Source organism: Segeticoccus rhizosphaerae, assembly GCF_005222685.1.
In the GTDB taxonomy this organism is placed as follows: Bacteria; Actinomycetota; Actinomycetes; order Actinomycetales; family Dermatophilaceae; genus Segeticoccus; species Segeticoccus rhizosphaerae.
In genome coordinates this window covers 1-47,394 of record NZ_SWMA01000030.1, presented here as the reverse complement: position 1 = coordinate 47,394, position 47,394 = coordinate 1, and the positions used below count along the sequence as shown (strand labels likewise).

The following is a 47,394-nucleotide window of genomic DNA, read 5'->3' as shown; positions in this document are numbered from 1 at the left end:
CACCACCACGATCACGACACACCTACACCCAGCGGCTCCTTGACCCCACGACACACCCGCTAACTGCGCGGCATTGGGGATAACCGGCTTCGCGGAGCATCAGGGCCGAGTCGGTCTCGGCGATCACCTTGTCCCGCCAACGCACGGTGACGGGCCCGGACGCGGGCTGCACGTCGATCGGATGGTCTGGACCGGGTTGCCGAACGGGCTTGTCGCTCATGCTCAGTGCAACGAAGGACCGGAACAGCACATTCCGCTGCCGGACCGGGTGGGTCCGGGGATCTCGGCGGGCCGATGACCGCGCCCTAACCGCGCCCTCCAGGCTCCTGCGTCGGCTCCGCCCGAATGCTGTGTTCGGCGACGGTGCGGTTGTCGGGACCGAAGGTGACCTCGACCGAGATCACCTCGCCGTCGAGGATCTGTGGCAGCCAGTAGCGGGCGTCGTCCCACATGGCCTCGAGCGGCAGGGTGTCGACCGGGTGCCACTCGGGCTCGATCTCGATGCTGCTGGAGGGCTGCCCGCCCCAACGGCGGGTCACGAAGACATCGACGGTCTGGCTCCAGGCCGGACGGTGCGGAAACGTGAAGACGACGAATCCCGCGAGCTCGAGATCGCTCTCCACCACCTCGATGTGTGCCTCCTCTCGCGCCTCCCTGATCACGGCTTGGGAGGGCGACTCCCCGGCTTCGAGGTGACCACCCAGACCGACGACACGTCCTGCCCCGAGGCCAGTCTTCTTGCGGCCCAGCAGCACCCGCGGCTGCTCACCGTCGTCGACGGCGAAGAGCAGGCAGGTGCGGATGAGCTCGGGCATGCCCTCAGTCTGGCAGGCAGCCTCTAGGTCCCTGACGCGGCGAGGAGCCGTTGGTAGTGGTCTTCGAGCCAGCTCGTGTCTCGCGGTGGTCGGCGGTGTGGTCGACCACGTGGTCGGCGTGTCGGATCAGCGCGTCGCACCATGGGGTGCGACAGGTGCGGTCGCGGAAGGTGAGCAGGTCACGCAGCGCGGGGCTGAACTCGCGGCGGCGGGCGTCCACGGCCGCCAGCGACCCGGCACCGGGACGGATGAACAGGCGGCGCACCCACGCGGCAGCGCTGGTGTCGCGGACCAGTCGGCGGGCGGTGGCCGCGGGGATGGGCCCGTAGCCGTCCACGTGGGCGGGCTGGTCGGCGGCCCCGAACAGGGTCTCGGGATCCATCACCAGGTTGACCGTGACCGGCACGTCGCTGGCTCGGTCGTGACCGGTGATCCGGGCGACCAGCTCGTCGGCCATGACCTGCCCGCGGGAGCGCTCGTCCCCGGCGGCTCGCGTCTGGTCGGCGATCTTGGTCAAGGTGGCGTAGACGGCCACGCCGTGCTCGAGGTCAGCACCTTGGCCAGGCCCAGGTGCTGCCGCCCGCGGAACGGTGACTCGCGCCGGGCCAGCGCGACCTGACCGGCGACCCCGCGCCCCCGCCGCACGGCCGGCACTCCGCGAGCAGCTTCGGCTTCGCGGGTTCGGGTGTCCAACGCGACGGCCAGCCGGGCCTGCCGAGCCGCGGCGGCGGACTTGAGCCGCTCCAACGCGGCCAGCTGGTCGACCAGCTCCTCGGCCGCTGGTCCTGCGGTGTCCTCGATCGCAAATGCCTCCAGCACTTTGTCCACAACGGATTCGATAAATCTGCGGACTTCGCCCTGGCGCTCCATCAGGCACCGATCGAGCGTCGTGGAAGCGTCAGCCGGAGTGGTTCCCGAGCGAACGGCATACGGATCAACGGGCGCTCTTCGGGCGGGCGCGCACGTGGGCGCGTTCACCCTGCTGTCCGAAGAGGACGAGGTATTCCACGGCGCCGGTATCAGCGGCGCCGAACCAGTGCGGGACGTGCGTGTCGAACTCGGCCGCTTCGCCAGGGGAGAGCACCAGGTCGTGCTCGCCGAGGACCAGCCGCAGCTTCCCGTCGAGGACGTAGATCCACTCATAACCCTCGTGCGACTTGGCCTCCGGACGGCCTTCGGCCGCACGGCTTTTCGCGGGAATCACGAACTTGTAGGCCTGGATGCCACCCGCTCGTCGGGTGAGGGGCAGCATCGTCATCCCGTGGCGTTTGACCGGCCGCAGGTGGATTCGGGGATCACCGGTCGGTGGAGCGTCGACGAGCTCGTCCAGGGTGACGCCGTGCGCGCGGGCCAGCGGGAGCAGCTGTTCGAGGGTGGGCCTGCGACGGCCGGACTCGAGTCTGGAGAGGGTGCTGACCGAGATGCCTGTCGCCGCAGACAGATCGGCGAGCGTCGTCTCCCGCTGCTTGCGCAGGGCCCGGAGTCGCGGGCCGACCGCATCGAGGGCTTCGTCGAGGTCGTTGTCCATGACGACAAGTTTGCCAGGTCAGCAAAGGAAGTTGCGCGTTTGGTGGAAGACGCCGCATGGTTCTCGTGGAGGTGGTCACGGTGGCCGAAGAACTGGAGAACAGGTATGACGTCGCGGTGGTCGGTGGCGGCGCCGCCGGGCTGGCCGGGGCGCTGATGCTCGGCCGTTCACGGCGGTCCGTCGTGGTGATCGACGCCGGCGAGCCGCGTAATGCCCCGGCCCGTGGGGTGCATGGACTGCTTGGACTGGAAGGGATTTCGCCGTCCGCCCTGCTCGAACGGGGGCGGGAGGAGGTCCGTGGCTACGGAGTCGACCTGCGCCAGGGTGAGGTCGAAGCGGCTGCTCGCGACGGTTCCGGCTTCGCGCTCACACTGAAGGACGGCGCTGCGGTGCGCGCGCGCCGCCTGCTGGTGACGACCGGTCTCGTCGACCAGCTGCCCGACCTACCGGGTTTACGGGTGCGGTGGGGCCGCGACGTGCTGCACTGCCCCTACTGCCACGGCCACGAGGTGCGCGACCAGGCGATCGGGGTGCTGGCCAGCGGGCCCATGTCGGTGCACCAGGCGTTGCTCTTCCGGCAGCTGAGCGCCGACGTCACCTACTTCACGCACACCATGCCCGCGCCGACCGACGAGCAGCACGAGCAGCTGATGGCCCGCGGTATCACGGTGGTCGAGGGCGAGGTGACGTCCGTGGAGTCGTCGGGGGATCGCCTGGTGGGTGTCCGGTTGGCCGACGGCACCCTGGCGCGCCGGGCGGCACTGGTCGTGGCGTCGCGGATGGTCGCGCGAGCGGGCTTCCTCAGCGCCCTCGGGCTGCGGCCGGTGGAACACCCCTCGGGCATGGGCCAGCACATACCCGCCGACCCGACTGGTCGCACCGAGGTGCCCGGCGTATGGGTCGCGGGCAACGTCACCGATCTCGCAGGGCAGGTGAGCACCTCAGCTGCGGCGGGGGCGATGGCCGGCGCCCAGATCAACGCCGACCTGGTCGGCGAGGAGACGGCACGGGCTGTTGCCGAGCAGCGCGACCCGTTCTCCGCCGACTCGGAGCAGCGGGTGTGTGAGCTGGTGCTCGGCGATCGGCGCCACGGCCAATGACCAGTGAAGTGGCCACGAGCTGGTCGCCCACGCCCCCATCCTCTCTGCGGCTCGACGTCCCGGCCGCGCCCAGGACGTGCCACGGAGGATGAACAGGTCAGAGGAACCGCAGCGACAGGCAGGTCTCCAAACCCAGGCGCGCCATGACAGCACGCTGGAACCCGCCGAACGCCGCCTGCGCGGTGGCACCGTCGATCACCTTCGGCCGGCCCAGCCGCCTTTCGGTGCCCTTCCACAGGATCGTGCACTCGCCTGCGGCGAGCACGTTGCGCACCCAGTTGGTCTTCGGTCCCCACGGCAGTGGGACCACTACGCCGCCCGGGACGGGCCGCACGACCACTGGCACGCTCAGCTCACGTCCGGACCGTCGGCCGCGGTGGCGCACGACACCCCACAGCGGGAAGGCCCGGTGCCCGGCCAATGGGCGGGTCAGTCCGATCGTGCGGCTGGCGACCCGCCAACCGAGGGTCGAGGGCGGGCGGCTGACGGGCGATCCTGCCGATCCTGTGCTCATGTGTCCATCGTGCGCCGCACCGCTGTCGCGGCACATCCCGGCAACCATGTACGGCGGTATGCCGGAATCCCGTCAGGCCAGGCCCTGGCGCACCGCGTAGGCCGTCGCGTCGGCACGTCCCCTGGCGCCGATCTTGCGGTAGAGGTTCGCGGCGTGGCGCTCGACCGTGTGCACGGAAATGTCCATGCGGGCCGCGATCTCGGCGTTGGAGTGGCCCTCGGCGAGGAGTCGGAGCACCTCGAGCTCGCGGGGAGTGGCGTGGACCTGTGAGGCCAGTTCCGACACATCGATCCGGCCCGCCTCCGCGAACAACGCCCTGGCCAGGGTCGGCGTGGCCGCGGTGCGGAACGACTCGGCGATCAGCCGCCCCGACTCCCCGGCCTGCCAGCCCAGCCAGGTGTGCGCGGCGGTCTCGGCAAAGAGGTCCCAGTCCTGGTCGATGAGTGAGAGCAGCGCCTGGGTCTGCTGAGGGCTCATCGAGTCACGAAGGCGCAGGGCGCCGCCGAACAGCACCAGCCGACTGACGCGCCGAGGGTGAGCCGCGGCATACGCGATGGCGGCCGGAACGGAGTGGTAGTAGCCCAACAGGGCAACCGGCTCGGGTCCGACAGCCTCGACGACGGCAGCAAGGTCGCGCAGCTGGCCGTCCAGACCGAGCCCGGCGTGGTCGACGCGGCGGTCCGAGGCCCCGGTGCCCCTGCCGTCATAGAGGATCAGGCGGAAGGACCCGGCCAGGCGCTCGTAGGCCCGGCGCAACGTCGGGACGCGCCACTGGGCGACGAGATTGCCCATGGAGGGCATCCAGATGAGAGGTGGTCCGACGCCCAGCGCCGTCCAGGCCAGGGTCACGCCGTCGCCGGTGCGGGCGGAGCGCAGCGGCGGCGGACTGGTCATGGTTGCAGTATTCCGGTCATCGGTCAGGCGGCTGGGAGTGGCGTGGTCGTCCCTCGTCGGCTCGCGCGACCTCGGTGCGCCAACGGTGCTCAGTCGACCCAGTGGTTGTCGTGCTCGATCGCGAACGCGGCGCGCTCGGCGTCGGTCAGGGTCTCGCCGGCGGCCATGCGCGCCAACCCCTCGAAGTAGGCCTCACGCGGCGCGCCGGGCGCGAAGTGCAGGAGCATGGACGCTGCTCCGGCCTCGTTCCTGAAGCCGTGCAGGCCACCGGCCGGGACGTGGACGAAATCGCCGGGACGGGTCGTGACCCAGCCCTTGCCGTCGAAGATGGAAACCTCGCCGGCCAGGACGTAGAACGACTCGGTCATCGTCTTGTGGAAGTGGGCGTCCGGTCCGCTGCGGGGCCCGGCAAACTCCCAGCGGTAGAGGCCGAACAGGCCCCCGGTGCCTTGGCCGGTGGCGAGGTAGTGCACGCGATTGCCATTGGGGTAGACGATCTCCGGCATCTCGCCGGTGAGGCGGATCGAGGCACTGATCTCACCGGTGTCTCGGTCGTAGATCGGTGGTGGGTAGCTCATGGAAACTGCCTACCGCACGGGCTCGGCCGCTGTCATGCCGATTCCGGGCCACCCCGGGCCTTGGGCCCTGACTCGCGCTGCGATCGAGGCTGACACCGGACGTGGGACGCCGCTCCTTCCGGCTTGCTAGTCTGCGGCGGTGAATCTGGACCGCTCCGAGCTCAGCCGCATCCTGGGCGTCGACCTCCCTGCAGGAGCGGACACCGTCATCGGCGTCACCCACGACTCCCGGGCGGTCGAGGCAGGATTTGCCTTCGTCGCGGTGCCGGGGTTCCGGTTCGATGGTGTCCAGTTCGTGCCCGAGGCGCTGCGGCGCGGCGCGTCCCTCATCGTCGCCGAGCGCGAGGTGCCGGACACACCGACGGTGGTGGTCCCTGACGCCCGCGCCGCACTGGCCGAGCTCGCCCGCGCCGTCCACGGCCATCCCTCCCGGGAGCTGGAGGTCTACGGCGTCACCGGCACCAACGGCAAGACGACCACGTCATACGCCCTCTACTCGATCCTCTCGGGCATCTACGGCGTCGACGCCTGCGGCCTGAGCACCACTGCGGAGATCGTGGTCGCCGGAGAGCGGGAGCCCGCCCTGCGGACCACCCCGGAGGCGCCCGAGGTCCAGTCGATGCTCGCCAGGATGCTCGAGGCGGGGGTGCAGCGCGTCGTCATGGAGGTGTCGTCCCACGGCGTGGCCCTGAAGCGGGTGACCGGCACCCACTTCGCCGGTGCGATCTTCACCAACCTCACCCGCGACCACCTCGACCTGCACGGGACGATGGAGACCTACTTCCAGGCCAAGCGCGAGCTGTTCGTCTGGGCGGACGGGCCTAAACTGGCCAACGCCGAGGACGAGTGGGGCAGGCGGCTCGCCTCCGAGATCGCCGGGACCAAGACGTTCGGCGGCGTGCCCGAGGCGGACTACCGCGTCGAGGAGGTGCAGTCGGAGCGCAACGGGACCCGGTTCGACCTGCGCCACGCCACGGGGGCGGTGACGTTGCACACGCCGTTGCTCGGCGCCTACAACGTGCTCAACGTGGCAGGAGCCGCCGCGTTCGCGCTCGAGATCGGTGCCGCTCCAGACGCCCTGGTCGGCGCGGTACGCGACATGGCCCAGGTACCGGGGCGGTTCGAGCGGGTGAGCACCGAAAGGGCGCTGCCCTTCGAGGTCATCGTCGACTACGCCCACACCGACGTGGGCCTCGCGGCGGTGCTCGAGGTGGCTCGCCAGACCGCAGCTGCCACGGGGGAGCACCCCCAGGGCCGGGTCATCTGCGTCTTCGGTGCCGCCGGTGACCGGGACAAGGCCAAGCGCCCCCTGATGGGCGAGGTGGCGTCGCGCCTCGCCGACGTCAGCATCGTCACGACGGATGACGCCTACTCCGAAGACCCGGTGACCATCGCGAACGAGGTTGCGGTCGGGGCCGATCCGGCGCGGACCACGGTGATCGTCGACCGGCGCGAGGCCATCCGTGAGGCGCTGCTGCAGGCCCGGCACGGTGACATCGTGGTGGTGGCCGGCAAGGGCCACGAACGGGTCCAGCACCTGCCCGACGGGGACGTGGAGTTCCACGACGCGACGGTGGTGGGCGAGCTTCTCGCCGAGCTCGGTCCGGCCGTGGCGTGACCATCTCTGCCGCCGGATAGCCAGTTCTTGCGTTCCTTTTAGAGCCGGCTAGAGAGTGGGATCAACGGTCCCCGGCCGGGCCGTGGTCAAGCAGTGCGCCGAGAGCCACTACACTCTTCACAGCGGCCCGCACCGTTCTGCCTCGGGCCTGCTTCCTTAGTCGATCGCTCAAGCGCCGCGACCACTGACGAGTCGCGCCGGGCAGAACGACCCTTTGACGTACGGAGTATCCCCCTGTGTCTGTTGACACGGTGTCTGTTGACACCTTCGCCGGTCTCGGCGTGCCCATGGCCCTGTCCTCGATCCTCGAGGCCGACGGCATCACCATCCCCACCCCGATCCAGGCGGCCACGCTGCCCGACTCCCTCGCCGGCCGCGATGTCCTCGGCCGCGGGCGCACCGGATCGGGCAAGACCTATGCCTTCCTGCTGCCCGTCCTGACCCGGCTCGCGGCCAGCAACCGCCGGCGCCAGCCCAAGCGGCCGCGTGCCCTGATCGTGGTCCCGACCCGCGAGCTGGCCACACAGATCGACACGGCCATGGCCCCGCTGGCGAAGGCGCTGAACCTCAAGACACTCACCGTGTTCGGTGGCGTCGGCGCCAACCCCCAGATCAACGGACTGCGTGCCGGCGTCGACGTGGTCGTCGCCTGCCCCGGCCGGCTCGAGGACCACATGCGTCAGGGCCACGTGAGCCTCGACGCCATCGAGATCACCGTGCTGGACGAGGCCGACCACATGGCCGACCTCGGTTTCCTGCCCTGCGTGCGCCGCATCCTCGACGCCACGCCCCGGGCCAGCCAACGACTGCTCTTCTCGGCGACCCTGGACGCCGGGGTCAACGTCATCGTCAAGCGCTATCTCACCGATCCGGTGACGCACCACGCCGATTCGGCTCAGTCGCCCATCTCGAAGATGACCCACCACGTGCTCCACGTGCAGCAGGACCAGCGACTTCCGGTCCTGCAGGACCTCACGGCAGCGCCGGGACGCACCGTGGTGTTCACCCGCACCAAGCACGGCGCCAAGAAGCTGGCCAAGCAGCTCAACGCCTCGGGAGTCCCCGCCGTCGAGCTGCACGGCAACCTGAGCCAGAACGCGCGGACCCGCAACATGGACGCGTTCAAGGACGGCAGTGCGCGGACCCTGGTCGCCACCGACATCGCCGCACGCGGCATCCACGTCGACGACATCAACCTGGTCATCCACGCCGACCCGCCGGTCGAGCACAAGGCCTACCTGCACCGTTCCGGCCGCACCGCACGAGCCGGCGCCGAGGGCACCGTCATCACCTTGATGACCGACGACCAGGTGCGTGACGTGCGCGACCTGACCCGCAAGGCGGGCATCAACCCCACCACGACGCGGATCGACGCCCGGCACCCACTGCTGAAGCAGCTCGCACCCGGTGAGCGCACCTTCTCCGAGCCGCTCGTCGTCGCCGCTCCGGGGGACAACGGCAACGGCGGTGGTCGGGGTCACCGCAACGGTGCGGGCCGTCGTACCCGCGCCGACGCGACGGGTCGGGCCGGAGGGCGCGGTGGATCCGGGCGCTCCGGCGGCCAGCGTGGGGGATCCTCCTCGGCAGGGGCCGGCTCATCCAGCCGGAACGGCTCGAACGGCAACGGCTCCGGGCGGAGTGGCTCGAAGCGCGGCTCCGGCGCAGCACGCAACGGGCGCGGTGGCGATGGCGGCCGCGGGGGGTCGGCCAAGGTCTACAGCACCTCGTCCGGGTCGGGCGGCGCCGCGGCGTTCTCCGCCGGTCTCGGCCGCCGCTGACCCGCTGCGCCTTCAGCCCGACACACCGAAGAGAGCCTGCACGGCCTCGGCGCTGACCTCCTCGAGTGTCGCCGGGGCCCATCGCGGGTCGTGGTCCTTGTCCACCAGGAGCGCCCGCACACCCTCCAGGAAGTCCGAGGACTCGAGGAACGCCTCTCCCAGAGCGCGGTCCTGGCCCAGCACCTCCTCGAGGGTCGACATCGTCGCGGCGCGACGAATCGCCTCCAGCGTCACCGCCACCGACATCGGCGACCGGCTCGCGACCACCTCGGCCGCGGCCCGGGCCGGTTCGGCGGGGTGCGTCCGCAGCGCGGCGAGCACGGCCTGCGGGTCCTCGCCCGCGTAGCACCCGTCGATCCACGACCGGGCTCCGGACAGTCCGGAGCCCGGGGCCACGTCGCCGACCGTGGCGGCCTCGACGGCCTCGCCGGCGGCGAGCCGCTCGACCACGCCGGGCAGGTCGGTGGGGTCGACCACGGCGTCCGCGAGGCCGCAGTGCACCGCGTCGGCACCGCCGATGGTGGAGCCGGAGAGCGCCAGGTGGGTGCCGAGCTCACCCGGCGCGCGGGACAACAGGTAGAGCGAGCCCACATCCGGGAAGAACCCGATCCCCGTCTCCGGCATCGCGACCCGGGCGTCCGCAGTGACCAGGCGCAGTGAGCCATAGGCCGACACGCCCACCCCGCCGCCCATCACCACGCCGGTCATCAGCGCGGCATACGGCTTGGGGTAGCGGTGGACCAGGGCGTTGAGGCGGTACTCGTCGGCCCAGAACGCCGTTGCGGCACAACGGTCCCCGTCCATGATCTGCGTGCGCAGCGCCCGGATGTCACCGCCGGCGCACAGGCCGCGCTCGCCGGCGCCGTCGAGGACCACCGCGGTCACCGAGTCGTCGGCCGCCCACGCCTCGAGCTGTGCGTGCATCGCCAGCACCATCTCGTGGGTCAGGGCGTTGATCGCCTGCGGCCGGTGCAGCCGCACCCGACCGAGCGAGCCCTGCCGGGCGAACAGGACCTCGTCGGTGCCGGTGGCGCCGGGAGCGAAGTCGACCGTCACGTGCTCTCCTCCTCGATCGGCTCGTATGGCGTCGTATGACGTCGACCCTAGAGTGCGCAAGACACCCCGATCGAGTCGGGCGGCCCGGCTGGGAACAGCTCGCCCCCCGCCGATCTCCACGGGTGTCGCGCGGCGGGTGTGAGACCGGCGGCGGAGCGCGTGCCACGATGGAGCCGTGCCTGCCACCGCGCCCGGCCCCAGGGCCGCCCCGGTCGCCGCGCATCGCCTCCCCGAGGTGATCGCGCACCGGGGCTCCAGCGCCCACGAACCCGAACACACCCTCGCGGCCTACCTGCGTGCCATCGACGAGGGCGCCGACGCACTCGAGTGCGATGTCCGGCTGACCGCGGACGCGCACCTGGTGTGTGTCCACGACAGGCGGGTCAACCGCACGTCCAACGGCAAGGGCGTCGTGTCCACCCTCGAGCTGGCCACCCTCGAGGGACTCGACTGGGGCTCGTGGAAACAGGACCATCCCCAGGACACCGAGATGCCGGACGCCGACCACGGCCGCAACCAGCTGCTCACCCTGCGTCGCCTGCTGACCACCGCCCTCGAGGCGGACCGGGAGATCGGCCTCGCCATTGAGACCAAGCACCCGACCCGGTATGCCGGGCTGGTCGAGATCCAGCTCGCCCGTGTCCTGGCCGACTACGGCCTCGACCGAGCGCCCGCGGAGGGGCGACCCCACCCACGTGTCATGTCGTTCTCCCAGCTGGCGATCCAGCGGATGGGCCAGCTGTGCCCGCAGTTGCCGCTCGTCTACCTGATGGAGGGCTACGTGCCGCTCCGCTTCCGTGACGGGTCGCTGCCCAAGGGAGTCTCGATCGCCGGGATCAGCACCGAGATGCTCCGCCGCCATCCCGAGACCGTGGCCCGGCAGCACGCTCGCGGCCACCAGGTCTACGTCTACACCGTCGACGAGCTGGGGGATGTGCAGCGTTGCCTCGCGGCGGGCGTGGATGCCATCATCACGAACAGACCCGCGTTCGTCCGTGATCATCTTGAGACCACGCTACGCGGTGACGTCGACTGAGGGGACGACTAACGTGCTTCGCGTCATGACCGAGACCGGAGGCAGGGTGGGTGAGGGGCGCGTGCGCACCGTGCGGCTGCCGTGGGACCCCAAGTCCGTCCCGCAGATGCGCCGCGCCCTGCGCGCCGACCTCGAGGCCCGGTCCATCACCGAGCAGGTGATCTCGGAGTCCGAGATGGTGGTCTCGGAGCTGGTGGCCAACTCGATCCGCCACGCGCGACCGTTGCCGGACGGCTCGGTGCGTGTGCACTGGAAGGTCAAGGGCAACCAGGTCGAGGTCGAGGTGACCGACGGCGGCGGGGCCAGCACCCCGCAACCGTTGCCGCGGGCCACCTGGGTCTCGGCCGGTCGGGGTCTGCGGATCGTGCGCAGCCTGGCGCACGAGTGGGGCGTCAACGACGGCGAGGGCACCCGCACCGTGTGGGCCGCGATGGGCGGCCCGTCGCGTCGCAGGGTCTGACCTGCCCGGCTGGCAGGCCGCCCATTAGGGTGGGCGACCATGGGCAAGGCTTCACGACGCCGCAAGGCGCAGCACCAGTCTCCCGACTCCTCCCGCAGGCGTGACCCGCAGGCGGCGCCGGCGCCGTTCGTCGCACGTCCCTTCGAGGGACTGGCCGGCGAGACCGACTGGGTCGCGATGCGGGAGGTCGTGCCGGCCGCGACCGCGTCGATCCGGTTCACCGTCCCACCCGGCAGCGACGGAGAGGGCAGTGGCAGTGACGGAGACGGAGACGGCGTCGGCACCGACGAGCCGCGGGAGGCCGCGGTCGTGACCGTGCTGCCGCTCGCCTGGCCCGGCCTGCACCGCGGCGACGGCACCGTGATGGTGGCGCTGCAGTCGGGCAGCAACAGCGGCGACGCCAGCCGTGACGTGGCCCAGGTCCTGCTGGCGGCCGCGAACGCCGAACCGGGCACGCCGATCCCGAGCGCACCCCAGTCGACGGTGGGCACGCCCCGGCTGCAGGACCTCGTCGACGGGGAAGCACCCTTCGAGGTCACCGTGCACGAGGGCTTCGACTTCTGGGTCGCCGAGTCGGCCGACCTCGACGAGGACGGTCGGGCCTCCCTGGAGCGGGCCAACGAGGCCGCGGTGCCGACCGTCAAGCTCGACTCGGTGGCCTCGGCCTACTGGTGCCGCATCGGCGAGCGCACCCACATCCGCTGGATCCTGCCCCAGGACGAGGACGCCGCCACGGACGCGCTCGCCCGCCTGCACGCCGCCGACGCCAGCACGCTCGGCGAGGACACGCGCCTGCTCGGCGCGTTCCGGGCGTGCGGGCTGCTCGTGCCGGTGTGGGACCTCGACCCGGCGCTGGAGGCCGGCGACTACGAGGATGCGATGGCACAGTTCGGTCGCCGCTTCGACGAGGCCCTCGACGGCGGGCCGCTCAGCGTGGACGAACGCCGCGCGCGCTCCGGCCTGCTGAGCCGCCAGGTCACGCTCCGCTGAGCGACATGGCCGTCGCCGCCATCATCCCGGCCAAGGACGAGGCCGACCGGATCGCCGCCACGGTCACCGCGGTCCGGCAGCTCGCCGAGGTCGACCTGGTGATCGTGGTCGACGACGGCAGCACCGACGACACCGGCGAGATCGCCCGAGCCGCGGGAGCGTTCGTCGCGAGGCACCGCCGCAACCGGGGGAAGGCGGCCGCGATGATGACGGGTGCGGCCCACGTCGCCCGGCGCGACACGACCCACCCGGCCGCTGACGGCGACGCGCGTGCGCTGCTCTTCGTGGACGCCGACCTCGAGGAGAGCGCCTCGGCCCTGGCCGCCCTGGTGCCACCGGTCACCACCGATCGGGCCGACATGACGATTGCCGTGCTGCCGCCCCAACGGCGCACGGGCGGCGGCCGCGGACTCGTGGTCGGGTTGGCCCGTGAGGGCATCGCCGACCTCACCGGATGGACGTCGACCCAACCGCTGTCGGGCATGCGTTGCCTCTCGCGCCGGGCATTCGAGGCCGCCCGCCCGCTCGCCCGCGGCTGGGGAGTCGAGACGGGGCTCACGATCGACGTGCTCGACCACGGGCTGCGGATCGAGGAGGTCCGCTGCGCGCTGCACCACCGGGTCACCGGCTCCGACTGGCGGGGTCAGCTGCACCGGGGCGCGCAGTACCGCGACGTGTGGCTGGCCCTCACGACCAGGCGGCTCGCCCGGGCCCGGCGGCGCCTCGCGTCGCAGCGACCGGGGTGACGAGCCTCCTGCCGAGCCGGGGCCGCTTCGACCAGGTGGTCCGGCCGGCAGCGCTCGTGGTCTCCTTCGGGCTGCTCCTGTTCGTCGGTGCGACGGCAGAGTCGGCGGCCCGGCCGGGAATGGGCCCGCGTGGTTGGGCGCCGGGTGCGCTGCCGGTCCACCTGTCGTCGGCCACCGTCACCGTTTTGCTCTGGGCCGCCTACCTTCTCGGTGCCGGCGCCGTGGGCCTGGCGCTGTGGCGGCCCCCCTCGCGGCCGGTCCGCTGGGCTCCGCTCGTCGCGCTCGGCCTCCTGGTCCTGCTCACCGCGCCGTTCGGCTCTGCGGACCACACCAACTACGCCGCCTACGGACGGATCGCCGCCCAAGGTGGTGACCCGTATGCCGTCGCGCCCGTCACGTGGTACGGCGGCAACGACCCGGTCACCAGCGCCGTCGAGCCGCCCTGGCGTATGACACCCAGCATCTACGGTCCGCTGGCCACGGCGGTCCAGGCGCTCACCTCGCTGGTCGGCGGGGACAACCTGCGGCAGACGGTCTGGCTGTGGCAGATGGTGGTCGTCGCCTGTTTCCTCGGCGTGCGCGCGATCTTGTTGCGGCTGGCCGAGACTGAACGCTCCCGTGCGCGCGTCGACGTGTTGTGGACGCTCAACCCGGTCGTGGTCGGGGTGCTCGTGTGCGGGGCGCACGTCGACGTCCTGGCGACGCTGGCTGTGGCCGCCGCCCTGCTGCTGGCTCGGCGCAACCCCCTCCTCGCCGGGCTCGCCGTCGGCGCGGCCGTGAGCACCAAAATCACCTACGGAGTGGTGGCGCTCGGACTGCTCTGGGGTTGGCGGCTGCTCGGCCGACGAGAGCTGTTCCGTCGCGCCGGCACCGGTCTGCTCGGCGTCCTGCTCGTGGTCGTGCCGCTCTACGTGTGGGCCGGGCCGCACGTCTTCCGCCAGCTCGGCAACGCCGGCGGCAGCAGCTCGCTGGCCACCGCCTGGTCACTGGTGGTGCAGGTTCTTCGTCACGTGATGCCCGAATGGGCCGTCACCACGCTGGTGTTCGTGCTCGCTGCCATCACCATGATCGTCTTGGCGGCGGTCCTCGCCAAGCTGCTGCACGCCGACGGACGCCGCCTCGACCGACGCCACCTTGACGGACACCGCGTCGTGCGCTCGGCGACGCTCGCCACCTTCGTGCTCACCACGGCATACGTCATCGCCGCTCCCTACTCGCTGCCGTGGTACGACGCGTTGACGTGGGCGCTGTTGCCGTTGCTCGTGCCGACCGCGGTGGACCGGGTGCTGCTGGCGAGGTATGCCGTGATGGCGCTGGCCTACGTGCCCGGCCGCGTGGTCGGGATGAGCACGTCGGTCGAGGCGTTCACGCTCGACTTCCGCCGTTGGTGGGCGCCCTGGGCGGGCTGGCTGACCTGGCTCGCGCTGGCGCTCATGGTGCGGCGGGTGGGTGCGCTGCGTCGTGAGTGGTGAGCGGATCGGCCACCGGCGTGGCGGTGCCTGCGGCTCGGCGGACCCCGACCGCGATGAGCAGCGGGATGGCCAAGGTGGCCCCGATCGCGGGAATCACGGTGCCGGAGTCGTTGGCGGCGAAGCCGATGACCCAGCAGATGGCGAGGGCGACCAGGCCAGGGCGCAACAGCGGGACGCCCTCCAGGGGCGCCAGCAGCCGCCCGGGCCGCGACGACGGGCGGGCCACCAGGTAGATCGCAGCCGCGAGGCCGACGGGCACCGCCATGGTCAGCGGCGAGCTGAGCAGGATGGCGACGTTCTGGTCGAGCTTGCGCCCGACCACCTCCGAGGCGTGGCCCTCGATGACCGACTGCACGAAGGCACCGAGGTGGGTGCGTGACGGAGCCGGCCGCAACCAGTCGAGGACGGCCAGCAGCGCGAGCAGCCCGACGGTCGCTCCGACGATGGCAGCGGCCCGGCGCCAGGTCAGCCGAACGCCGAGGGCCGCCAGCAGGAGGAAGCCGAAGGCAGGCACGAGGGCGGGCGGACCGCCGAAGTCGGCCCCCCAGCCGGGCCACCCGTCGACGAGCACCGCAGCGATGCCGAGCGCGACGACCGTGGCAGCGGCGAGCCGGCGCTCGCCGGAGGCGCGCAACGGCCCGGCCAACGCGACGGCGAGCACGAGGGCTGCCGTGCCGAAGAGCGCGAACGTGACGTTGCCCATGCCGTAGAAGCGTCCGCCCACCACCGGTTGCTCGCCGAGCAGCGACGACAGCTGCAGTCGTGACCCCGTCATCACGTCGAGGGCCAGGGCGATCACGGTGGCCGCGGAGACGACACCGGCGGGCCCGAGCAGTGGGCGTCGCCACGGTCCGGCGAGCGCGACCGCGCCGATCACCCCGGCGAACAGCGCGACGGCGCCGACCATCGCGAGCCCAGGCACGCCGGCCCGCCACCAAGGGAGGGCGTTGGCCAGGAACGTCGACACCGGGACTGCGGCCGCAGCCGTCGCGCAGCCGGCCACCCAGTCCGCGATCCGCTGCCTACGCCGGGAGCCCCGCCGGGTGCGCCGCCACAGCACCGCGCCGATGGCGTAGACGACGACCTGCAGCAGCCCCCAGGTGACGAAGAACGGGCCGACGAGCGGGCGCACCTCGTCGGCGGCTGCCCCCATGTCGCGCAGGGTCTGCAGCCGGTCCTGGGTCGCCGCCTGTGTCAGCCGGCTGCCGCCAGCCAGTGGGATGGCCTCGAGCGGTGCGCCGGAGACTGCTTCGGGCAGCGGCGCATCCGGCTGCGACCCGGGCTTCGGGCCCGCCTTCGACCCCGAGTCCGGTGCCGAGTCAGGGCGCGGCTCCGACGACGACTCGGCAAGGATCGTCGCGGTCACATCACTGGCCTGCACCAGGCCCGGCTGGCGGGTGGAGCTCGACCACGCCTCCCCGGCCGGGATGCCGGGCCCGGCGAGGGCCACCAGCCGCAGGTGCTCGGAGCGGCCAGCATCGGCGAGCCCCGTGACGAGGATGCGAGCGTCCTCCGGCGCCGCCGCGACGACCTGTGCGATCCTCCGGTTGCTGCGCCGGACCTGGTCGTCATGGCTGGTCTTCGGCTGCACGGCATCGCGCGGGTCGACGTCTCCCTGGTCCCTGACTGCACCGACGTCGACGATGGTCACCGGACAGCGTGAGAGCGGCAGGTCGGGACCGAAGGGGGTGTAGCGCGCGACCCGGCCGGACGGGTCGGCGGCCGCGATGGCGGCGCCCGGCCCGATGGCCTGGACGCACATCCCCTGCCGGTGCAGCGTCTGCGCGAGCAGGCCGGGCACGGCGTCGAGCGGGCGCGCGCTGGCCGCGTGACGCCATACGTCCCACCGCGGCACCTGCGTGACCGGACCGGCGTGGGGCAGGTGCGGCAGGGCACGGCAGGCGGGTTTGTCCTGGCCGCTGGCCGTCACCGCGGTCTCGGTCGAACCGCCCGGCCCGACGTCACCGGCCCGCTGCCCGGCCGAGAGCGAGAGCCAGCCATCGATCGGGCAGGTGTTGAGCTGGACCGATCGGACCGTCATGGCCGCCGTCGTCCCGCGGCGCAGGAGAGACCACAACGAGGGGGTGCCGTCGGGCGACACGTCCTGCCAGTCCAGGCCCGCCGCGCCGATGACGATGAGTGGGCCTCGCCCCTGGACCGTGCTCGGGGAGTGTGGCCCCTGCGCGGCTCGGATCCCGACGGCCGCCGCCGCCATCAGCACGAGAGCCGCGAGCACGACGGCGATCCAGCGGCGAGTCACCCGCACAGGTTAGGCGGTGGGGGTGCGACGACCCGGGCCCTGCACGCCCCGCGTGCTCGCCCCGGCCCGGTTTGCTCGCCTCAGACCGCTTCGGCGGGCGCGAAGAGCGGTCTGAAGCGAGCAAAGCGGCCGGGCCGGAGCACGGGCGGGACGTGTCACAGGATCGGCAGGTCTCAGAGGATCGGCAGGTCGAGGCCGAGGACGCCCAGCACGGTGACCGCCGCGAGGATCAGGCAGACGACGCCGCCGATCCGGCGGATGAGGACGACCGGCAGGTAGCGCAGCAGCGTCCGGCCGAGCAGCGCGGCGAGGCCGGAGACCAGCGCGAGCGCGGCGAACGCGCCCAGTCCGATGCTGACCGGTTCGTCGTACTTCACGACAAGGCCGGCCGTGAACAGCTGGCTCAAGTCGCCCCACTCGGCGAGGAAGAGGACGAGGAAGCTCGTGGTGACGGCCCGCAGGCCGGTGGCGCCGGGTCGGGCCTTGGCCTCGAACTCGTGCTCCGCCTCGGCCTCCTCCTGCTTGGCCTTCGCGGCACCGCGCAGCAGGATGATCCCGCCGACGAGGAAGAGCGCGGCGACGAGGATCTCGACCGGTGTGCGGGGGAGGCGCCCGATGAAACCACCGAGGGTCACGGCCACCAGGGTCTGGATCAGGAAGGCCGACGCGACCCCGATCCAGACCAGCAGCGGGCGGTAGCGCGTCGCGAGGACCAGGGTGGCGATGAAGGTCTTGTCCGGCAGCTCGACCACGAAGATCGTGGTGAAGGCCGTGAGCAGCAGGGCGAGATCCATGTCCCGCGAAGCCTAACGGGTGCGGCCCAGCGCCTTGAGAGCGACCGCGAGGTGGCCGCGGCGCGCCCGGCCCCGGCGTGTGGGTGGCCCGAGCAATACGCTCGGGCCTGTGAACCTGTCTGCCGGAACCGCCGGGACCCTGGCGGTCGTCGCCTGCGTCGTGGCGGTGCTGGCGCTGCTCATGGGGGTCGGGGCGCAGCTGCGGCTGACCCGGGTGAAGCGTCGCTACCGCGTCCTGTGGGGCGACGGCACCGCCGACGTCGCCACCGTGCTGGCCCGGCAGGACGACCGGATGACCGCGCTCGCCACGAGGGTCGACGGGCTGCGCCGCGAGGTCGTCAGCGGCAGGGACGACGTGCGGCAGAGCCTGCGGCACGTGGCCGTCGTGCGGTATGACGCCTTCGGCGACATGGGCGGCCGGCTCTCCTTCTCGGCAGCGATCATCGACGACGGCGGCGACGGGATCGTGCTGTCCTCGATCCACGGCCGCGGCGAGTCGCGCACCTACGCCAAGGGCGTCGTCCGGGGCGACAGCGACGTCACGCTGACACCCGAGGAGCAGCAGGCGCTCGCGGCGGCACGCACCGGCAACGACAGCGAGGGATGACGATGACGGCAGCGACAGCACCCGCGACACCGACGGCACGGCGATACGGTTTCCTCGGGCCGGCAGGGACGTTCACCGAGATGGCGCTGCGCAGCCGACCCGAGTCGGAGGGTGCCGAGTCCGTGGCCTTCGCGTCGGTGGACCTGGCGCTCACGGCGGTGCGCGACGGCGAGGTCGACGGCGCGATGGTGCCGATCGAGAACTCGGTCGAGGGCGGGGTGAGCGCCACCCTCGACGCGCTCACCCGGTCAGAGGGGCTGGTCATCGTCGGTGAGGCCCTGGTGCCGATCACGTTCGTGCTCGCCGCCCCCGCCGGCACCACGCTCGAGCAGGTGCGCCGGATCGGCACCCACCCGCACGCGTGGGCCCAGGTGCGTGGGTGGGTCGCGCAGCACCTGCCGGACGCGTTGTACGTGCCCTCGGGGTCGACCGCTGCCGCCGCGGCCGCGCTCTCCGGTGCGCCGCAGGAGCCGTCGGCCACCGGTGCGGAGGGTGCGGTCGCAGGCAGTGGTGAGCGGACGGCATACGACGCGGCGGTCTGTGCACCGGTGGCGGCCTCGAACCAGGGCCTGACCGTCCTCGCCGACGGCATCGAGGACCGGACGGGCGCGGTGACGCGGTTCGTGCTGGTCAGCCGCGCGGGGGTCGTGCCGGAGCCGACCGGCGCCGACAAGACGACGGTCGTGCTGTTCCAGCGCGAGGACCACCCGGGTGGGTTGCTGTCCTTCCTCGAGCAGTTCGCGACGCGGGGGATCAACCTCAGCCGGATCGAGTCGCGGCCGACCGGCGAGCGCCTCGGTGACTACTGCTTCTCGATCGACTGCGAGGGACACGTCGCCGACGAACGCGTCGGTGAGGCGCTGATGGGCCTGCGGCGGGTCTGCGCGCAGGTGCGCTTCCTCGGGTCCTACGGGCGCGCCGACCTGGCACCGGCGACGGTGGCGGCGGACACGACCGACGACGCCTTCATCGAGGCGAGGGACTGGCTCGGCATGCTCCGGCGGCCGCTTCCCTGACCCTCGGCTCGGCTCGGTCCGAGCCGTGCTCGGCCCAGGCCGCTTTGCGCGGTTCAGGCCGGTCCGCGGCGTCCGACACGCCGTCCGAGATGAGCAAAGGCGCCCGCGAACGAGCCGGTATGCCGGGTGGCCGGCTCAGGAGGGGACGCGCACCGTCAGGGCCAGGGGGTCGGCCCAGGCGATGATCTCCCGCGCCTGCCCGACCGGGTCACCGTCGAGCTGGACCTCGACCATCCGGTCGGTCTGCACCCGGACGTCGACCGACCGGTGGTGCTCCACCCGTTCGTGCCCGGCCCGGCGCCGGGTGACCACCCGACCGGCCACGGCGACCCACCCGACCACGCCCTGGGGCGACAGCACCACCGAGTCGAGCTCGCCGTCGTCGACCTCGGCGTCCGGCATGAGCACGAGTCCCCCCGTGAGCTTGCCGCAGTTGCCGACCAGCACCGACTGGACGCGGCGACTGATCGGCTCCTCACCGCCGAAGCTGGCACGCGCCCTGAAGCTCGACCCGGGCAGGTTCTTGAGCCCGGACACCCCATAGGCCAGCCAGCCCACCCTGGCCTTGAGCTTCTCCGGTGCGTCGCTGACCACGACGGCGTCGAAACCGATCCCGGCCATCACCATGAAGATGTGCTCCTCCGGAGCCTGGTGCTCCTCGGCGGGGACGATCTGGATCCGGCCCACGTCGATCCGCTTGTTGCGCCCGCCCAGTGCGACGAGTGCCGCCTCGCGCAGGTCATGGGGGAGGGAGAGGTTGCGGGCGAGCAGGTTGCCGGTGCCGGCGGGAAGGATGCCCATGGGGGTGTGCGAGTCGAGCAGCCCGATCGCCACGGCACGCACCGTGCCGTCTCCACCGAGGGCACACACCAGGTCGACGTCCTCCGCCAGTGCCGCCCTGGCCTGCCCGGTCCCGTGGTCGTCGACGGTGGTCTCGAGCCAGAGCGGTTCGTCCCAGCCTGCCTCGCGGCACGCGCGGCCGATGCGTTCGCGCGGCACCGAGGGATCGTTGAACTTCGTCGGGTTCACGATGATCGCGGCGCGCTTGGTGGGCGTCTCGCGGTCAGCGGAGCCGTCGCTGCCGTCGCGGAAGTGGTCGCGAGAGGGCCGGCGACGGCGCAGGTGTCGTCGCCCACCGACAGCCTCGTCGGAGCCTGCCGACCGACCCTGCCAGGCGAGCACGACCCAGGCCACCACGAGCAGCAGCACCGCGACGACGCCGAGGGCCACCGGGCCCGCAGAGTCTTTGAGCACAAGCGCACGTTACCCGACCGTAGGGGGAGAGAATGACGCACATGACCGCTCCCGATGACCGTCCGGAGCCTCCGGCCACGGTGGCCGACCCGAAGGACTGGACCGTGGTGGTCCGGGAGTCCTGCGCCGAGTGCGGCTTCGACCCCGCGCGCCTCCAGCGCCGCGAGCTGCCCGGCCGGATCCGCGACACCATCCCGCGTTGGCAGGCGGTGCTGACCCGATCCGGCGGGGCCCTGCACGACCGGCCGGCCCCCACGACCTGGTCGCCGCTCGAGTACGCCTGCCACGTCCGCGACGTCACCCACGTCTTCACCGGGCGGCTCGACGTCATGCTGCGCGAGGACGACCCGTCGCTGCCGTCGTGGGACCAGGACGCCGCCGCCGTGGAGGGCCGCTACTGGCGAGAGGACGCCGGCCAGGTCGCGGAAGCGTATGCCGAGGGAGCGGCAGTGCTCGCCGGTGCCTTCGACTCCGTCCCCGACTCCGCGTGGGACCGCCCGGGTCGCCGCAGCGACGGCTCGGCCTTCACCGTCGAGACGCTCGGCGCCTACTGTCTGCACGACCTCGAGCACCACCTGACCGACGTCGGCGCGACGCCCCGCTGACACCCCTCACCTCCCCCTCCCATAGTTGCTGGGGTATGGCGTCGTCGGTGACGCCCTTTCCCAGCAACTACGCATCTCCCGGCAACTCCACCGCCGGACAACTGGGGTGAGGCGTGCGGGGGTGCGCCGATAGGCTCGGGCGCGTGATCGACATACGACTCGTGCGTGAGGACCCGGAGCGGGTGCGTGCGTCGCAGCGCGCCCGCGGTGAGGACGAGGGGATCGTCGACGCGATCCTCGCTGCCGACGAGGCGCGCCGGTCGTCCCTGACCGAGTTCGAGCGGTTGCGGGCCGAGCAGAAGTCGTTCGGCAAGCAGGTCGCCGCGGCCAAGGGTGAGGAGAAGGCGGCGCTCGTCGCGCAGGCCAAGGCCACCTCCGACAAGGTCAAGCAGCTGCAGGCCTCGGCCGACACCGCTTCGGAGGACCTCGACGCGCTCGTCCGCCGCCTGCCCAACGTCATCGAGGAGGGCATCCCGAGCGGTGGCGAGGACGATTACGCGGTGCTCGAGACGGTGGGTGCGCCACGCGATTTCGCGGCGGAGGGCTTCGAGCCGCGCGACCACCTCGAGCTCGGTGAGCTGCTCGGGGCGATCGACATGGAGCGCGGTGCCAAGGTCAGCGGCGCGCGGTTCTACTTCCTCACCGGTGTCGGGGCCCGGCTGGAGCTCGCGATCCTCAACCTCGCGATTGCGCAGGCGATCGAGCACGGCTTCACGCCCATGATCACACCGACCCTGGTCAAGAGCGACGTCATGCATGGCGCGGGGTTCCTCGACGCCCACGCCGACGAGGTCTACCGGCTCGACGACGACGACCTCTACCTCACCGGCACCTCCGAGGTGGCGCTCGCCGGCTACCACGCCGACGAGATCCTCGACCTCTCGGACGGTCCGAAGCGGTATGCCGGGTGGTCGGCCTGCTACCGCCGCGAGGCCGGGTCCTACGGCAAGGACACCCGCGGCATCATCCGGGTGCACCAGTTCCAGAAGGTCGAGATGTTCTCCTACTGCCGGCCCGAGGACGCGGCCGACGAGCACCAGCGGCTGCTGGGCTGGGAGCGCGAGATGCTCGCCAAGATCGAGGTGCCCTACCGGATCATCGACACGGCGGCGGGCGACCTCGGCGGTCCGCCGGCGCGCAAGTTCGACTGCGAGGCCTGGGTGCCGACGCAGGGCCGCTACCGCGAGCTGACCTCGACCTCGAACTGCACCACCTATCAGGCGCGCCGGCTCGGTATCCGCGAGCGTGACCCGAACTCGGAGAAGGGCACGACCCGCCACGTGGCGACCCTCAACGGCACGCTCGGCACGACCCGCTGGATCGTGGCGATCCTGGAGAACCACCAGCAGGCCGACGGTTCCGTGGTGGTGCCCGAGGCGTTGCGGCCCTACGTCGGTCTGGACGTCCTGCGCCCAGCCTGACCCGGGCCGGGCGTCCCGCGAGCAGCACACGTGGCGGCGAACCGCACAGGTAAACGTGTGCCGCTCGCCGCGAGGTGTGCGACTCGTCGGGGCGTGTTCTACCCGGCGTCGGAGTGGACCACACTCACCCCAGCGGAGCGTCATGCCGCATTGGTCCACGCCACGGCCCTCGTGTCCGGGGACGACCTGCACTTCTCCCACCGCAGCGCGGCCGCCGTGTGGAAGCTGCCCGTCCTCGGCGCCCAACCGTGGCGGGTTGACGTGATCAGCTCGGGGGCCAGCGGATCGACGCGACCTGAGCCGCACGGTGCCACTGGCTGGCGGGGTCACGAGAGGTGGCGAAGCTGCCAGTGCGGTCGCGTGGTCGGTCGAGGGCCCACCTGGTGAGTGAGCTGGCCGACGGACGAGCCGAGTCGCCCGGTGAGTCGCTCAGCCGCGTGCGGATGTTTGAGCTCCGGCTGCTGAGGCCGGAGCTGCAGGTCGAGGTCCGTGATGTGGACGGCCTCGCCGGACGGTGCGATTTCGGGTGGGAGGAGCAGCGATTGCTGGGCGAGTTCGACGGCAGGGTCAAGTATGGCCGGCTGTGTTGCGACTCCGCGGAAGAGGCTGCCGAGACCTTGTGGCGGGAGAAGCGACGCGAGGACCGTCTACGCCGCACCGGGGCGCTGGTGGCGAGGTGGGTGGGGGCCGACGTCTGGGACGGGAGGTGGCTGCTCGGCATACTGCGTCAGTTAGGGCTGGTGCCCACGCCGAGGCGAGGGTGGCTGTGAGCTCCGGTCACGCCCTCCGCCCACGAGCAACACACTTGGCGACGAACCGCACAGGTAGAGGTGTGCAGTTCGTTGGCAAGTGTGCTCATCTGGGCTGCGGCGCGACCGCATAGGGTGCATCCGTGACTGCGCGCAACGGCTCCGATCCGGTCCTGGTCGCCCTCGACGTCGACGGCACGACCATCCACCACGACGGCACCATGTCGCCGGCGGTGAAGGATGCGGTGCAGGCGGTCGCAAGCGAGGGCCACCACGTGGTCATCGCGACGGGCCGTTCGGTGCTCGCCACCCTGCCGATTCTCGAAGAACTCAAGCTGACAACCGGATTCGCCGTCTGCTCCAACGGCGCCATCACCATCGCCATCGACCCGTCCGCGCCCGGTGGCTACGAACAGCTCGAGACGGTCACGTTCGATCCGGCACCCGCCCTGAACCTGCTGCGGGACTCGTGGCCGGACGCCGTGGTCGCGGTGGAGGAGGTGGGCGTCGGGTTCAAGGTGAGCGCACCGTTTCCCGACGGGGAACTGATGGGTGCCCTGCGCGTCGTCCCCTGGGAGGAGCTCGTCTCCCACCCGGCGACGCGTGTCACGTTTCGCAGCCCGACCGGCACGTCCGAGGACTTCATGGACCTGGTCGAGCGGATCGGGCTGCACGGTGTCAACTATGCGGTGGGCTTCACCGCGTGGCTCGACATCAATCCCGAAGGCGTCTCCAAGGGGTCCGCGCTCGAGCAGGTCCGACGTCGGATCGGGGTCGAGCCGTCCCTCACGGTGGCCGTCGGCGACCAGCGCAACGACCTGGAGATGCTGCGCTGGGCGGCCCGAGGCGTGGCCATGGGTCAGGCGCCGGACGAGGTGAAGCAGGCGGCCGACGAGGTCACGTCGGACGTCGACGATGACGGGCTCGTGCCGGTGCTGCGCTCCCTTCTGTGGTGAATCTGTTGTGAACGCTCCACCGCCGCAGCGCCCCGCAGCAGTTTGACGCAGCAGCCTCAACCCAATAGCGTCGTGGGTCGCTCCACACCGGGTCAGGGCCCCGGGAGCACCCCTGGTCCCCGCCGGACCGGCGACCCGGGACGGACGGGCACGTCCCGTTCAGGGGCTAGGCACCCGGAGCGGCGCCCGCTACCCTGATTGTCGACAAAATGACAATCGAGGAGGATCGCGCCCCGGCGCGTGGGGTGGTCCCGAAGTCACTCACGTACCGCAACCCGCCCGCACCGCAACCCGTCCGACCGAACCATCCGGCCAACTCAGCAGCGACCGGGCACGAGTTCTCTCGCCCGTGGCCCGGTCTGCGTCTAGGAGGACCAGACCATGGGATCCACACCGACGAACGCGAATCCACCCGAATCAGAACCGGGAGAGAAGGTCGCGCCACCTGACGTCCTGCGCAAGGCGGTCGCGGCCTCCGCGCTCGGCAACGCGACCGAGTGGTTCGACTACGGCGTCTACGCCTACGTGGCCACCGAGATCGGCGACGCGTTCTTCCCCGGCGACTACTCCACACTCGGAGCACTGCTCGTCTTCGCCGTCTCCTTCGTCCTTCGTCCTCTGGGCGGCATCGTCTGGGGCCCGTTGGGCGACCGACTGGGACGGTCGACGATTCTCGCCACGACCATCCTGCTGATGTGCGTGGCCACCTTCCTGGTCGGCTGCCTGCCCACCTACGACAGCGTTGGCATCCTCGCGCCGATCCTGCTGATCATCCTGCGCGTGGTGCAAGGCTTCTCGACCGGTGGTGAATACGGCGGGGCCGCCACGTTCATGGCGGAGTACTCGCCTGACAAGAAGCGCGGTTTCTGGGGCAGCTTCCTCGAGTTCGGCACCCTCGGCGGCTTCACCGCTGCCGTCGTCGTGGTCTTCGTCGTCAACCAGATCGTCGGTGACCAGGCCATGCACGACTGGGGCTGGCGCATCCCCTTCCTGCTGTCCCTGCCGCTCGGTGGCATCGGCCTCTACCTGCGGCTGAAGATGGAGGACACCCCCGTCTTCCAGGAGCTCGAGTCGGAGGGCGAGTCCGAGAGCGGCGCCACGACGGCGCTCAAGGACCTGTTCGTCAACCACTGGCGGCCGATCCTGCAGCTGTTCGGGTTGGTGATCGCGTTGAACATCGCCAACTACACCCTCTTGGCCTACATGCCGACCTATCTGCAAGAGACCCTCGACATGTCGTCCTCCAGCACCGACCTGCTGGTCATCATCGGCCAGGTCTGCATGATGGCGGTGATCCCGGTCGCCGGATCCCTGTCCGACCGGATAGGACGCAAGCCGTGCTGGTGGATCTCGCTCGTCGGGCTGTTCATCCTGGCCGCGCCGATGTTCTGGTTGATGAGCAAGGGTTTCGTGTGGGCGGTCATCGGATTCACCGTGATGGGACTGGTCTACCTGCTCCAGCTCGGGACCATCTCGGCAACCTTCCCGGCGATGTTCCCGACGCAGGTGCGCTACTCCGGGATGGCGATCTCCTACAACGTCGCCACCGCTGCCTTCGGGGGCACCGCGCTCGCCGTCAACGAGCACTTCATCAAGGTCACCGGCAACAACCTGTTTCCGGCGTTCTACATGATGGGCGCGATGGTGATCGGCATGATCGCGCTCTACTTCGTGGTCGAGACCAAGGGCGCGTCGCTGCGCGGCACAGGCACGCCCGGTGTCATCTCCCGGCCCGCCGGCAGGCGTCCGGGCGGACCGTCCCGGCGCCCCCAGCCCGACCCCATGCTGTAGCCGAGCGGCCGCGCCCGCGGCTCGACACGGCATACCAGGACGTGGCCGTCGCCCTCAGCGAGGTGCGGCGGCCACGTTTGTCGTCGGCCGGTGGCGGGTAACTCCTAGGGCTGCACCGCGCTGCAGAGGGAGAGGCCCATGACGTCGCCGGCAGAGGAACCCGTCGAGCAGGGTGGAGAAGTTCCCGTCGTCCCCAACCCGGTGCTGCGCAGGGCGGTCGGCGCCTCGATGATCGGCAACGCGACCGAGTGGTACGACTACGGCGTCTACGCCTACCTGGTCGTGGAGCTCACGCACAACTTCTTCCCCGGGAAGTACGGCCAGCTGGCCACGCTCCTGGTGTATGCCGTGTCGTTCGTCCTGCGTCCGCTCGGCGGCGTCGTCTGGGGCCCGATCGGCGACCGGATCGGCCGCAACAAGGTCATGGCGATGACCATCATCCTGATGGCGCTCGGCACGTTCTTCGTCGGCGTGATCCCGAGCTACGACTCGATCGGCATCTGGGCGCCGGTCCTGCTCATCTTCCTGCGCGTGGTGCAGGGTTTCTCGACCGGTGGTGAATACGGCGGGGCCGCCACCTTCATGGCGGAGTACGCCCCCGACGAGAAGCGCGGATTCTGGGGGTCCTTCCTCGAGTTCGGCACGCTGGCCGGCTTCAGCGGTGGCATCGTCATCACCCTGATCCTGCGAGCCGTCCTCAGCGATGACGCCATGACGTCGTGGGGGTGGCGGATCCCGTTCCTCATCGGCCTGCCCCTCGGCCTGGTCGGTCTCTACCTGCGCACCAGGATGGAGGACACGCCGGTCTTCCGCCGGTTGCAGGAGAAGCAGGAGGTCGAGCTCGAGGCAACAGGCGCGCTGAAGGACCTGTTCCGCCTCTACTGGCGTCCGATCATCCACCTGTTCGGCCTGGTCATCGCCCTGAACATCGCGGACTACACGCTGCTCACCTACATGCCGACCTACATGCACGCGACGCTCGGCATATCCCAGACCAATGCGGACATCGTGGTGCTCATCGGTCAGCTGACCATGATGGGACTGATCTGGATCGCGGGGGCGACCTCCGACCGCGTCGGGCGAAAACCGTTGTGGTGGTTCTCACTGATCGGGCTGTTCATCGTCGCCACGCCCTGCTTCTGGCTGATGTCAAAGGGATTCGGCTGGGCGATCGTCGGGTTCACCGTGATGGGTCTGATCTTCCTGCCGCAGCTCGGGACGATCTCGGCTACCTTCCCCGCCATGTTCCCGGCCCACGTGCGCTATGCGGGGATGGCGATCAGCTACAACGTCGCGACGGCGGCCTTCGGTGGGACCGCGGCCTTCGTCAACGACGCGTTGGTCGGCGCGACCGGCAACGACCTGATGCCGGCGTTCTACATGATGGCCGCGATGGTCATCGGGATGATCGCGCTCATCGGGGTCCCGGAGACGGCAGGGCTTTCCATCCATGGCCGCCGGGTGCCGGGGGTGGCCGACGAGGACCAGCCCGGCATCCACAACCTGTCCACCTGACGGCATCGGCGCCGTGCGACCGAGGGACCGGCCGCACGGCGCCGATCAGGCAGCCGTGCCGATGCTCAGCTCGTGACGGCCTCGACGGCGTCGCGCCAGATCGAGGCGGCCTCCTGGACGTCCTCGGACTTCACGACCAGGGCCGGGATGAAGCGCACCACCTGGCTCCAGGGCCCGCAGGTGAGCAGCAGCAGACCGCGCTTGGCGGCCTCCTGCTGGGCCGCGGCAGCCGTCCTGCCGTCCGGGTTGCCGTTGGCGTCGCGGAACTCGTTGCCGATCAACAGCCCCAGACCGCGGACGTCGGTGATCTGCTTGTGGTCGGCCGCAACCGCCGCGAGGGCCTGCTTGAGCTCCGCGCCGCGCTCCGCCGAGTTCTCGACCAGCTTCTCGTCCCTGATGACGTCCATGGTGGCCAGGGCGGCTGCGCACGCGACGGCGTTGGCGCCATACGTGCCGCCCTGCGATCCGGGCCAGGCCTTGTCCATCAGCGCGGAGGACGCGGCGATGCCCGAGAGTGGGAATCCAGACGCAAGGCCCTTGGCGGTGACCAGCACGTCGGCCTTGATGTCGAAGTGCTCGCCGCCCCAGAACTTGCCGGTGCGGCCCCAGCCGGTCTGCACCTCGTCGACCACGAGCAGGATGCCGTGCTTGTCGGCGCGCTCGCGCAGTCCGGCGAAGAAGCGCTCGTTGCCGGGCACGTAGCCGCCCTCACCCAGCACCGGTTCGACGACGAACGCCGCTGTGTCGTTGGGCGCGCTGAGGGTCTGCAGCACGTAGTCGAGCTGCTTGAGCGCGAAGTCGGTTACCTCCTCCTGCGGCCAGCCGAAGTGGCCCGGGTCGGGGAACGGCGAGACGTAGACCCCGGCCATGAGCGGCGCGAAGCCGGACCGGAACTTGGTGCCCGACGACGTCATCGACGCAGCGGCCACCGTGCGGCCGTGGAACCCACCGTGGAACACGATGATGTTGGGCCGACCGGTCGCCTGGCGGGTGAGACGCAATGCCGCCTCGATCGCCTCGGAGCCGGAGTTGGCGAAGAACGTGCGGTCCATCCCGGCCGGCAGTACCTCGCCCATCCGCTCCGCGAGCGTGAGCAGCGGCCGGTGCATCACCGTGGTGTACTGCCCGTGGATCAGCGTGCCGACCTGCTTCTGCGCGGCCTCGACGACGCGCGGGTGGCAGTGCCCGGTGCTGGTGACCCCGATGCCCGCGGTGAAGTCGAGATAGCGACGGTCGTCCTCGTCATACAGGTAGACGCCCTCGCCGCGTGCGGCGATGACCCCCGTTGCCTGCTTCAGGATCTGCGAGAGCTCAGCCACCTGTCCTCCTCTGGTAGATTGTTGACAATCACACTAGGAACGTGAGCCGCCAAAGTCAACGCGGACGTATGTCGCTGCTCACCGTAGGCTGGAAACGCACCAACACACACACCCTGACGAGATCCACAGCAACGAGGAGGCGAGATGGTCAGCACCGGGACCCCGGACACCACGAGCACGCAGGAGGCCGTCGTCCAGGCGGTCCCGAAGCAGCTGTTCATCGACGGGGGGTGGGTCGATGCCGAGGGTGGGAAGAGGTTCGATGTGCTCGACCCGTCCACCGGAGAGGTGCTCTGCTCGGTCGCGGACGCGAGCCCTGCCGACGGGCGCAAGGCCCTCGATGCCGCGGTCGCCGCGCAGGCCTCCTTCGCCGCCACCTCGCCCCGCGAGCGCGCCGACATGCTGATGAGGGCGTTCGACCTGCTGCACGAGCGGATCGACGACCTGGCCCGGCTGATGACGCTGGAGATGGGCAAGCCGCTGGCCGAGGCGAAGGGTGAGATCTCCTACGCGGCCGAGTTCCTGCGTCACTTCGCCGGCGAGGCCGTGCGCATCAACGGTGGTTACCAGGTCGCGCCGGCAGGTGGCTCGCGCTTCCTCGTGACGCGGCAGCCGGTCGGGCCGTGCCTGCTGATCACCCCGTGGAACTTCCCGATGGCCATGGGCACCCGCAAGATCGGGCCGGCCATCGCGGCGGGCTGCACGTCGGTGATCAAGCCTGCCCACCAGACACCGCTGTCGATGCTGGCCTTCATCGACATCCTCCGCGAGGCGGGCGTGCCGGACGGCGTGGTCAACTGCGTGACCGCGATGGACTCCGGTGGCGTGATGGAGCCGCTGATCCGGTCGGGGCTGGCGCGCAAGCTGTCCTTCACCGGCTCGACCAAGGTCGGCAAGATCCTGCTCGAGCAGTGTGCCGAGCACGTGCTGCGCACCTCGATGGAGCTCGGCGGCAACGCGCCGTTCATCGTCTTCGAGGACGCCGACCTCGACGAGGCGGTCCAGGGCGCGATGGCGGCGAAGATGCGCAACATGGGGGAGGCCTGCACGGCCGCCAACCGGATCTACGTGCACGAGAGCGTGATCGACGACTTCGGCAAGCGGCTGGCGGAGACCATGGCCGGCCTGACGGTGGGCCGCGGCGTCGACGAGGGCACCACGGTCGGACCCCTCATCGACGACGCCGCCCAGAACAAGGTGAGCGAGCTCGTGGCCGACGCGGTCGAGCGCGGCGCCGAGCTGCTGACCGGTGGGCAGACGCCTGACGGCGCGGGCTACTTCTACCCACCGACGGTGCTGACCGGCGTCTCCAAGGACGCACGGATGGCCACCGAGGAGATCTTCGGCCCGGTGGCACCCCTCACCCCGTTCAGCGAAGAGGAGGAGGCGATCAAGGCGGCCAACGACACCGAGTTCGGCCTGGTGGCCTACGTCTACACCAACGATCTGCGTCGCTCGCTGCGCGTCGCCGAAGCGCTTGAGAGCGGCATGGTCGGCCTCAACCAGGGTGTGGTCTCCAACCCGGCAGCACCGTTCGGCGGGGTCAAGCAGTCGGGGCTCGGCCGTGAGGGCGGCCCGACCGGCATCGACGAGTTCCTCGAGACGAAGTACATCGGCATCACCATGTGAGCCCCCGCGGCCGAGCCGCTCCACCTGACCGGACACCGCTGCGCTCGCGCAGGCGGTGTCCGGTCAGGAGGCGGGGGTCGCCACCGCTGTCGTGAGACGCCGGACCGCGTCCTCCATGTGTGCGATGAGCAGCCGGTCGGTGAGGGCGGTGTCGCCGGCGCCGAGCGCCTCGGCGATGTCGCGGTGCTCCGCGACCCGGTCGTCGGAGAAGCGGTAGCTCTCCTCCAGGGCGGTGATGCACATCCGGGTCTCGGTCAGCAGCGTCTCGTGGATGCGCGACAGCCGGGTGCTGTGCGCGTGCGAGACGAGGGTCTGGTGGAAGGTCATGTCGGCCTCGGTCATCCGCGAACGCTGCTTGCGGGCGCTGGCGTTGACCATGGTGTCCACGACCGAGAGGAGGGCCTCGCTCGCGTCTGCTGGGTCGCGCTGCATGATCTGCTCCGCGGCCGCGCGCTCGATGGCGCTCCGCGCGACGTACATGTCACGGACGTTCTCCGGTGTCATCTGGATCACGAAAAGTCCGCGGTTGCGGATCGAGATGAGCAGTCCTTCCTGGGTGAGGCGCTGCATGCCCTCCCGGAGGGGGCCGCGACTCACGCCGAGCTCGCGAGCCAGCTCGGCCTCATACAGCTGCGTGCCCGCGGGCAGCTCACCGTGGCCGATTGCCAGACGCAGCTTCTCGGCGATGATGCTGGGGGTCGACTTCTGCACCAGCGGCTCGATGAAGCCCCGGGTGGTCATCGGAAAAGGCTTCCCATCTCCGGGAGCTCGGGCACAGGCCCCAAGAGTCGCAGACCCTCCCAGATGGTCACCTGGTTGGCCGTGAGGACTGGTATGCCGGCCGCTTCCTCGAGCGCGTCCAGCTGGCCGAGCGTGTGCATCGCCGTGTCGGGGACGAGCACGGCGTCGGCTCCCTCACGGTCGGCCCCGCGGACGAGGCCGACGACCTGGTCGTCGGCGAGCGTGCCCACCTCGGCCGCGGTGTAGATGCCGTGGCTGCCCATGGCCGTGACCTCGAAACCGCCGTCCTGGAGGAACCCGACGAAGCGCTGCGCCACGTCCTCAGGATATGAGGCGGCCACCGAGACCCGTTGGAGACCAACCGACTTCAGCGCCTCGACGAAGGCGATCGATGTCGAGGAGGTGGGTAGTCCCACCAGGTGGGACAGCTCGTCGACCTGCTTGCGTGCTCCGTCCCAGCCGAAGACGAAGCTGCCGGAGGTGCACGCCCACATCACCGAGTCGGGGCTCTGCTCGAGCAGCTGCCGAGCGCCCTCTGCCAACCGGGTGGGGCCACCGAGGTCGAGCAGTGCGCCGACCTCGTGGGCGTCCTCACCGACGGAGGTGTGCACGAGGGGCAGCCGGAGGGCGCCGTCCAGCCGTTTCTCCAGCATCGGGAAGTCGTCTTCCGCGCTGTGCCCGGGGTAGAGCAGACCGACGGTCGGTGGGGTGTTGCGGTGTCCAGTGCTCATGAGAACCTCGTGGTGGTTTCTTTGGCAAAAGCCGAGACAACGTGTGCGCAGTCCGTGAGGATTGTTGACAATAGTACAGGCCAACATTACGTTTCACGATGACGGCACGGCATCTTTTGCGCGATCTGACCCTGGTCGCCGTCGTCGTCCCAGAGGATCGGAGTGGGCATGACCAGCGAGATCTCCCGAAGGACCCTGATGCGCAGCGCCGGAGCAGCCGGCCTGATCGTCCCGGCCGCGATGCTGATGACTGCGTGCAGCTCCACCGAGAAGCCGGCCTCCGTCGGCGAGGGCGGCACGGGCAGTGCGGCGGCCGGTGGAGGCGACGATCTGCTCGCCAAGGGCAAGAAGCAGGGCTACCTGCGGGTCGGCATCGCCAACGAGCCGCCCTACACGAAGGTCACCGCCGACGGGAAGGTCACCGGCTGCGAGCCGGACGTCTTCCGGGCCGTCGTGAAGTCGATGGGCATCCCGGACGTCCAGGGCATCATCACGCCGTACAACGGCATGATCCCCGGCCTGAAGGCGAACCGCTGGGACGCCATCACCGCGGGCTTGTTCATGAAGCAGTCCCGCTGCGCGGAGGTGAACTACTCCGAGCCGGTGATCGTCTCCACCGAGTCGTTCGGTGTGCCCGAGGGCAACCCCAAGCACATCACCACGGTCAAGTCGGTGCTCGACAACAAGGACCTCAAGATCGTCGTGCTTCCCGGTGGCTTCGAGGAGGGAATCCTCAAGACCGCCAAGGTGCCGGACAGCCAGATGATCCGAATCAACAACAACCGCAGCGGCGTCGAGGCGGTGCTCGCCGGCCGTGCCGACGCGTTCTTCCTGCCGACCCTGTCGCTACGAGCCCTGGCGAAGACCGAGAAGGGGCTGGAGGTCACCGCCCCGGTCGAGGACGCACCCAAGACCGGTTCCGGTGCGGCGTTCCGGCAGAGTGACGAGTCGTTCCTCACCGAGTACAACAAGCACCTCGCCAAGCTCAAGGACGGCCCGGAGTTCGCCAAGATCCTCGACAAGTGGGGCTTCGACCCCGACGCGGTCAAGGGCGTCACCGCCAAGGAACTCTGCAAGAACCCGGGCTGAGCCATGCTCGAAGCAGGTTGCTTCACCACAGAAGGGTGAGAGCCGGTGCCTACTGACTTCTGGGACCCTGCCTTCTGGTCATACACCACGCCCTTGCTCTGGAAGGGCCTGCAGTACACCCTGCTCATCACCGTGCTCGGTATCGCCGTGGCACTGGTCACGGCCTTCGTCGCCGGCCTCGGGAGGTTGTCCGAACACCGGCCGGCCCGGTGGATCTCCCTCGGCTTCATCGAGGTGTTCCGGGGCACGTCGCTCGTGGCGCAGTTGTTCTTCTTCTTTTACGCCCTGCCCCAGTTCGGAGTGCAGCTGTCTCCCATCGCCGCCGGCGTCATCGCCCTCGGGCTCAACGAGGGGGCCTATGCCGCGGAGATCGTGCGGGGCTCGATCCAAGGCCGCACGGCCGGGCAGAACGAGGCCTGCATCGCGCTCAACATGGGCAAGACCCTGCGGATGCGCCGGGTCCTCATCCCACAATCGGTCCCCACGATGCTGCCCTCCTTCGGCAACGTCATGGTCGACCTCCTGAAGAACAGTTCGCTGGTCTCCTTCATCACGGTCACCGAGCTCACCACCATGGCTCAGTTCATCCGCAACGACATGGGGCGCACCGCGACGGTCTTCCTCCTGGTCCTCGTCATCTACTTCATCCTGTCGCAGGTCCTGGCGCTCCTCAGCAGGTTCCTCGAGCAGCACTTCGCGATCGACAAGACCCGTCGGTCGATCTTCCGAGGCACGCGACGGCTCGACCCGGTCGGGGGTGGGATCGGATGATGGGCTCCACCCTCGCCGCAGCAGGCGGCCAGACCTGGGACAGTGCGTTCGCCAAGTCGCTGATCCCGACGATGCTGGAGGGGCTCTGGACGACCATCCAGATCACCCTCGCAGGCATGGCGATCGCCCTGGTCGTGGGCCTGGTCGTGGCCATCATCCGACGGTCGAAGATCCCGGTGATCTCGCAGCTGTTCGGCTTCTACGTGCAGTTCGTCCGAGGCACCCCCCTGTTGATCCAGGCCTACTTCGCCTACATCCTGCTGCCTGACTACGGCCTCACGTTGAGCCCCCTGGTGACCGGCATCATCGTCCTCGGTATCAACTACAGCGCCTATACCGCGGAGGTCTACCGGGCGGGAGTCGAGGACGTACCCGTCGGCCAGTGGGAAGCAGCGACCGCGCTGTCTCTGCCCATCCAGCGCACCTGGGGCAGGATCGTGCTTCCGCAGGCCCTCCGCTCGGTCACGCCAGTTCTTGGCAACTATCTGATCCAGATGTTCAAGGACTCCGCAGTTCTCTTTGCCATCAGCGTCTACGAGCTGATGGGACACGTCGACACGATCGGGTCCGACACCTACCGCTACCTCGAACCGGTCACGATCGCGGCCGCGCTGTACCTGATCGTGAGCCTCATCTCTTCCCAGTTCGTCCGACTCCTGGAGCGTCGCCTTGTCCTCTCCCGCTGACCAGCCCGTCCCGGCCGGGGTCTCGACAACCGGTCCTCGTGCCACCTCCGACTCGATGATCTCGTTCCGCGGCGTGAGCAAGTCGTGGGGTGACAACCACGTGCTCCGCTCGCTCGACTTCGAGGTCGCTCCCGGTGAGAAGGTCTGCATCATCGGGCCCTCCGGGTCGGGCAAGACCACCATCCTGCGCATCCTGATGACGCTCGAGACCCCCGACGAGGGCCTGGTCGTCGTCAACGGCGGCACGCTCTGGGACGTGAAGAAGGGGGGACACGCGAAGGAGACAAAGGAGATGAAGGCCACCCGCCGCAACGTCGGCATGGTCTTCCAGTCCTTCAACCTGTTCCCCCACATGACCGCCCTCGAGAACGTGATGGAGGCCCCGGTCAAGGTCCTCAAGCTGGACAAGCAGGAGGCGCACCAGCGCGCGGTCGAGCTGCTGGGCATGGTCGGGTTGTCCGACCACCTAAACCACAAGCCGGGCCGGCTCTCCGGCGGCCAGCAGCAGCGGGTTGCGATCGCGCGGGCCATGGCGATGCGGCCGACGGTCATGCTCTTCGACGAACCGACCTCGGCCCTCGACCCCGAGCTGATCGGTGAGGTGCTCGAGGTGATCCGCGAGCTCGCGACCGGCACCGACATGACGATGCTGATGGTGACGCACGAAATGCGCTTCGCCGAGGAGATCTCCGACCGCGTCGTGATGTTCGACAAGGGCGTCGTGGTCGAGAAGGGCCCGCCCGCCCAGATCTTCAAGAGTCCAGAGCATGAACGCACCCGGAAGTTCCTGCGCGCCGTGTTGGACTATTAGCGGGTGACCGCACCAGCACCCGTCCGCGCCGTCGAGTTCGACGTGGGCGCCCTCGAGGCGACCCTGCGTGCACAGCTTCGTGGGCGCGTCTCGTCCGACCCCGGCACGCGAGCGCTGTATGCCGTTGACGCGTCGTTGTACCGCGTCCCGCCCGAGCTGGTGGTCGTCCCCGTAGACCGTGAGGACCTCGCTGCCGCAGCACAGCTCACCGCCGACGCCGGGGCGCCGGTCGTGCTCCGGGGCGGTGGCACCTCGATGGCCGGCAATGTGATCGGCGGGGTCGTCATCGACGGGTCCCGACACGTCAACCGCATCCTTGATCTCGATCCCGCCGCTCGGACCGCTGTCGTCGAGCCCGGGGTCGTCCTGAGCGACCTGCAGGCTGCAGCCGGCCGGCACGGCCTCGCCTTCGGCGCCGATCCCTCATCCGGCACGCGGGCGACGTTGGGCGGCATGATCGCCAACAATGCCTGTGGCGCCCACTCGGTCGCCTGGGGCACGACGGCCGACAACGTCCGTGCACTGGACGTGGTGCTCACGGGCGGTGACCGGCTGAGCCTGTATGCCGCACGGCCGGAGGAGGACCCGGCGGCCCGCGCGGCGTGGCTGTCCGACCGTCCCGGCCGCGAGGGCGAGATCAACCGCGGTCTGCTGGCCCTTGCGCGGGAGAACAAGCTGGTCATCGGGCGCCGGTTCGGCCAGTTCTCGCGGCAGATCTCCGGATATGCGCTCCACCGGCTGTTGCCGGAGCACGGGCACGACGTCGCCCGCCTCCTCTGCGGGTCGGAGGGCACTCTCGCCACGACCCTGACGGCGACCCTGGGCCTCACGCCGCTCCCCGCGGCAAAGGTGTTGCTGGCTCTAGGCTTTCCCGACGCCCCCAGCGCGGCCGACGCGGTGCCTCACCTGCTGCCCCACCGACCGCTGACCATCGAGTCGGTCAGCGCCACGTTGGTCGACCGTCTGCCCGACCACGTGCGGCGCGCCGCGCAGGCGGCCGGGTTGCCCGACGGCAAGACGTGGCTGCTGGTCGAGGTGGGCGGCGAGAGCATCGAGACCGCCGAGTGTGCCGGACGCGCCATGGCCGACGAGCTGCGCGACGCCCGCCTCGACGTGTCGTCGTCGCTCGTGCGCGATCCCGCGGCACAGGCCGTGCTCTGGCGCTGCCGCCGTGACGGCACCGGGCTCGCGACCCGCCGGGCCGACGGTGCCGAGATGTGGGGCGGGTGGGAGGACGCGGCCGTGCCCCCGGCCCGGCTGGGGGAATACCTCCGCCGTCTCGACGAGCTGCTCGCACGGCACGGACTGTCCGGGACGTCATACGGGCACTTCGGCGAGGGGTGCATGCACATGCGCATGGACTTCGACCTGCTGAGCCCCGAGGGGATCGCGACCTTCCGTGAGTTCATCGAGCAGGCAACCGAGCTCATCGTGTCGCTCGGGGGATCGGTCTCTGGTGAGCACGGCGACGGGAGGGCGCGCTCGGAGCTGCTGACCAGGATGTACGGCGCCGATGCGGTCGACCTCCTCGACCAGGTCAAGCGGATCTGGGACCCACGCGGCGCCCTGAACCCGGGCATCATCGTCGACCCGCCCTCGTTCACCGCAGACCTGCGCCACGACGGCCCGGCCAAGGACCGCGAGCTCCTCACGCTCTTCAGCTATCCCGAGGATGCAGGCAGCTTTGCACAGGCCCAACGGCGGTGCGTCGGGGTCGGGAAGTGTCGTCAGTCCTCGGGCGGCGTCATGTGCCCGAGCTACCAGGTCACGCGCGAGGAGAAGCACTCCACGCGTGGCCGCGCGCACCTGCTCTGGGAGATGCTGCAGGGCGACCTCGTCACCGACGGCTGGCGGTCCACCGAGGTGAGGGACGCGCTCGACCTGTGCCTGTCGTGCAAGGGCTGCCTGTCGGACTGCCCGGTCAACGTCGACATGGCGACCTACAAGGCGGAGTTCACCCACCACCACTACGCGGGGAGGCCGTGGGCCAGGCCGCGTTCGCACTGGTCGATGGGCTGGCTGCCGGCGCTCGCGCGAGTCGCGTCACGCACGCCGCGAATCGTGAACGCCACCACCGGGTCCCGCGCGGCCGCGATGCTGAAGAAGCTCGGCGGCATCGCCCCGGAGCGCGACCTGCCCCGCTTCGCTCCCCAGACCTTCCGCTCCTGGTTCACCACTCGTGAGGAATCTTCGCGAGGTTTCGGCCCCTCACAGGGCACCAGACCTCACGAAGATTCCTCACGGGGGTCGCGGGGGTCGCGGGGGCGCGGGCGGCAGCGGGTGGTGTTGTGGCCGGACACCTTCACCAACTACCTGTCGCCGGAGGTGGGGAAGGCCGCCGTGCGAGTGCTCGAGGATGCCGGCTTCGAGGTGGTCCTGCCGGCAGGGTCCGTATGCTGCGGGCTCACCTGGGTCTCGACCGGCCAGCTCGAGGTCGCTCGCCGGGTGCTGAGGCGGACCCTGAAGGTGCTCGAACCGGAGCTGGCCGCCGGCACCCCCGTCATCGGGCTCGAGCCGAGCTGCGCGGCAATGCTGCGCCACGATGCTCCCGATCTGTTGGCCGACGATCCCAGGGCGGCGCGGCTTGCCGAGGCGACGCGCACCCTCGGCGAGGCCCTGCAGGAGCTGGCGCCCGACTGGACTCCGCCGCAGGTCGGCAAGGACGCCCTCGTGCAGGTGCACTGCCACCAGCACGCCGTCATGGGGTTCGACGCCGACCGGGAGCTCATGGCGGCCGCCGGGATCGAGGCAACGGTGCCAGATTCCGGATGTTGCGGTCTCGCGGGCAACTTCGGCTTCGAGCAGGGCCACTACGAGGTCTCCAGGGCGGCCGGCGAGCGGGTCATCCTCCCGGCAGTGCGCGCGGCGCGGGCGGACACCGAGATCCTCGCCGACGGGTTCAGTTGCCGCACCCAGATCGAGCAGGGGACCGACAGGCGGGCCAGGCACCTCGCCGAGCTGCTCGCCGATGCGCTCGAGGCCCGCGACCGCGCCGCTACCTGACGCGAGATCGGAAGCTGCCGTCAAGCCGCGCTGGCGAACATGGCCGAGCCGGCGCCATACCCACCTGATCGGCACCCATTGCCAGCGCGGCTCGACCACTGCGCAGGAGGGGAAGCGCGAGCCAGCGACCAGCCGGAGGCTACCTCAGCAGGCGCAGGGCCATCAGCGCGTAGGCGCGAGCAGAGGCCAGGAGCTCGTCGACCCCGACCGACTCGTCGGCCCGATGCGCTTGGTCCTGCACGGAACCCGGCCCCAACACGACCACCGGCATCCCGGTGTCACGGGCCACGTAGCCGCCGTCGCAGGCCGCCGTCCACCCGCCGAGCGGCAGGCCGGGGCCACCGGCAGCGGTCATCGCGGTGTCGACCGACGTCACGAACGGGTCGTCGCCCGCCGTCTCGAAGCCCGGCATGTCCATCGTCATCGCGACCTCGACGCCGAGACCCCGCGCGGGCAGGTCCAGGGCAGCGACCCGCTCCCGGGTCTCCTCCAGCACCTGAACCGGCTTCTCGGAAGGCAACATTCGCCTGTCCACGACGATGGTGCACTCCGCCGGCACGATCGACGCGCCCGTGCCGCCAGCCACCAGGCCCACGCTCCACATCGGCGGTCCGACCAGCGGGTGCGGTGAGGAGGCGAGCTCGTGGTGCCAGCGCTCGAGGTCGCTGACCACTGCGGCCGCTCCGTAGATCGCGTTGGCACCGTCGGCCGGGTTGCCGGAGTGCGCCGCCCTGCCGGTGACACGCACCTCGAGATAGGCCGCCCCGCGCGCCGCCACCACGGTCTGCAGGTCGGTCGGCTCCGCGACGACACATCCGACGTATGCCGCTCTCGCGCCTTCGGCTCCGAGCTCACCGAGCAGTTCCGCGAGGTGGAACTTGATGCCCTTTCCGGTCTCCTCCTCATCGACCACCGCGGCAAGGTCGATCGGACCGGACAGCTCCACCCCTGCTCGCCGCAGGGCGCTCATGGCGACCAGGCACGCGGCGAGGCCACCCTTCATGTCGGTGGCCCCCCGGCCATACAGCCTGCCGTCGCGGACCACGCCGCCCAGCGGTGACACGGTCCAGCCCTCGCCGACCGGCACCACATCGGTGTGGCCGAGCAGCAGGAGTCCGGGCCCGTCCCCGCCGGCCAGGGTGACCGTCGCGTTGTCGCGCTCGGGCTCGACCGGGGAGCGACGGCATACCAGTCCACGGTGTTCGGCGGCAGCCTGGAGTGCGGCGACGGTCGCGGCCTCGCCACCGGGCGGGTTCTCGCCCGGGGCCGCGATGAGGGCGCGCGTGACCTCGACGATCTCGTCGACGTCGATCAGGTCGAGGACCCGCTGCTCCTCCGCACTCACCTGACCGGACGCCGCGGCGCCGAGTGGTCTCGAAGAACTCATGCGAGGCGGTCGACCGCGCGACGCAGGCGGGCGATGCCCTCCCTCGTCCGGTCGGGCGCAGTCGAGGCGAAGCACAGCCGCAGGGCGTCGTGGAAGTGCCCGGCCTCGGAGAACGCCGGGCCGGGGATGAACGCCACACCCTCCGCCAGCGCGACCTCGAACAGCTCCTGGGTGTCCACGCCGTTCTCGAGGGTGACCCAGAGGAAGAAGCCGCCCTCGGGGTCCGTCCAACGGGCGATGTCGCCGAAGTGCTCGGTCAGGGCGTCCTGCATCGCGTGCTTGCGGCGACGGTATTCGGCCCGCTGGGTGACCAGGTGCTCCTCGAGGTGGCCCTCGGACAGGAACGAGGCGACGAGCCGCTGAGCGGGCAGGTTGGTGCACGTGTCCATGGCCTGCTTGGCGTTGATCAGCAGCTGTCGCAGCTGCGGGTCGGCGTCGACCCAACCGACCCGCAGACCCGGCGCGATGATCTTGGAGAAGGTGCGCACCGAGAACACGAGCGGGTCGCCGTCGGCGAGCTCGTGCAGCGTCGGCAGGTGGTCTCCCTCGAACCGCAGGAGGCCGTAGGGGTCGTCGTCGATGACCATCGCTCCCCACTCCCGGGCGGCCTCGAGCAGCGCCCTGCGGCCCTCGAGCGAGAGTGTGGTGCCGGAGGGGTTCTGGAAGGTGGGGATCGTGTAGATCGCCTTGGGAGTGCGCCCGGTCCGGGCGACCAGGTCCCTCATCGTGTCGACCTGCAGGCCGTCGGCGTCGACCGGCACCTCGAGCAGCTGCGCACCGTAGGACAGCGCGGTCGCGCTGCCGTTGGTGTAGGTCGGCGACTCGACGACCACGAGGTCGCCGGGGTCGACGAAGAGCTTGCACGCCAGGTCGAGTCCCTGCATACCGCCGGCCGTGACCAGCATCCGCTCGGGCGTGGTCTCGTCGCTGGTGCCGCGCAGGGCCTGCAGCAGCGCCTCCCGCAGCGGCGGGTCACCCTCGGTCGCGCCGTAGTCGTAGGCGTCGGCGGAGTCGGGACCGAGCACCGACCCGGCGATCTCCGAGAGGATCTTGGCCGGGACGGCTTCGGCGGCGGGGCTGCCCATGGCGAACCGGACGATGTCGTGGGTCTGCTCCTGCAGCAACGACGTGCTCGAGTCGATCACGGACCCGACCAGCTGGCCGGCGCGGGCCGCGAGGGGTAGGGAGCGGGGCGTGCTGGTTTCCGAGGAAGCATTTCCCGGGGCGTTGGTCACTCTCATCACCTTCTGATCGTCAGGTCCTGGGGCAGGTCGGTCAACCGCTCGACGCCGTCCGCGTGCACCAGCACCGGCTCGGAGAGCTCGTAGCCCCAGCCATCCATCCACATGCCGAGGATCACGTGCAGGGCCATGCCCGCCCGCAGCGGCTGGGTCTCGCTGGCGCGCAGGCTGATCGTGTGCTCACCCCAGTCGGGGGGATAGCCGATGCCGATCGAGTAGCCGATGCGCGAGTCCTTGCGCAGCCCGTGCCGGCTGATCACGTCGTTGAACGCCGCGTGCACCTCGCGGCCGGTCACGCCGTCGTGGATCGCGTCCAGGGTGACCTGCATGCCCTCTCCGATCACCTTGGCGGTCTCGGCGAGACGCTGCGGCGGTTCCCCCAGCATGATCGTGCGCGCCAGGGGCGCGTGGTAGCGCTGGTTGACGCCGGCGAGCTCGATGGTGGTCGCTTCGCCGGCGACGAACGGCGCGTCGCTCCAGGTCATGTGCGGGGTCCCGGCAGCGTCGCCGGTCGGCAGCATCGGGACGATCGCGGGGTAGTCGCCGCCGTGCTCCGGCGTGCCGCTGGCCTGGGCCCTCATGATCTCGCCGACGACGTCGCACTGCCGGCGTCCGACGTCGATCGCCTCCAGCGCCACCCGCATCGACTGCGAGGCGATCGAGCCCGCGATGCGCAGGACCTCCTGCTCCACCGGCGACTTGATGACCCGCACCCAGTTGACCAGCTCATTGCAGTCGACCCCCTCGGCCCGAGGCAGACCCCGGTCCAGCGCCAGGTAGTCCCGCGCCGTGAAGAAGGGGGAGTCGCTCTCGAGGCCGATGCGGCACCCCGGGGCGTCCTGCAGGAGGTCGAGCTCCCGGGCGCGCTCGGCGATCCACTCGTAGGGGTGGGCGTCCGAGCGCTGGATGAGCTCTTCGGGGTAGCCGTGGATGCGTTCGCGCGGCAGGTCGCACGTATGGTGCGCCCCACCGGCGTCCATCGCGCGGGCAAAGAGGTGGGGCAGCCCGTCGGCAGGCACGATCAGGCACTGCGGCATGTAGAACGACCACGCGTTGTATCCGGTCAGGTAGAACAGGTTCGACGGGTCGGTGACCACCAGCGCGGTCAGCGACTGGGCGGCCATCGCGGCGCGCACCTTCTCGATCCGGGCGGCGTACTCGGTCGTCTTGGGCGCCGGAGCCGGCTGGGTCGTCGTCACAGGGGCGGACACCTCGGCAGCAGCCACGGGTGACACCTCGCTCTCAGGGGAACGGCACGGCATACCTCCGTGCGGATGATCGGCAGATTGTCGACAATAGGAGACTAAGGGGGAGGAGAGGCTCGCGACAAGGGAACGCTCGGTGCCCGTGCTCGGGGTCAGACGGCGAGCAGCCGCTGGCCCGGGCCAATCACGGGCAGCCCGGCCAGGCGGAGGGCCGACCACATGGTGGCCTGGTTGGCGCTGATGATCGGTTTGCCGAGTTCCTGCTCCAGCGGCGCGATGAGGTCGTAGGTGCCGAGGTTGGTGCACGACACGACGATGGCCTCGGCGGACGGTTCGTCGGCCCGGCGGACCAGGTCGGCGGTGACGTCGTAGGGCACCGACTCGATGCCGGACGTGAGCCCGAGCTCGCTGCCTCCGACCACCGTGCGTCCGGCCTCCGAGAGGAAGTCCGCCAGGCCCTGGGTGATGGCCGTCTGGTAGGGCGTGGCGATGGCGACCCGCTCGACGCCCAGCGCCGTGATCGCATCGAGGAGGGCGCCGCTCGTGGTCACCGCGACTGGCGCCCCGGCCTCGATCATCGCGGCGCACAGGGCCTTTTCGCCGTCCAGACCGCGGATGAAGCTGCCCGATGTGCAGGCGTAGGCGAGCACGGCGGGCCGCGGCGCCAGCAGCTGCTGTGTGGCCGGGAGGAGCTGGTCCGGCTCGCCGACGAGCCGGACCATCTCCAGGGTGACCGCGAGCGGGGCGTAGGGCAGTCGGGTGAGCAGGAGATTGGCCTGCGGCGGCGTCCAGCGCCAGAGCTCGCGGTCGAGGGCGAAGTCGTAGGGACAGACGATGCCGATGCCGACCTGACCGATCATGATGACCTCGAAGCGTGAGAAATCACCTCTGGCGCCTGTGGTTTCGAAGCAGGAGAGCTCGGATTCCCCAGGCGCTGGAAGTGTGTGGGTGGCGACAGACCGCGATTGTTGACAATCCTACTCTGCCATTCCTAGGCTCCGGGTGTGAACACCGTGCACCACCGGCCGGTCGTCGCGGTGCTCTGTGAGCAGCTCGACGAGCCCCCGCCCCACCTCGAGCAGATCGCGCAGCGCGCCGACCTGCGCCTCACCGACCCCGCAGGCTTGGGCGATGCCCTGGACGGAGCCGACGCCCTGCTGCTCTGGGACTTCTTCTCGGAGGCGGTGCGCGACGTCTGGCCGCGAGCCGGCTCGCTGCGGTGGATCCACGTGGCCGCCGCCGGCGTCGACAAGCTGCTCTTCGACGAGCTGGTCGAGTCGGAGGTCGAGGTCACCAACGCCCGGGGAGTCTTCGACCGCCCGATCGCGGAGTTCGTGCTCGCGTCGATGCTGGCGCAGGTCAAGCAGGTCCACGTCAGCCACGACCACCAGCGCGAGCGCATCTGGCAGCACCGTGAGACCGGCACGCTGCAGGGCGCCACCGCACTGGTCGTGGGCACCGGCGCCATCGGCCGTGAGATCGCACGGGTCCTCGGAGCGATGGGTATGCAGGTGCGGGGTGCCGGCCGGCGCGCCCGGTCCGGTGACCCCGACTTCGGAGAGGTCGTCGAGAGCGCTCGCCTCGCGGAGCACGTCGGGTGGGCGGACCACGTGGTCGTCGCCGCGCCGCTGACCGACCAGACCCGCGGGCTGGTCGATCAGCAGGTCCTGGCGGCGATGAAGCCCACAGCCCACCTGGTCAACATCGGCCGTGGACCGATCGTGGAGGAGGCGGCCCTGGTCTCCGCGCTGCGCGAAGGTCGGATCGCCGCCGCCTCCCTCGACGTCTTCGTGCACGAACCCCTGCCCCCGGACAGCCCGTTGTGGGAGGCGCCCGGCCTGGTCATCTCCCCGCACATGTCGGGCGACGTCGTGGGGTGGCGCGACACGCTCGCCCGCCAGTTCGTCGACAACGCCCTACGCTTCCTCGACGGCGAACCGCTCCGCAACGTCGTCGACAAGCGGCTGGGCTTCGTGCCGGCGGAGACACCACCAGCGCTCGAGGCCGAGGAGATCCGATGACTGATCTGTCCATGATGGGTGCCGCTGAGCTGGCCGAGGGCTATCGCTCCGGTGACCTGTCTCCGGTGGAGGCGACGCAGGCGGCGCTCGATGCGATCAGCGAGCACGACGAGGCGGTCAACGCCTACGTGCTCGTGGACAGCGAGGGGGCCCTGTCCGCGGCAGCGGAGTCCGAGAAGCGCTGGCGTGGCAACTCGCCCCTGGGGCCGGCGGACGGCATACCGACGGCCATCAAGGACATTCTGATCACCGAGGGCTGGCCGACGCTGCGCGGCTCGAACCTCATCGCGGCGGAGGGCGATTGGAGCGAGGACGCGCCGTCCGTCGCACGGCTGCGCGAGGCCGGGTGCGTCCTGCTCGGCAAGACGACGACGCCGGAGTTCGCGTGGAAGGGCGTGACCGACTCGATCCGGCAGGGCGTCACCACCAACCCGTGGGGCGCCGACCTCACCTCCGGCGGATCCAGCGGCGGCTCCGCCACGGCCGTGGGACTCGGCATGGGCACCTGGTCGGTGGGCACCGACGGAGGCGGATCGGTCCGCATCCCAGCCTCATTCACGGGAACGACCGCACTGAAGCCGACCTACGGGCTGATTCCGCACTACCCCGCGAGCCCCTTCGGCACCCTCTCCCACGCCGGCCCGATGACCCGGTCGGTGCGCGACGCCGCCGCGATGCTGGACCTGCTGACCGGCTTCGACGCCCGCGACTGGTCGGCCATGCCCACCCCGACCAGCTCCTTCCTCGAGGGGTTGGACGACGGAGTCGAAGGGCTGCGCATCGCGTTCTCTCCCAACCTCGGATTCGTCCGCAACGACCCCGAGGTGGAGCAGGCGGTCCGCGCCGCCGTCCAGGTCCTGGTCGACGCGGGAGCGGTGGTCGAGGAGATCGATCCCGGCTTCGCCGACCCCGTGGAGGCGTTCCACGTGCTCTGGTTCGCCGGCGCCGCAAAGGTGCTCGAGTCCTACCCGGAGGGCAGCCTCGACCGGATCGACCCGGGTCTGCGGCGATGTGTCGAGCAGGGCAGGGAGCTGTCGGCCTCGGACTTCCTGGACGCCACCGCGGTGCGGATGGACCTCGGCCTGAAGATGGCGCTGCTGCACGAGCGGTATGACGTGCTGGTCACCCCGACCATGCCGATCGCAGCGTTCCCGGGCGGGCAGCCGTCACCGGACGGTTGGGACTCCGACCTGTGGACCAGCTGGACGCCATACACCTATCCCTTCAACATGACCCAGCAGCCGGCGCTCAGCGTGCCCTGTGGCTTCACCTCCGACGAGCGACCGGTGGGCCTGCAGGTGGTCGGTCGCCGACACGCCGACGCCCTGGTACTGCGCGCCGGCCGGGCCTACGAGCAGCGCACCGACTGGGCCTCCCGCGTCCCCACCCTGATCCGCAACGCCGAGAACGGAAGGTCCTGACCATGACCCGTTATGTGTCCGTCACGCTCGAGAAGAGGGGCGTCCAGTGCCTCGCCAAGCTCCTCGACGACGAGGCGCCGCGCACCGCGGCCGCCGTGTGGGAGTCGCTTCCGCTGTCCGGGCAGGTCTACCACGGCAAATACGCGCGCAACGAGATCTATGCGTTGCTGCCGGCGTTCGCCGACCATGACCCGGGCGCGGAGAACACCACCATCACGCCGATCCCGGGCGACCTCGCCTGGTTCTCCTTCAGCGACGACCAGCTCGGCAACCCGGGTTACGGGTATGCCGAGGGGCAGGGCGCGGCCGACCAGAGCCGGATCGTCGACCTCGCCCTCTTCTACGGCCGCAACAACCTGCTCATCAACGGTGACCAGGGCTGGGTGCCCGGCAACGTGTGGGGGACGATCGTCAGCGGCCTGGAGGAGCTCGCCGCCGCGTGCCAGGACATCTGGATGGGCGGGGCGACGGGTGAGACCCTGACCTTCGCGCGGGCCGAGGCGCCCGCGGAGTAGCCCACGCCTTCCGTAGGCTGGGTCGTATGACGGCCAGGCCCACCTTTGACGACGTCCGCGCAGCCGCCCGGCACATCGCCGGACACGCCCACCGCACGCCGGTTTTCACGTCCAGCCGGATCGACGAGGCCCTCGGTCTCCGGCTGTACCTGAAGTGCGAGAACTTCCAGCGGGTCGGCGCCTTCAAGTTCCGCGGCGCGTTCAACGCGCTGTCACGTCTCGGGCCCGAGCAGCGCCGCGCGGGCGTCATCGCCTACTCCTCGGGCAACCACGCGCAAGCCGTCGCCCTGGCTGCACGGCTGCTCGAGGTCCCGGCCACGATCGTCATGCCCCTGGATGCGCCCGCCAGCAAGGTGGCGGCGACGCAGGGGTATGGCGGCAAGGTCGTCAGCTATGACCGTTACCGCGAGGACCGCGAGGCCATCGCGCAAGGGCTGGCGGACTCGGAGGGGCTCACCCTCATCCCGCCCTATGACCACCCGGACATCATCGCGGGCCAGGGCACCGCGGCTCTCGAGCTGCTCGAGGAGGTCGACGGGCTCGACGCCCTCTTCGTGCCCCTCGGTGGTGGCGGGCTCCTGTCCGGGTCCGCCCTGGCCGCGGCGGAGCTCGCGCCCGACGCGAGGGTCTACGGGGTCGAGCCGGAAGCGGGCGACGACGGCCGGCGTTCGTTCCGCAGCGGCGAGATCGTGCACATCGAGACGCCGCGCACCATCGCCGACGGCGCCCAGACCCTGCACCTGGGCGAGCTCACCTTCCCGCTGATCCGGGAACTGGTCGATGACATCGTGACCGCCACCGATGCGCAGCTGGTCGACTGCATGCGCCTGTGCGCCTCGACCCTCAAGATGCTGGTCGAGCCCACCGGTTGCCTCGGCCTGGCCGCGGTCCGGGAGCGTGCGGCGCAGTTGCAGGGCCAGCGAGTGGGGGTCGTCATCAGCGGCGGCAACGTCGATCTCGCACAGTTCTGCGCCTTGGTGGGGTCGGCACAGGAGGAATCTTCGTGAGGTTGCGTGCCCCGTGAGGGGCCTTGGCCTCAAGGAGTGACTGCAACACCTGGCGTTGAGAGGTGTGCAGATGAGTGCTCGTCGGGGTAGTCCGCGGTTGCCGGTTGAGGTGGAGTATCGGTTCTGGGCTCAGGTCCGCGATTGCCTGACGGTTGAGCAGGCCGCGGTGGTGGTGGGCGTGTCGGCGACCAAGGGGCGGGCCTGGTTTCGAGATCGTGGCGGGGTGATGCCATCGGCGGATGCGGGACGACGCAAGCGATGTTT

General features: G+C 70.5%; 44 protein-coding genes and 1 pseudogene. 27 read left to right on the top strand and 18 right to left on the bottom strand.

Features of this window, described 5'->3' with window-relative positions; all coding sequences use genetic code 11:
* Positions 1-305: 305 nt before the first annotated feature.
* The 4 genes from FCN22_RS16765 to FCN22_RS16750 form a co-directional block, all read right to left on the bottom strand.
* Positions 306-815 carry an 8-oxo-dGTP diphosphatase gene (locus tag FCN22_RS16765; RefSeq protein WP_137122703.1) on the bottom strand — a complete coding sequence of 170 codons (510 nt, stop codon included), beginning with the start codon at positions 813-815 and terminating at the stop codon, positions 306-308.
* 4 nt (positions 816-819) lie between these two features.
* Positions 820-1,350, bottom strand: a complete 531-nt coding sequence (locus tag FCN22_RS16760) for a 13E12 repeat family protein (protein ID WP_137122702.1) — start codon at positions 1,348-1,350, stop codon at positions 820-822.
* Positions 1,329-1,643 carry a hypothetical protein gene (locus FCN22_RS16755; RefSeq protein WP_137122701.1) on the bottom strand — a complete coding sequence of 105 codons (315 nt, stop codon included), beginning with the start codon at positions 1,641-1,643 and terminating at the stop codon, positions 1,329-1,331. The genes FCN22_RS16760 and FCN22_RS16755 overlap by 22 nt, the downstream gene beginning before the upstream one ends.
* A gap of 106 nt (positions 1,644-1,749) precedes the next feature.
* The gene (locus tag FCN22_RS16750; protein WP_137122700.1) at positions 1,750-2,343 is read right to left on the bottom strand and encodes a helix-turn-helix domain-containing protein; all 594 of its coding nucleotides are present in this window, start codon (positions 2,341-2,343) and stop codon (positions 1,750-1,752) included.
* A gap of 56 nt (positions 2,344-2,399) precedes the next feature.
* On the opposite strand from FCN22_RS16750, the gene FCN22_RS16745 reads away from it, so the two are divergent.
* Positions 2,400-3,443: an NAD(P)/FAD-dependent oxidoreductase gene (locus FCN22_RS16745; RefSeq protein WP_202911639.1), complete on the top strand. Its 1,044-nt coding sequence runs from the start codon at positions 2,400-2,402 to the stop codon at positions 3,441-3,443.
* Between the two features lie 97 nt (positions 3,444-3,540).
* Here FCN22_RS16745 and FCN22_RS16740 read toward each other — a convergent pair whose 3' ends face one another.
* The 3 genes from FCN22_RS16740 to FCN22_RS16730 form a co-directional block, all read right to left on the bottom strand.
* Positions 3,541-3,957, bottom strand: coding sequence for a hypothetical protein (locus tag FCN22_RS16740; RefSeq protein WP_137122699.1), 417 nt, complete (start codon positions 3,955-3,957; stop codon positions 3,541-3,543).
* Between the two features lie 72 nt (positions 3,958-4,029).
* Positions 4,030-4,851 (bottom strand): helix-turn-helix transcriptional regulator, encoded by an 822-nt coding sequence (locus FCN22_RS22570; RefSeq protein WP_137122698.1) that lies wholly within the window; start codon positions 4,849-4,851, stop codon positions 4,030-4,032.
* A gap of 89 nt (positions 4,852-4,940) precedes the next feature.
* Positions 4,941-5,429, bottom strand: a complete 489-nt coding sequence (locus tag FCN22_RS16730) for a cupin domain-containing protein (RefSeq protein WP_137122697.1) — start codon at positions 5,427-5,429, stop codon at positions 4,941-4,943.
* A gap of 139 nt (positions 5,430-5,568) precedes the next feature.
* On the opposite strand from FCN22_RS16730, the gene FCN22_RS16725 reads away from it, so the two are divergent.
* Entirely contained in the window at positions 5,569-7,047 is a 1,479-nt protein-coding gene (locus FCN22_RS16725; protein WP_137122696.1) for a UDP-N-acetylmuramoyl-L-alanyl-D-glutamate--2,6-diaminopimelate ligase, read from the top strand.
* Positions 7,048-7,298: 251 nt separating this feature from the next.
* Positions 7,299-8,825, top strand: coding sequence for a DEAD/DEAH box helicase (locus FCN22_RS16720; RefSeq protein ID WP_238384799.1), 1,527 nt, complete (start codon positions 7,299-7,301; stop codon positions 8,823-8,825).
* Positions 8,826-8,837: 12 nt separating this feature from the next.
* Here the strand turns inward: FCN22_RS16720 and FCN22_RS16715 are convergent, their stop codons facing one another.
* A complete protein-coding gene (locus FCN22_RS16715; protein WP_137122695.1) occupies positions 8,838-9,881 on the bottom strand; it encodes an enoyl-CoA hydratase/isomerase family protein in 1,044 nt (347 codons plus the stop codon).
* 175 nt (positions 9,882-10,056) lie between these two features.
* On the opposite strand from FCN22_RS16715, the gene FCN22_RS16710 reads away from it, so the two are divergent.
* The 5 genes from FCN22_RS16710 to mptB are packed head-to-tail and all read left to right on the top strand — an operon-like array spanning position 10,057 to position 14,585.
* Positions 10,057-10,917: a glycerophosphodiester phosphodiesterase gene (locus FCN22_RS16710; protein WP_202911638.1), complete on the top strand. Its 861-nt coding sequence runs from the start codon at positions 10,057-10,059 to the stop codon at positions 10,915-10,917.
* Positions 10,918-10,942: 25 nt separating this feature from the next.
* Positions 10,943-11,377, top strand: a complete 435-nt coding sequence (locus FCN22_RS16705; protein ID WP_137122694.1) for an ATP-binding protein — start codon at positions 10,943-10,945, stop codon at positions 11,375-11,377.
* Positions 11,378-11,416: 39 nt separating this feature from the next.
* The gene (locus tag FCN22_RS16700; RefSeq protein WP_137122693.1) at positions 11,417-12,367 is read left to right on the top strand and encodes a DUF5926 family protein; all 951 of its coding nucleotides are present in this window, start codon (positions 11,417-11,419) and stop codon (positions 12,365-12,367) included.
* A gap of 5 nt (positions 12,368-12,372) precedes the next feature.
* On the top strand, positions 12,373-13,113 hold the full coding sequence (locus FCN22_RS16695) for a glycosyltransferase family 2 protein (protein ID WP_137122692.1): 741 nt from the start codon (positions 12,373-12,375) through the stop codon (positions 13,111-13,113).
* The gene (gene mptB, locus FCN22_RS16690; RefSeq protein ID WP_137122691.1) at positions 13,110-14,585 is read left to right on the top strand and encodes a polyprenol phosphomannose-dependent alpha 1,6 mannosyltransferase MptB; all 1,476 of its coding nucleotides are present in this window, start codon (positions 13,110-13,112) and stop codon (positions 14,583-14,585) included. Before FCN22_RS16695 ends, mptB begins: the two co-directional genes overlap by 4 nt.
* Here the strand turns inward: mptB and FCN22_RS16685 are convergent.
* Positions 14,545-16,845: a hypothetical protein gene (locus FCN22_RS16685; RefSeq protein ID WP_137122690.1), complete on the bottom strand. Its 2,301-nt coding sequence runs from the start codon at positions 16,843-16,845 to the stop codon at positions 14,545-14,547. The two genes, mptB and FCN22_RS16685, sit on opposite strands and share 41 nt — an antisense overlap.
* Before the next feature lie 173 nt (positions 16,846-17,018).
* Complete coding sequence (locus FCN22_RS16680) at positions 17,019-17,639, bottom strand: TMEM165/GDT1 family protein (protein ID WP_137122689.1); 621 nt, start codon at positions 17,637-17,639, stop codon at positions 17,019-17,021.
* Between the two features lie 109 nt (positions 17,640-17,748).
* On the opposite strand from FCN22_RS16680, the gene FCN22_RS16675 reads away from it, so the two are divergent.
* The gene (locus tag FCN22_RS16675; RefSeq protein ID WP_238384798.1) at positions 17,749-18,246 is read left to right on the top strand and encodes a DUF4446 family protein; all 498 of its coding nucleotides are present in this window, start codon (positions 17,749-17,751) and stop codon (positions 18,244-18,246) included.
* A 2-nt stretch (positions 18,247-18,248) separates the two neighbouring features.
* The gene (gene pheA / locus FCN22_RS16670) at positions 18,249-19,262 is read left to right on the top strand and encodes a prephenate dehydratase (protein WP_137122688.1); all 1,014 of its coding nucleotides are present in this window, start codon (positions 18,249-18,251) and stop codon (positions 19,260-19,262) included.
* Between the two features lie 135 nt (positions 19,263-19,397).
* Here pheA and FCN22_RS16665 read toward each other — a convergent pair whose 3' ends face one another.
* Positions 19,398-20,516 (bottom strand): diacylglycerol/lipid kinase family protein, encoded by a 1,119-nt coding sequence (locus FCN22_RS16665; RefSeq protein WP_137122687.1) that lies wholly within the window; start codon positions 20,514-20,516, stop codon positions 19,398-19,400.
* A 41-nt stretch (positions 20,517-20,557) separates the two neighbouring features.
* On the opposite strand from FCN22_RS16665, the gene FCN22_RS16660 reads away from it, so the two are divergent.
* From FCN22_RS16660 to FCN22_RS16635, 6 genes are all read left to right on the top strand, one after another.
* The gene (locus FCN22_RS16660; protein WP_137122686.1) at positions 20,558-21,121 is read left to right on the top strand and encodes a DinB family protein; all 564 of its coding nucleotides are present in this window, start codon (positions 20,558-20,560) and stop codon (positions 21,119-21,121) included.
* Positions 21,122-21,264: 143 nt separating this feature from the next.
* A complete protein-coding gene (serS, locus tag FCN22_RS16655) occupies positions 21,265-22,542 on the top strand; it encodes a serine--tRNA ligase (RefSeq protein WP_137122685.1) in 1,278 nt (425 codons plus the stop codon).
* A gap of 383 nt (positions 22,543-22,925) precedes the next feature.
* Complete coding sequence (locus FCN22_RS16650; protein ID WP_137122684.1) at positions 22,926-23,312, top strand: hypothetical protein; 387 nt, start codon at positions 22,926-22,928, stop codon at positions 23,310-23,312.
* Positions 23,313-23,434: 122 nt separating this feature from the next.
* Entirely contained in the window at positions 23,435-24,247 is an 813-nt protein-coding gene (locus tag FCN22_RS16645; RefSeq protein ID WP_274381617.1) for an HAD family hydrolase, read from the top strand.
* 381 nt (positions 24,248-24,628) lie between these two features.
* Complete coding sequence (locus tag FCN22_RS16640; protein WP_137122683.1) at positions 24,629-26,038, top strand: MFS transporter; 1,410 nt, start codon at positions 24,629-24,631, stop codon at positions 26,036-26,038.
* Between the two features lie 138 nt (positions 26,039-26,176).
* Positions 26,177-27,553, top strand: a complete 1,377-nt coding sequence (locus FCN22_RS16635) for an MFS transporter (protein WP_137122682.1) — start codon at positions 26,177-26,179, stop codon at positions 27,551-27,553.
* A 65-nt stretch (positions 27,554-27,618) separates the two neighbouring features.
* Here the strand turns inward: FCN22_RS16635 and FCN22_RS16630 are convergent, their stop codons facing one another.
* Entirely contained in the window at positions 27,619-28,872 is a 1,254-nt protein-coding gene (locus FCN22_RS16630; protein ID WP_137122681.1) for an aspartate aminotransferase family protein, read from the bottom strand.
* Between the two features lie 144 nt (positions 28,873-29,016).
* Between FCN22_RS16630 and FCN22_RS16625 the strand changes: the two genes are divergently transcribed.
* Positions 29,017-30,501: an NAD-dependent succinate-semialdehyde dehydrogenase gene (locus FCN22_RS16625; RefSeq protein WP_137122680.1), complete on the top strand. Its 1,485-nt coding sequence runs from the start codon at positions 29,017-29,019 to the stop codon at positions 30,499-30,501.
* A 63-nt stretch (positions 30,502-30,564) separates the two neighbouring features.
* Here the strand turns inward: FCN22_RS16625 and FCN22_RS16620 are convergent, their stop codons facing one another.
* Both FCN22_RS16620 and FCN22_RS16615 read right to left on the bottom strand, forming a co-directional pair.
* The gene (locus FCN22_RS16620) at positions 30,565-31,242 is read right to left on the bottom strand and encodes a GntR family transcriptional regulator (RefSeq protein ID WP_137122679.1); all 678 of its coding nucleotides are present in this window, start codon (positions 31,240-31,242) and stop codon (positions 30,565-30,567) included.
* Positions 31,239-31,973 carry a maleate cis-trans isomerase family protein gene (locus tag FCN22_RS16615; protein WP_137122678.1) on the bottom strand — a complete coding sequence of 245 codons (735 nt, stop codon included), beginning with the start codon at positions 31,971-31,973 and terminating at the stop codon, positions 31,239-31,241. The genes FCN22_RS16620 and FCN22_RS16615 overlap by 4 nt, the downstream gene beginning before the upstream one ends.
* Before the next feature lie 168 nt (positions 31,974-32,141).
* Between FCN22_RS16615 and ehuB the strand changes: the two genes are divergently transcribed.
* Genes ehuB through FCN22_RS16590 form a run of 5 tightly spaced genes read left to right on the top strand, consistent with a single transcriptional unit; the run spans position 32,142 to position 38,333 of the window.
* On the top strand, positions 32,142-33,062 hold the full coding sequence (ehuB, locus tag FCN22_RS16610; protein WP_137122677.1) for an ectoine/hydroxyectoine ABC transporter substrate-binding protein EhuB: 921 nt from the start codon (positions 32,142-32,144) through the stop codon (positions 33,060-33,062).
* Positions 33,063-33,107: 45 nt separating this feature from the next.
* Positions 33,108-33,833 carry an ectoine/hydroxyectoine ABC transporter permease subunit EhuC gene (ehuC, locus tag FCN22_RS16605; protein WP_137122676.1) on the top strand — a complete coding sequence of 242 codons (726 nt, stop codon included), beginning with the start codon at positions 33,108-33,110 and terminating at the stop codon, positions 33,831-33,833.
* The gene (ehuD, locus tag FCN22_RS16600; protein ID WP_238384797.1) at positions 33,830-34,519 is read left to right on the top strand and encodes an ectoine/hydroxyectoine ABC transporter permease subunit EhuD; all 690 of its coding nucleotides are present in this window, start codon (positions 33,830-33,832) and stop codon (positions 34,517-34,519) included. Before ehuC ends, ehuD begins: the two co-directional genes overlap by 4 nt.
* 55 nt (positions 34,520-34,574) lie before the next feature.
* The gene (gene ehuA, locus FCN22_RS16595) at positions 34,575-35,330 is read left to right on the top strand and encodes an ectoine/hydroxyectoine ABC transporter ATP-binding protein EhuA (RefSeq protein ID WP_137122707.1); all 756 of its coding nucleotides are present in this window, start codon (positions 34,575-34,577) and stop codon (positions 35,328-35,330) included.
* A gap of 3 nt (positions 35,331-35,333) precedes the next feature.
* Positions 35,334-38,333 carry an FAD-binding and (Fe-S)-binding domain-containing protein gene (locus FCN22_RS16590; RefSeq protein WP_137122675.1) on the top strand — a complete coding sequence of 1,000 codons (3,000 nt, stop codon included), beginning with the start codon at positions 35,334-35,336 and terminating at the stop codon, positions 38,331-38,333.
* Between the two features lie 139 nt (positions 38,334-38,472).
* On the opposite strand, the gene FCN22_RS16585 is transcribed toward FCN22_RS16590, so the two are convergent.
* From FCN22_RS16585 to FCN22_RS16570, 4 genes are all read right to left on the bottom strand, one after another.
* On the bottom strand, positions 38,473-39,720 hold the full coding sequence (locus FCN22_RS16585) for a M20 family metallopeptidase (RefSeq protein ID WP_137122674.1): 1,248 nt from the start codon (positions 39,718-39,720) through the stop codon (positions 38,473-38,475).
* The gene (locus FCN22_RS16580) at positions 39,717-40,955 is read right to left on the bottom strand and encodes an aminotransferase-like domain-containing protein (protein ID WP_373681341.1); all 1,239 of its coding nucleotides are present in this window, start codon (positions 40,953-40,955) and stop codon (positions 39,717-39,719) included. Before FCN22_RS16580 ends, FCN22_RS16585 begins: the two co-directional genes overlap by 4 nt.
* A gap of 5 nt (positions 40,956-40,960) precedes the next feature.
* Entirely contained in the window at positions 40,961-42,187 is a 1,227-nt protein-coding gene (locus FCN22_RS16575; RefSeq protein ID WP_238384796.1) for a M24 family metallopeptidase, read from the bottom strand.
* 131 nt (positions 42,188-42,318) lie between these two features.
* Positions 42,319-43,026 (bottom strand): maleate cis-trans isomerase family protein, encoded by a 708-nt coding sequence (locus FCN22_RS16570; RefSeq protein ID WP_202911637.1) that lies wholly within the window; start codon positions 43,024-43,026, stop codon positions 42,319-42,321.
* Between the two features lie 144 nt (positions 43,027-43,170).
* On the opposite strand from FCN22_RS16570, the gene FCN22_RS16565 reads away from it, so the two are divergent.
* The 5 genes and pseudogenes from FCN22_RS16565 to FCN22_RS22310 form a co-directional block, all read left to right on the top strand.
* Complete coding sequence (locus FCN22_RS16565) at positions 43,171-44,187, top strand: D-2-hydroxyacid dehydrogenase (RefSeq protein ID WP_162308238.1); 1,017 nt, start codon at positions 43,171-43,173, stop codon at positions 44,185-44,187.
* A complete protein-coding gene (locus FCN22_RS16560; protein ID WP_137122672.1) occupies positions 44,184-45,608 on the top strand; it encodes an amidase in 1,425 nt (474 codons plus the stop codon). Before FCN22_RS16565 ends, FCN22_RS16560 begins: the two co-directional genes overlap by 4 nt.
* Positions 45,609-45,610: 2 nt before the next feature.
* The gene (locus FCN22_RS16555; RefSeq protein ID WP_137122671.1) at positions 45,611-46,123 is read left to right on the top strand and encodes a DUF3830 family protein; all 513 of its coding nucleotides are present in this window, start codon (positions 45,611-45,613) and stop codon (positions 46,121-46,123) included.
* Between the two features lie 26 nt (positions 46,124-46,149).
* The gene (locus FCN22_RS16550) at positions 46,150-47,130 is read left to right on the top strand and encodes a threo-3-hydroxy-L-aspartate ammonia-lyase (protein ID WP_137122670.1); all 981 of its coding nucleotides are present in this window, start codon (positions 46,150-46,152) and stop codon (positions 47,128-47,130) included.
* 70 nt (positions 47,131-47,200) lie between these two features.
* Positions 47,201-47,394: pseudogene (locus FCN22_RS22310) on the top strand (IS30 family transposase); the annotation flags it as partial.

What these genes read in the sequence shown, in the direction of transcription:
- FCN22_RS16765 (WP_137122703.1), bottom strand. Translation starts at nt 815, where the DNA reads ATGCCCGAGCTCATCCGCACCTGCCTGCTCTTCGCCGTCGACGACGGT.
- FCN22_RS16750 (WP_137122700.1), bottom strand. Translation starts at nt 2,343, where the DNA reads ATGGACAACGACCTCGACGAAGCCCTCGATGCGGTCGGCCCGCGACTC.
- FCN22_RS16745 (WP_202911639.1), top strand. Translation starts at nt 2,400, where the DNA reads ATGGTTCTCGTGGAGGTGGTCACGGTGGCCGAAGAACTGGAGAACAGG.
- FCN22_RS16740 (WP_137122699.1), bottom strand. Translation starts at nt 3,957, where the DNA reads ATGAGCACAGGATCGGCAGGATCGCCCGTCAGCCGCCCGCCCTCGACC.
- FCN22_RS22570 (WP_137122698.1), bottom strand. Translation starts at nt 4,851, where the DNA reads ATGACCAGTCCGCCGCCGCTGCGCTCCGCCCGCACCGGCGACGGCGTG.
- FCN22_RS16730 (WP_137122697.1), bottom strand. Translation starts at nt 5,429, where the DNA reads ATGAGCTACCCACCACCGATCTACGACCGAGACACCGGTGAGATCAGT.
- FCN22_RS16705 (WP_137122694.1), top strand. Translation starts at nt 10,943, where the DNA reads ATGACCGAGACCGGAGGCAGGGTGGGTGAGGGGCGCGTGCGCACCGTG.
- FCN22_RS16700 (WP_137122693.1), top strand. Translation starts at nt 11,417, where the DNA reads ATGGGCAAGGCTTCACGACGCCGCAAGGCGCAGCACCAGTCTCCCGAC.
- FCN22_RS16695 (WP_137122692.1), top strand. Translation starts at nt 12,373, where the DNA reads ATGGCCGTCGCCGCCATCATCCCGGCCAAGGACGAGGCCGACCGGATC.
- FCN22_RS16680 (WP_137122689.1), bottom strand. Translation starts at nt 17,639, where the DNA reads ATGGATCTCGCCCTGCTGCTCACGGCCTTCACCACGATCTTCGTGGTC.
- pheA (WP_137122688.1), top strand. Translation starts at nt 18,249, where the DNA reads ATGACGGCAGCGACAGCACCCGCGACACCGACGGCACGGCGATACGGT.
- FCN22_RS16660 (WP_137122686.1), top strand. Translation starts at nt 20,558, where the DNA reads ATGACCGCTCCCGATGACCGTCCGGAGCCTCCGGCCACGGTGGCCGAC.
- FCN22_RS16640 (WP_137122683.1), top strand. Translation starts at nt 24,629, where the DNA reads ATGGGATCCACACCGACGAACGCGAATCCACCCGAATCAGAACCGGGA.
- FCN22_RS16635 (WP_137122682.1), top strand. Translation starts at nt 26,177, where the DNA reads ATGACGTCGCCGGCAGAGGAACCCGTCGAGCAGGGTGGAGAAGTTCCC.
- FCN22_RS16625 (WP_137122680.1), top strand. Translation starts at nt 29,017, where the DNA reads ATGGTCAGCACCGGGACCCCGGACACCACGAGCACGCAGGAGGCCGTC.
- FCN22_RS16620 (WP_137122679.1), bottom strand. Translation starts at nt 31,242, where the DNA reads ATGACCACCCGGGGCTTCATCGAGCCGCTGGTGCAGAAGTCGACCCCC.
- FCN22_RS16615 (WP_137122678.1), bottom strand. Translation starts at nt 31,973, where the DNA reads ATGAGCACTGGACACCGCAACACCCCACCGACCGTCGGTCTGCTCTAC.
- ehuB (WP_137122677.1), top strand. Translation starts at nt 32,142, where the DNA reads ATGACCAGCGAGATCTCCCGAAGGACCCTGATGCGCAGCGCCGGAGCA.
- ehuD (WP_238384797.1), top strand. Translation starts at nt 33,830, where the DNA reads ATGATGGGCTCCACCCTCGCCGCAGCAGGCGGCCAGACCTGGGACAGT.
- ehuA (WP_137122707.1), top strand. Translation starts at nt 34,575, where the DNA reads ATGATCTCGTTCCGCGGCGTGAGCAAGTCGTGGGGTGACAACCACGTG.
- FCN22_RS16585 (WP_137122674.1), bottom strand. Translation starts at nt 39,720, where the DNA reads ATGAGTTCTTCGAGACCACTCGGCGCCGCGGCGTCCGGTCAGGTGAGT.
- FCN22_RS16570 (WP_202911637.1), bottom strand. Translation starts at nt 43,026, where the DNA reads ATGATCGGTCAGGTCGGCATCGGCATCGTCTGTCCCTACGACTTCGCC.
- FCN22_RS16560 (WP_137122672.1), top strand. Translation starts at nt 44,184, where the DNA reads ATGACTGATCTGTCCATGATGGGTGCCGCTGAGCTGGCCGAGGGCTAT.
- FCN22_RS16555 (WP_137122671.1), top strand. Translation starts at nt 45,611, where the DNA reads ATGACCCGTTATGTGTCCGTCACGCTCGAGAAGAGGGGCGTCCAGTGC.
- FCN22_RS16550 (WP_137122670.1), top strand. Translation starts at nt 46,150, where the DNA reads ATGACGGCCAGGCCCACCTTTGACGACGTCCGCGCAGCCGCCCGGCAC.